The following is a 56,930-nucleotide window of genomic DNA, read 5'->3' as shown; positions in this document are numbered from 1 at the left end:
AAGGCGTGCTTGGTGCCGAGCGCGACGCCGAGCACGTTCACGTCCAGCATCCTGCGGATGTCCCGCGGGTCGAGGTCGACGACCAGGCCGGAGATCTCGACACCGGCGTTGTTGACGACGATGTCCAGACCGCCGAGCTCGTCCACGGCACGGGTGACGGCCGACTCCCAGCCCGCGTCGTCGGTCACGTCGAGCGGGACGAACGCCGCGGTGCCGCCCGCCTTCTTCAGCGCGTCGGCGGTGGCCCGGCCCACGCCCTCCTGAATGTCGGCGACGGCGACCGCGGCGCCGGCTCGGACGAGAGCCTCGGCCATCCCCGCGCCGAGCCCCTGCGCTCCCCCGGTCACCAGGGCCTTGCGCCCCTTCAAGTCGTACATGTTCACGGGGGTCTCCTCCTGCGGGCGACTGCTGCGACGGCGCCGCGCGCGTCCGCCCTGCCGGGCGGGTCGCGTGACGTGGGTCGCACGATAGGAGTCGTCAGGTCTCCCCGGCGGTCATCGCGACGGCAACTCCCGCGAGGTGGCGGAGAGTTGGTAAAGTGCGGCCGTTTACCGTCGGCCGTCCCCGGCGGCGGCAGCGGAGGTGGAGCCCCCGCAACCGCCCGCCGAGGACTGCGGCGTCACAGAATGTCGCCGTCGCGCCAGTCGAAGAGCAGCTCATATGAGGGGTCCAGATCCGCGCCCCACAGCAGCGGCGCTTCCTCATCCGGCAGCGGGGCAACGCCCTCCGGGCCGAGGACGGCGACCGTGCCCTTCCACTCCTGCCAGCCGCGCGAGAGGTAGAGCCGCTGTCCCTCGTCGGAGGCCGACAGCGCACCCAGGGCGTACGCCCGGTCGATCACCCGCTCCAGGGCGCCCATCACCTGCCCGCCGAGGCCGGTCCGCTGCCGGTCGGGGCGGACGGCGACCGCTTCGACGTAACCGACGCGCAGCGAACGGCCGTTGTGCAGGATCCGGCGCTGGACCACCGACCCGTGCGCGAGGAGGAGCCCGGAGTCGTCGCACACGAGGGCGTGGACGCCACCGAGTCCGTGATCCCAGTCCGCGTCACTGAAGTCCCCGTCGAACGCCTCGTCCATCAGGGCGCGGGCGGCGCGGAGTTCGGTGGGGTCGAGATCGCAGGTATGGGCCGTACGCAACGTGGTCACGCCCCCACCGTACTCAGGCCACATCTGAGTACGCACGCCGATTTGCCGGGGGCCGGGCGGCGGCAGAGTCGGTGCCATGAACGGCCTTTACGCTCTCAAGCCCTGGTACGCGGACCGGTTGTCCGGCGTACGCGGCGCGCTCGCCCGCCGCGAGGTGTCGCCCGACACCCTCACCGTGGCGGGTGTGCTCTGCGCGGCGGGCGCGGCGGCGGCACTCGCGTGGCTGCCGGTGCCGATCGCGGCGCTGCCGGTGGCCGTGCTGCTCGCGGCACGGCTCGCGTTCGCGAACCTCGACGGCGCGCTGGCCCGCGACACGGGCCGCACGACGCGCCGCGGCGCGCTCCTGAACGAACTGGGTGACCGGGCGGCAGACCTGGCCATGCTGGCGGGCTTCCTGACGTTGGCCCCCCTATGGCTGGTGACAACGGCGGGCCTCGCGGCGACGCTCCCTTCCTGGGTATCACTCGCGGGCACAGCAGCGGGCGCGCCCCGCCTGAACGGGGGCCCGATCGGCAAGACGGAGCGCTGCGCCCTGGTGGTCCTGGCGGCGGCTACCGGGTGGGCCGTGCCGGTGCTCGTGGTGATCACCGCGGGTTCGGTGCTGACGGCGGGGCTTCGACTCGCGGGGCTGTGGCGGGAGTTGGGCCTGGCTCAGCTGGAGGGCGAGCGATGAGCGCCGCGGTCGTCACCGGGGAGGTCGCGGGGCGCGCCCTGCCGGTCGTTGGCGGGGTGCTCGGCGCGGGATCGGCCCCGACGGCGGACCTGGCCACCGCACACCTGCGACCGAAACCCGCCACCGCTTCGGCTCCCCTGGGGGAGCCGACGATGAGCGCCGCTTTCATCGCCGGGGAAGCCGCGGGGCGAGCTGTGCCCCCGGTCGCCGGAGCGCTCGGCGCGGGACTGACCCCGATGGCGAGGCTGCCCCTCGCACACCCCCAGCCGGAACCACCCACGGCTGCCGCTCCCCCGAGGGAGCCGACGATGGGCGCCGGGGAAGGCGCCGAGCGGGCCGTGCCCGTGGTCGCCGGAGCGCTCGGCGCGGGATCAGCCCCGACGGCGGCCCTGGCCACCGCACACCTGCGGCCGAAACCCGCCACCGCTTCGGCTCCCCTTAGGAGCCGACGATGAGCGCCGCTTTCATCGCCGGGGAAGTCGCCGGGCGCGCCCTGCCCGTGGTCGCCGGAGTGCTCGGTGTTGGTGGCGTGGCTGTCGTCGCGTTGCCCTCTCGGGTGCGGATGCGGGGTGAGCTGCGTAAGCGGTGGCGGACCTGGGCGCTGGCCGCGCCGCTCTTTCTCGGGGCGTTCTTCCTTGGCCGGGCGGGGGCGTTCGCGCTCGCGGCCGGGCTCGGAGTGGTCGCCGTGGGTGAGTACGCGCGGATGGCGGGGTTGCCCCGGGGAGAGCGGGCCGTGCTCGCGGTGTCCGCTGTGGCGGTGCCTGGCATCGCCTGGGCCGCGCCCGGTGCCCTTGATCTGCGGGCGGCCGGCGTGCTGCTCGTTGCCGCCGCCGGGGTGGCCCTCTTCTCCGGGGACTCCGCGCAGGGCTTCACTCGGGCGAGCCGGACCGTGTTCGGGCTGCTCTGGATTCCCGTCTCGCTGAGCGGGCTCGTGCTGCTCGGCGACACCGCCGTCGCGGTGGGCGTCGCGGTGGCGTTCGGGGACGTGGGGGCTTGGTGCGGGGGCACGGCGCTCGGCCGCAGGGGGCTTCTCGCCCGGCCGCTGTCTCCCCTCTCCCCCAACAAAACCTGGGCGGGAGTCATGGGCGCCACCGCCGCGACCGCCGCCGCGCTGGCCGCGGTCGGCGCGTTCTCCCTGGTGCTGTGGGCCGCGGTACTCGTCGGCTGCGTACTCGGGGATCTCCTGGAGTCGATGGTCAAGCGCGAGGCGGGTGTGAAGGACGCGGGGAGCTGGCTGCCGGGGTTCGGTGGTCTGCTCGACCGGATCGATTCGTTGTTGGTCGCGCTGTTGCTGACGATGGTGGTGACGCTGTGAGGGTGCGTACGAGGACTCGTTCGGCCTGGCTCTGCCGCAACCTGCGGCGGGTCTTCCCCCAGCGGGGCTCCGCCCCAGACCCCACCGGCCAAACGCAGGCTGAGCCGAAATCTCCTGGTCGGATGCTGAATTACGTCGGTGCCGGGCGGAGGAGTCAGACCGGGCCGGCGGAGTATTCAGCCCGTCCGGCGTTTGAGGACGAACTCGGCGGAGCCGGTGACAGACGGCGGCCGAAGCCGGGCGCAGCCCTGCGCCGTGCCCTCTGGTGGACCCTGCTCACCCTCACCGGAGGTGTCGAGCGGCGCGGTCAACTCCCGCCCGGTGGCTGCGTGGTCGTGGCCAACCACTCGTCCCACGCGGACACCGCCGCCCTCCTCGCGGCGCTGGACGCCCGCCACGCGCCCGCGATAGGCGCCGCCGCCGACTACTGGTTCGCCTCCCCCTGGCGGAAGCGGATCTGCAGCCGCCTCGCCGCGGGGTTCCCCGTGCGCCGTACCGGAGGCGGCATGGACGACCTGCTGTCCCGGGCGGACGCCCTGCGCGCGGGCGCGGCCGTGGTCCTCTTCCCGGAGGGCACCCGCGCCAAGGACGGAGAACTGGGCACCTTCCACAAAGGCGCCCTGATCCTCGCCCGGCAGGCGGACGTACCCATCGTGCCGGTCTCCATCGACGGCACCGCCCGCCTCCTGCCCAAGCACGGCAAGCTCCGCCCCACCCTGGTGCGGGTCCGCATCGGAGCCCCGCTGCCCCCGGACACCACCCCGGAGGCGGCACGGGACGCGGTGGCGGAACTTCATCGGCGTACGGCGCGAGAGCCTCTCAAGGACTCCGTCACGCGCAGGCGGACCGCCACTGTCATCGGCTCCCGCTGGGGCCTCGCGGCAGGCTTCCTCTGGGCCTTCGCGGAGGCGCTGAGCTGGCCCCTCATGCCGGAGCTGTTCCTGGGGATCGCCTGCGTGGCGCTGCCGCGCCGGACCCTGAAGCTGTCCCTCACGGCGCTCGCGGGCAGCCTGGCAGGCGGCCTCCTGGCCCTCCAACTGGCCGCTTCCGGCGTGCAGTTGCCGCACCCGCTGACCACCGACCGGATGCGAGCCGAGGTACGCGCCGAACTCGCCACCGAAGGCGCGGCGGCCGTACGCCACCAGCCCTGGAACGGCATCCCCTTCAAGGTGTACGCACGCGAGGCGGGCCTCGCCGACATCGCGCCGCGGGACTGGCTGGCCCACTCGGCGCTCTCCCGCGGCTCCCGCACCCTCACGGTGGGCCTCGCCTTCGGGGCCTTCGGATTCCTCGTGCACAGACTCCGGCGGTTCTACGGGCTGTATCTGGCCCTCCTGGGTGGCGGATTCACGATCGGGCTCTCATTGATCGTGACGGGATGGAGCTGACCGGGGCACACTCGTGAGCATGGCTGACGAGACCGCAGAACGGCCCTGGACCCCCATCCACGGCGAGCCCTACCGCTCCGTTCCCTACCGCCCCGAGCGCATGCCCGAGGCCCAATCCCTGGCGCAGGCCGCCGAGTTGCGGGAGCGGATGCAGGGGCGTCGTACGGTACGGCAGTTCGCTCCCGACCCCGTGCCCCCGCAGGTCGTGCGCGACGCCATCGCGTGCGCGGCCACCGCCCCGTCCGGCGCGCACCAGCAGCCGTGGACGTTCGTCCTCGTCCAGGATCCGGAGGTGCGCCGCCGCATCCGTGAGGCCGCCGAGCACGAGGAGCGCGTCTCGTACGACGGGCGCCTCGGCGAGGAGTGGCTGGCGGCCCTGCGCCCGCTCGGCACGGACGAGGTGAAGCCGCATCTGACGGACGCGCCCGCGCTCGTCGTCGTCTTCCAGCAGCGGTACTGGCTCGGCGAGGACGGCACCAAGCACAAGCACTACTACGTGGACGAGTCGGTCGGCATCGCGGTGGGGATGCTGCTGTCCGCACTGCACCTTTCGGGCCTCGCCGCGCTGATCCACACACCGAGCCCGATGCGGTTCCTTTCGCAGGTGCTCGGCCGCCCGGAGAACGAGAAGGCGTTCGCGGTGATCCCCGTCGGTTATCCGGCACCGGACTGCCAAGTCCCGGACCTCGTACGGAAATCGCTGGATCAGGTACTCGTGGAGGTCTGAGCGGACACCAACTCCCGGTCGAGAGCCGGGTAGTCCGTGTAGCCCTCCGCCCCGTGCGTGTAGAGGTGCGCCGCGTCGATCTCCTGGAGCGGCGCGCCCATCGCGAACCTCTGCGGCAGGTCGGGGTTGGAGATGAAGGCCCGCCCGTACGAGACGAGGTCGGCCAGGCCCTCGGCGAGGACCGCCTCACCCGCCTCGCGCGTCGTCGGGTCGCCGTTCTCGCCGACGTTGGCGATGAGGGTGCCGTGCCAGTGGGGGCGCAGGTCGGTGAGGGCCGGGTAGTTGTCGTTGTCGGTGAGGTGGAGGTAGGCGAGGCCGAGACCGTCGAGCTCGTCCAGGAGGGCGCGGTAGACAGGGCCCGGGTCCGCCTCCGCCATCTCGAACTGCGGGTTGCCCGGCGAGAGGCGCAGGCCGAGCCGCTGAGCACCGATGGCGTCGGCGACGGCGCGTACGACCTCGACGGCGAAGCGGATGCGGTCGGCGATCGAGTTGCGGCCGTACTCGTCGTCGCGGAAGTTGGTGTTGTCGGCGAGGAACTGGTGGATCAAGTAGCTGTTGGCGCCGTGCAGTTCGACTCCGTCGAAGCCCGCGGCGATGGCGTTGCGCGCCGCGGTCGCGTGGTCGCGCACCGCGGCGTGGATCTCTTCGCGGGTCATGGCGCGCGGAACGACCGGATCGGCCTTGCGTCCGCCGCTCACGTGCACACGGCCCGGGACGAGCACGGCGGACGGCCCCGCGGGCAGATCACCGTCGATCCGGGCCAAGGGGTGGCCCTTGCGGCCGCCGTGCATGAGCTGGGCGTAGATCCGGCCACCGGCGTCGTGCACCGCCTCGGTCACCGCGCGCCAGCCCGCGATGTGGGCCGGGGTCTCCAGACCCGGGATCCGCCAGTCGCTCTGGCCGCTGCTCGTGGGCCAGATCCCCTCGGTGACGATGAGGCCCGCGCTCGCGCGCTGGGCGTAGTGGTCGGCGACCACGGGCAGCGGGGTGCCGTCGTCGGTGGCGCGGTGGCGGCTCATGGGGGCCATGACGATGCGGTTGGGGAGGTGGCCGATGCGGGGTGCGGAATACGGTGCGAGAAGCGATGTGTTCGTCATGCCGGAACGGTAGAAGCTGACACCGGTGTCAGATTCAAGTCCGGAGGTACGTCAAGTGCGGAGGTACGCGTGACATGAGGATCGGCGAGCTGGCGAAGCGTACCGCTGTGAGCGAGCGGTCCCTGCGCTACTACGAGAAGCAGGGCCTGCTGCACGCGGACCGCACGGCGGGCGGCCACCGCGACTACCCGGAGTCGGCGGTCGACCGGGTCGTCCACATCCAGGAGCTGTTCGCGGCGGGCCTGTGCAGCGCGAAGATCGTGCAGCTGCTGCCGTGCATGCGGGACAAGGACGGCGGCCCGTCGGAGAAGGCCACGCCGTGGCTGGTGGACGAGCTGACCGAGGAGCGGGCCAGGATCGACCGCCAGGTGGCGGACCTGCTGCGGGCGCGGGAGGTCCTGAACGAAGTGATCACGGCGGCGACGGGCGCGAGCCGCTGACCCCCCACCGACTTTCCTAACCCCTCTAACTCTTCAACGCACGTTGACCAGTTAGGCATGCACGTGCTCTACTCACCTCATCGCAACCACCAAAATGCACTTGAGGGGTTAGAGATGAGCAACTCGCCGCAGGCCCGCACCCACCACCGCTCGACCACCGTCCGCGGCCACGAGATCTTCTACCGCGAGGCGGGCCCCGCCGACGCCCCGGTCCTCCTCCTGCTGCACGGCTTCCCCAGCAGCTCCCACATGTTCCGCGACCTCATCCCGCGCCTCGCCCACCGCTACCGCGTCATCGCCCCGGACCACATCGGCTTCGGCCGCTCCGCCGCCCCGTCCGCACAGGACTTCACGTACACCTTCGCCGAACTCGCCGACATCACCGCCGAGTTCACCGAGCAGCTGGGCCTGACCCGCTTCGCGCTCTACGTCCAGGACTACGGCGCCCCCATCGGCCTGCGCCTCGCGCTCGCGCACCCCGAGCGCGTCACCGCGATCGTCACGCAGAACGGCAACGCGTACGAGGAGGGCCTCGGCACCGAGGCGTGGGCGCCCGTCTTCGCGTACATCGGCGACCCGAACGAGAAGACCGCCGCGCCCGTACGGGAGATCCGCTCCCTGGAAGGCATCAAGTGGCAGTACACGCACGGGGTTCCTGACCAGAGCCTGCTGAACCCCGACGCCTGGCACCACGACGCCGCGCTGATGGCCCGCGAAGGCCAGGACGGGATCCAGCTCTCCCTGATCGGCGACTACGGCAGCAACATCGATCTGTACCCCGGCTTCCAGGAGTACTTCCGCACCTCACAGGTCCCGCTGCTCGCGGCCTGGGGCGCCCACGACCAGATCTTCGTGCCGCAGGGCGCGCTCGCCTTCCTGCGTGATCTGCCGGAGGCCGAAGTCCACTTGCTGCCCGCCGGGCACTTCGCCCTGGAGACGCACGCCGCGCAGATCGGCGGGCTCATCGACGACTTCCTGACCCGGCGCCTGCCCTGAACCGGGAAACAACACCGCCTCCGACCGGGGTGGGGCCCAGGTCGGAGGCGGGGTTCAGGGAGGGGCACGAAGGCCCCGGAGGGACTAGCCCATGTGCGGGTAGTTGTAGTCCGTCGGCGGGACCAGCGTCTCCTTGATGGCGCGGGTCAGCGTCCAGCGCTGCAGGTTCTGCGGGGCGCCCGCCTTGTCGTTGGTGCCGGACGCGCGGCCGCCGCCGAAGGGCTGCTGGCCGACGACGGCGCCGGTCGACTTGTCGTTGATGTAGAAGTTGCCCGCCGCGTAGCGGAGCTTCTCCATCGTGTACGCGGCCGCGGCGCGGTCGCCCGAGATGACCGAACCCGTCAGGGCGTAGTCCGAAGCCGACTCCATCTGGGTCAGCATCTCCTCGTACTTGTCGTCCTCGTAGACGTGGATCGCCAGGAACGGGCCGAAGTACTCGGTCGTGAAGACCTCGTTGGCCGGGTCCGAGCACTCGACGACGGTCGGACGGACGAAGTAGCCGACCGAGTCGTCGTACGTGCCGCCCGCGACGATCGTGCAGGTGTCGTCCGCCTTGGCGCGGTCGATGGCCGCCTTGTTCTTGGCGAACGCGCGCTCGTCGATGACCGCTCCGATGAAGTTGGAGAGGTCCGTGACGTCGCCCATCTTGATGCCGTCGACCTCGGCCGCGAACTCCTCCTTGAAGCCGGAGTTCCAGATCGAGGCGGGGACGTACGCACGCGACGAGGCGGAGCACTTCTGGCCCTGGAACTCGAAGGAGCCACGGGTCAGGGCCGTCTTGAGGACGGCGCGGTCGGCGCTGGGGTGCGCGACGACGAAGTCCTTGCCGCCGGTCTCGCCGACCAGGCGCGGGTAGGTGCGGTAGTTGGCGATGTTCTCGCCGACCGTCTTCCACAGGTGCTGGAAGGTCGGGGTCGAGCCGGTGAAGTGGATGCCCGCCAGGTCGCGGTGGGTCAGGGCCACCTCGGAGACGGCCTTGCCGTCACCGGTCACCAGGTTGATGACGCCCTTGGGCAGGCCCGCCTCCTCCAGGAGCTGCATGAGCAGCACGGCGGCGTGGGTCTGCGTCGGGGACGGCTTCCACACGACCACGTTGCCCATGAGGGCCGGGGCGGTGGGGAGGTTGCCCGCGATCGCCGTGAAGTTGAACGGCGTGATCGCGTAGACGAAGCCCTCCAGCGGGCGGTGGTCCAGGCGGTTCCAGACGCCGGTCGAGTTCGCCGGGGGCTGCTCGGCGAGCAGGTCACGGGCGTACTTGACGTTGAAGCGCCAGAAGTCGATCAGCTCACAGGGAGTGTCGATCTCGGCCTGCTGGGCGGTCTTCGACTGGCCGAGCATCGTGGAGGCGGCCATGGTCTCGCGCCACGTCGTGGAGAGCAGCTCGGCGGCGCGCAGGATGATCGCGGCGCGGTCGTCGAAGGCCATCGCGCGCCACGCCGGGGCGGCGGCGAGCGCGGCGTCGATCGCGTCCTGGGCGTCCTGCTGCGTGGCGCCGCGGCCGGTGCCGATGACGGACTTGTGGTTGTGCGGCTGCACGACCTGGAAGGGCTCACCGCCACCGAGGCGCTTGACGCCACCGATGGTCATCGGCAGCTCGATGGGGTTCTCGGAGAGCTCCTTGAGCTTGGTCTCGAGGCGGGCACGCTCCGGGGAACCGGGGGCGTAGCCGTGCACCGGCTCGTTGACCGGCGCGGGGACCTGGGTCACAGCGTCCATGAGTCCTTATCTCCTTAAGGGGGGTCGGGGGTAAGGGAGCTCAGCCCTTGGTGAGGATGGAGCGGGCGAAGAAGAGCAGGTTGGCCGGCTTCTCCGCGAGGCGGCGCATGAAGTATCCGTACCAGTCGGTGCCGTAGGCGGTGTAGACGCGCATCCGGTGGCCCTCGGCCGCGAGCCGCAGGTGCTCGTCGCTGCGGATGCCGTACAGCATCTGGAACTCGTACTCATCCAGTTTGCGCCCCGCACGCCGCGCGAGCTCCTGCGCGATGGAGATCAGGCGCGGGTCGTGGGACCCGATCATCGGGTACCCGTCGCCCTCCATCAGGATGCGCATGATGCGGACGTACGCCTTGTCGATCTCCGCCTTGTCCTGGTACGCGACCTCGGCGGGCTCCTTGTAGGCGCCCTTCACGATGCGTACGCGGCTGCCGGCGGCGGCCAGGCGGCGGGCGTCGTCCTCGGTGCGGAAGAGGTAGGACTGGATGACGCAGCCGGTCTGCGGGAAGTCCTTCCGCAGCTCCTCGTGGATGGCGAACATCGAGTCGAGGGTGGTGTGGTCCTCGGCGTCCAGAGTGACCGTGGTGCCGATCGCGGCGGCGGCGCGGACGACCGGGCGGACGTTGGCGAGGGCGAGCTCGTGGCCGCCCTCCAGCGCCTGGCCGAACATGGAGAGCTTGATGGACATCTCGGCCTTCGTGCCGAGGCCCAGGTCCTTGAGGCGCTCGACGAGCTCCAGGTAGGCGTCGCGCGCGGCGGCGGCCTGCTCGGGCGTGGTGATGTCCTCGCCGACGACGTCGAGGGTGACCTCGAGGCCCTTGTCGGCGGCGTCCGTGATGATCGGCACGACCTGGTCGACCGTCTCACCGGCGATGAAGCGGGCGACGACCTGCTTGGTGCCCGGGGCCGCCGATACGAAACGGCGCATCTGGTCGCTGCGCGACGCGGCGAGGATCACGGGACCCAGCACGGGCACCTCCACGGAGAGTAGAACGGGGCCGTACCTGGATATGCGTAACGAACCGGTACGGCACGGAGAACCACCGTGAAACTTAAGGATCCCTCCGATCCGGGGCCATCGACAGCTGTCACGCATCCGTGCCCTGGATCTCAGACATCTGTCTGAAGGCGGGGGCGAACTACGTCAGAATGGACAGCGTGAAAGGCGATTACCAGGAACTGGTCGACGAGATCTCAGCCCTGCTCGGCGCGCCCGCGACACTGGAGAACCGCGATTTCGAGCTGATCGCCTTCGGCGCGCACGACAGCGGCGACAGCGACTTCGACGCGGCGGCCCTGGACCCGGTGCGCACCCGCTCGATCCTCACGCGCCGCTCCACGGCCGGGGTGCGCACCTGGTTCGAGAGCTTCGGGATCACCCGCGCCACGACCCCGGTCCGCATTCCGCCCACTCCGGAGGCGGGCGTCTACCGCGGGCGGATCTGCCTTCCCGTACGGCATCGGGGGTTCGCCCTGGGGTACGTATGGCTGCTCGACGACGATCCCGGGCCCACGGAGGCGCAGCTGACCGCCGCCATGGAGGTCGCGGCCCGCATCGGCGCGCTGCTCGCGGACGAGGTGCAGGCGGGCGCCGATCTGACCCGGGAGTTCCGGGCCGTCCTGACCGCCGAGCGCGGCTGGCAGCGGGACATGGCCGTGGCCGATCTGCGCACGGCGCTGGGCCCGCGCGGCGAGGGCCTGCACGCGGTCGTCTGCCTCGCCCCGTGGCCCTCCGCCGACCCCGACTCCGCCCCCTCGGTCCGTACGGTGCAGGGGGCGACCGCCCTGTGCACGGTGCCGTGGGGCACGGCGGGCCAGAGCCTCGCGATCCTGGTCCGGCTGCGTTCGCCCGACGTACCCACCCCGGCGGTGTCGGCGGCCACGCGGCTCCTGGAGTCCGCGAAGGGTGCCGCGGCGGGGATCGCGAACCCCCGGCACGGCCTGGACGAGCTGGGCGCCGCCTGGTGGGAGGCGTCGACGGCGGCCCGCGCGGCCCGCGCCGAACCCCGTTTCGCCCCCGTGGCCCAGTGGTCGGAGGTGGGCCCCTACCGCCTCCTGACCTCGCTGCCCCCGGAAGCGGCGGAGGACCCGGCAGCTCGCGCCCTGCTCTCCCCCGCCCATCGCGAACTCGCCCGCACCGCGGAGGTGTTCCTCGACTGCGCGGGCCAAGCGGGGCGCACGGCCGCGGAGTTGGGGATCCACCGCCAGACGCTCTACTACCGCCTCTCGCGCGTGGAGCAGCTCACGGGCCTCGACCTGGACGACGGCGAGGACCGGCTGCTGCTGCACATGATCCTGAAAGCGTCACGACTGTAAGGGCACGGCTACAGAAGGCGGCTGGCGTGATCATGACGGGATAACGTCTCCCCCGACCACTCACGTAACTCCACAGGGGAGAACGAACAACCGATGAAATTCAAGCTGTTGGGACCCGCCGTCGCCGCTGCCGCCCTCGTCGGCACCACCCTCACCGGCGGCATCGCCGTGGCGCAGACGCCCTCCGCGCCGGTGTCCGCCGCCGCGGCTCCCAGCTGCCTCAACGGCCTCACGAACGTGCCCGCCAAGCAGACCGTGAAGGTGCGCACCCACGCGAAGGTGAACGCCACCGCCAAGGGTCAGTGGAACAAGGGCAAGAAGGGCTTCCTCTGCAACGACGGCAAGTCGATCACGGGACAGAAGTACACCCTCTGCGGCAAGACGAGCACCAAGTGGCAGTACGGCATCACGAACGGCACGAACGTGAAGGGCTACGTCCCCGAGGCGTGCCTCAAGTGGGGCATCGGCGCCTGATCTGAAGGCATCTCCACAGGTGGTGCGGGTGGCGCGACGCCGCCCGCACCACTGGCGTTTCAGGCCTCCGACGCCCGCCCCATCGCACGCTTCATGCCCTCGGTGAGCTGCTCGGCGCTGGTCGCCGAATCCGGGTCGAAGAGCCACTGGACCATCAGGCCGTTGAGCAGCGTCGTATAGAAGCGGCCCTCCGTCTCCACCACGTCGTCCGGAATGACGCTCTCCTCGATTCCGGTGAACACCGCCGCGAGCCCGCTGCGCCCTTCCCGCTGCGCCTTGACCAGGAGCTCGCGGACTCCGGCGAGTCGCTCGCCCCGCGTGATGACCTCGAAGGTCAGCATCCAGATGGAGCGGGACTGGGGGAACGTGCGCAGGACGTTCTGCCAGACCTCCTCGAACCGCTCCAGCGAGCCGCCCTTCGTGGCGCTCTCTTTGCCGGGAGCGTCGTCGAAGCCGTCGCCCGCCTTCTCGACGAGCGCGACGAACGCCTCCACGAGCAGCGCGTCCTTCGAGCCGTAGTGGTACCCGATCGACGCCAGGTTGGTCCCCGACTCCTTCACGATGTCGCGGGCCGTCGTGCTCATGAAGCCCTTCTCCAGCAGACAGCGCTTGGCGCCTTCGAGCAGATCATCACGGTGTCCCATGCGGGCCAGCCTACTCCCGATCCATACGACCGTCCCATACACACGTCTTACACAGTCGTACTAGACAAGCGTTTAAGACGCTCGTACAGTCCTCGGCATGACGAACTCGACGCACGAACAAGCAAGAAATTCGGCGGTCCCGGAGCGCGCGGGCCGCAAGGAGTGGACCGCTCTCGCCGTCCTGATGCTGCCGCTGCTCCTGGTCTCGATGGACGTCTCCGTCCTCTACTTCGCGGTCCCCGCGGTCAGTGCCGACCTGGAGCCGAGCGGCACCCAGCAGCTGTGGATCTTCGACATCTACGCGTTCGTGCTCGCGGGACTGCTCATGACGATGGGGTCGCTCGGCGACCGCATCGGCCGCCGCAAGCTGCTCATGTTCGGCGCGGCGGCCTTCGGCGCGGCCTCCCTGACCGCCGCATACGCCAACAGCGCCGAGCTGCTCATCGCCGCCCGCGCGGTCCTCGGCATCGGCGGGGCGACCCTGATGCCGTCCACGATGGCCCTCGTCCGCACGATGTTCCGCGACGCCGGACAGCGCGCGAAGGCGATCGGCGTCTGGTCCGGCGTGATGGTCGCGGGCATCGCCCTCGGCTCGGTGATGAGCGGCATCCTCGTCGAGTACTTCTGGTGGGGCTCGGTCTTCCTGGTCAACCTGCCCGCGATGGTGATGCTCCTGGTCCTCGCGCCGGTCCTCATCCCGGAGTTCAAGGACCCGGCGCCGGGCCGCTTCGACCTGCTGAGCGTGCCGCTGTCCATGGCCGCCGTACTGCCCGCCGTCTACGGCATCAAGGAGATAGCCGCCGAGGGCCTGGAGACCACGTACGTGGCTTCGCTCGCCGTCGGTCTCGTCTTCGCCGCCCTCTTCGTCCACCGCCAGCGCACCACGGAGTCCCCGCTGATCTCCCCCGCGCTGTTCCGCGGCCGGGGCTTCGCCCCCGCGGTCCTCCTGAACCTCATCTCCACGCTGGCGATGATGGGTTCGGCCTACTTCACCACGCAGTATCTGCAGTCCGTCCTCGGCAAGAGCGCCTTGGAGGCCGCGCTGTGGGCGCTGCTCCCCTCCGTACTCATCGGCTTCGCCGCCCCGGTCGCCACGGCCCTGGTGCAGCGGGGCATCAACCGCGCGCACGTCGTCTCGGCCGGCTTCGTCATCTCGGCCTGCGGGTACGGCCTGCTGACCCTGACCGGCACGGACTCGATGTGGACGGTGCTCACCGCCGCCGGGCTCCTCGCCTGCGGCGCCGTGGTCGTCGGCTCACAACTCACCGACCTCGCCCTCGGTTCGGCCCCGGCGGAGAAGGCGGGCTCCGCATCCTCGCTCCTGGAGACGGGCCAGGAGTTCGGCGGCGCGCTCGGCATGGCGCTGCTCGGCTCCATCGGCAACGCGGTCTACCGCGACGGGATCCCGGACGCGGCCCCGGCAGAGGCCCACGAGACACTCGGCGGCGCGCTGGCGGTGGCGCGGGAGATGCCGGACAAGGCGGCTTCCGCGCTGACCGCCGCCGCCCGGGAGGCATTCACCAGCGGCATGCATGCCGCTGCGCTCGCGGGGGCGACGCTGCTGGTCGCGTCGGCGGTACTTGCGGCGGTGACGCTGCGGCGGTCCGAGCTCGCACAGCAAACGCCGGAGGAGCTGGAGAGTGTCTCCAGCCCGTCCGGCGTTTGAGGACGAACGCGGCGCAGCCGGTGATGACGGCGCCCGAGGCTCTGGAGCCCTAGTCCGTGAGGTTCACCGCGCGAGCGGACTCCGCACCGATCTCCTCGGCCAGTTCGTTGAGCACCGCCTGCGGCACGGTGTCGTCCACCGTGAGGACGGCGAGCGCCTCCCCGCCGACGTCGGCGCGAGCGACCTGCATGCCGCCGATGTTGATGCCCGCCTCGCCGAGGACACGGCCGACGGTGCCGACGACACCGGGACGGTCCGCGTACCGCAGGACGACCATGTGCTCGGCGAGCGCCAGGTCCACGTCGTACCCGCCGATGGCGACGATCTTCTGCAGGTGCTTGGGACCGGCCAGCGTGCCGGAGACCGAGATCTCCTCGCCGCCGGTCAGCGTGCCGCGCACCGTCACGACGTTGCGGTGGTCCGGGGACTCCGAGCTGGTGGTGAGGCGGACCTCGACGCCACGCTCCTGGGCGAAGAGAGGCGCGTTCACGTAACTCACGGTCTCGTCGACGACGTCCTCGAACACGCCCTTGAGCGCGGACAGTTCGAGCACCTTCACGTCGTGCTGGGTGATCTCGCCGTACACCTCGACGTCGAGGCGGGCCGCCACCTCGCTCGCGAGGGCGGTGAAGATCCGGCCGAGCTTCTCGGCGAGCGGCAGACCGGGACGCACGTCCTCGGCGATGACGCCGCCCTGGACGTTCACGGCGTCCGGGACCAGCTCGCCCGCGAGCGCGAGGCGCACGGACTTCGCGACGGAAACGCCGGCCTTCTCCTGCGCCTCGTCCGTCGAGGCGCCGAGGTGCGGCGTGCAGACGACCTGGTCGAACTGGAAGAGCGGGGAGTCCGTGCAGGGCTCCTTCGCGTACACATCCAGACCGGCGCCCGCGACGCGGCCTTCCTTGAGCGCCGAGTACAGCGCCTCCTCGTCGACGATCCCGCCGCGCGCGGCGTTCACGATGCGGACGGCGGGCTTGACCTTGTGCAGGGCCTCGTCGCCGATCAGACCGACCGTCTCGGGGGTCTTGGGCAGGTGCACGGTGATGAAGTCCGAGACCTCGAGCAGCTCGTCGAGCGTGAGGACCTTGACGCCCATCTGCGCGGCACGCGCGGGCTGTACGTACGGGTCGTACGCGACGACCTTCATACCGAAGGCGCTCATGCGCTGGGCGACCAGGGCACCGATGCGGCCGAGGCCCACGACACCGAGGGTCTTCTCGGCCAGCTCGACGCCGGTGTACTTCGAACGCTTCCACTCACCGGCCTTGAGCGCCTGGCTGCCCTGGGGGATGTTGCGGGCGGTGGCGATGAGCAGGCCACAGGCGAGCTCGGCTGCGGTGACGATGTTCGAGGTGGGGGCGTTCACCACCATCACGCCGGCCTTGGTGGCGGCCGACACGTCCACGTTGTCCAGACCGACGCCCGCGCGGGCGACGACCTTCAGCTTCTTGGCGGCCGCGATGGCCTCGGCGTCGACCTTGGTCGCGGAGCGGACCAGAATCGCGTCGACGTCGGCGATGGCGGGCAGCAGCTCGGCGCGGTCCGCGCCGTTGCACTGACGGATCTCGAAGTCCGGGCCCAAGGCGTCGACAGTGGCGGGCGACAGCTCTTCAGCGATGAGTACGACCGGTTTGCCGTTGGCAGCAGTGCTCACGTGAGTCCTCACAAGTCCAATGCGGACGGCCGTCCCGACGGCCGCATGCGGGTGGAGGGGAGCGGCACCGGGGAGGGGCGGGTGCGATCCCGTGTCGTTCGGTGCGTGCTCTCGGCGTGCCGGACGAAGGTCCTCGTAGCGGAGCTACTTGGGCCTTTGGCCGGTGCGGCGAGAGTGCGTGCCGGGCGGCTCGGGGACGTGCCTGCCCCTCCTCGGTGTCGCTCAGCCGCGTGGAAGACGCACGACGCTGTGGGCCTGACGCGTTTGTTGAAAGCAGTGTAGTGGCGCGGCGGAGGCCGTCTTACGCCTCCGCGGAAGGATCACTCGTCCGTGGCTGGACGAGGTGGACAACGCCGGAGGGAGATCACTCCCTCCGGCGCTTCCGGAATGCCTCAGGCCTCTTCGTTCACCCACGACATGAGCTTGCGCAGCTCCTTGCCGGTGGTCTCCAGGAGGTGGTTCTCGTCCTGGGTCTTGTACTCGTTGTACTTCTTCAGACCGCCGTGGTACTCGTCCATCCACTGCTTGGCGAAGGTGCCGTCTTGGATCTCGGCGAGGACCTTCTTCATCTCGGCCTTGGTGGCGTCCGTGATGATGCGCGGTCCGGTGACGTAGTCGCCCCACTCGGCGGTCTCGGAGATCGACCAGCGCATCTTCTCCAGGCCGCCCTCGTACATGAGGTCCACGATGAGCTTCAGCTCGTGCAGGCACTCGAAGTACGCGATCTCCGGCTGGTAGCCGGCCTCGGTCAGCGTCTCGAAGCCCGCCTTCACCAGCGCCGCGGTGCCACCGCAGAGCACGGCCTGCTCGCCGAACAGGTCGGTCTCGGTCTCCTCGGTGAAGGTCGTCTTGATGACGCCCGCACGCGTGCCGCCGATGCCCTTGGCGTACGAGAGTGCCAGCGCGAAGCCGTTGCCGGTCGCGTCCTGCTCGACGGCCGCGATGCACGGAACGCCGCGGCCCTCCTCGTACTGACGGCGGACCAGGTGGCCCGGGCCCTTCGGGGCGACCATGCAGACGTCGACGCCCTCGGGGGCCTTGATGAAGCCGAAGCGGATGTTCAGGCCGTGGCCGAAGAACAGCGCGTCGCCGTCCTTGAGGTTGTCCTTGATGGACTCCTCGTAGACCTGGGCCTGGATCGGGTCCGGCACCAGGATCATGATGACGTCGGCCTCGGCGGCGGCCTCCGAGGGAGTCACCACGCGCAGGCCCTGCTCCTCGGCCTTGGCCTTGGACTTGGAGCCCTCGTGCAGACCGACGCGGACGTCGACACCCGAGTCACGGAGCGACAGCGCGTGGGCGTGGCCCTGGCTGCCGTATCCGATGACCGCGACCTTGCGGCCCTGGATGATGGACAGGTCGGCGTCGTCGTCGTAGAACAGCTCGGCCACTGGAAATCTCCTATGTGTGCTGGTGTTGCGACCCACCGTACGGCGGGCGGGGGGAAGAAAGTTTTCAGGTCTCGCCATACGGGCGGGACCGGTGACGCGTTCCGGCCGGTTCAGGCCGAGCGGTCGAGCGCGCGCAGGCTGCGGTCGGTGATGGAGCGGGAGCCGCGGCCGATCGCGATGGTGCCGGACTGGACGAGCTCCTTGATGCCGAAGGGCTCCAGCATCTTGAGCATCGCCTCCAGCTTGTCGCTGGATCCGGTGGCCTCGATGGTGACCGCCTCGGGCGAGACGTCCACGGTCTTGGCGCGGAACAGCTGGACGATCTCGACGATCTGCGAGCGCGTCTCGTTGTCGGCGCGGACCTTGGCGAGGACCAGTTCACGCGCCACCGCGCCGGCCGGCTCCAGTTCGACGATCTTCAGGACGTTGACGAGCTTGTTGAGCTGCTTGGTGACCTGTTCGAGCGGCAGGTCCTCGACGTTCACGACGATGGTGATGCGTGAGATGTCGGGGTGCTCGGTGACGCCCACGGCGAGGGAGTCGATGTTGAAGCCGCGGCGCGAGAACAGGGCGGTGATCCGGGCGAGGACACCGGGCTTGTTCTCGACCAGGACGGAGAGCGTGTGCTTGGTGGACATGACTCGTGGTCTCTCTTTCGCTCTCGGTCTCAGTCGTCTTCGTTGTCGCCGAAGTCGGGGCGGACCCCGCGGGCGGCCATGACCTCGTCGTTCGAGGTGCCCGCCGCGACCATCGGCCAGACCTGGGCGTCCTCGTGGACGATGAAGTCGACCACGACGGGGCGGTCGTTGATGGCGTTGGCCTCGGCGATGACCTTGTCGAGGTCCTCGGGACGCTCGCAGCGCAGTGCCACGCAGCCCATCGCCTCCGACAGCTTCACGAAGTCCGGGACGCGGGTGCCCTTGTTGGGCGGAGTGTCGCCCTCCGGGCCCGCGTGCAGCACGGTGTTGGAGTAGCGCTGGTTGTAGAACAGCGTCTGCCACTGGCGGACCATGCCGAGGGCGCCGTTGTTGATGATGGCGACCTTGATCGGGATGTTGTTCAGGGCGCAGGTGGTCAGTTCCTGATTGGTCATCTGGAAGCAGCCGTCGCCGTCGATCGCCCAGACCGTGCGGTCGGGCCGGCCGGCCTTGGCGCCCATCGCGGCCGGGACCGCGTACCCCATCGTTCCGGCGCCGCCGGAGTTGAGCCAGGTGGCGGGCTTCTCGTAGTCGATGAAGTGGGCGGCCCACATCTGGTGCTGGCCGACGCCCGCCGCGAAGATCGTGTCCTCGGGGGCGAGCTTGCCGACGCGCTCGATGACCTGCTGCGGGGAGAGCGAGCCGTCCTCGGGCTGGTCGTAGCCCAGGGGGTAGGTGTCGCGCCAGCGGCTGAGGTCCTTCCACCAGGCGGTGTAGTCACCCTTCTGACCCGCCGTGTGCTCGGCCTGGACCGCCTGGATCAGGTCGGCGATGACCTCGCGGGCGTCTCCGACGATCGGCACGTCGGCGGCGCGGTTCTTGCCGATCTCGGCCGGGTCGATGTCGGCGTGGACGATCTTCGCGAAGGGCGCGAAGCTGTCCAGCTTGCCGGTGACGCGGTCGTCGAAGCGGGCTCCGAGGGCGACGATCAGGTCGGCCTTCTGCAGCGCGGTGACGGCGGTGACCGCTCCGTGCATGCCCGGCATTCCCACGTGCAGCTCGTGACTGTCGGGGAATGCGCCGAGCGCCATCAGTGTGGTGGTGACGGGCGCTCCGGTGAGTTCAGCGAGGACCTTCAGCTCGGCGGTGGCCTGGGCCTTCAGGACGCCGCCGCCGACGTAGAGGACGGGCCGCTTGGCGGCGGTGATCAGCTTGGCGGCCTCGCGGATCTGCTTGGCGTGCGGCTTGGTCACCGGGCGGTAGCCGGGCAGGTCCTGGGTGGGCGGCCACTGGAAGGTGGTCTGCGCCTGGAGTGCGTCCTTGGCGATGTCGACCAGGACCGGTCCGGGGCGGCCGGTGGAGGCGATGTGGAAGGCCTCCGCGATCGTCGCCGGGATGTCCTCCGCCTTGGTGACCAGGAAGTTGTGCTTGGTGATCGGCATCGTGATGCCGACGATGTCCGCCTCCTGGAAGGCGTCCGTGCCGATGGCCTTGGAGGCCACCTGTCCGGTGATCGCGACCATGGGCACGGAGTCCATGTGGGCGTCGGCGATCGGCGTGACGAGGTTGGTGGCACCGGGGCCGCTCGTCGCCATGCACACCCCGACCTTGCCGGTGGCCTGCGCGTAACCGGTGGCGGCGTGTCCTGCGCCCTGCTCGTGACGGACCAGGACGTGACGGACGCGGGTGGAGTCCATCATCGGGTCGTACGCGGGAAGGATGGCGCCGCCGGGGATGCCGAATACCGTGTCGGCCCCGACTTCCTCGAGAGAACGAATGAGGGACTGCGCACCCGTGACGTGCTCGACGGGGGCGGACTGCTGTCCTGAGGATCGGGGCCGCGGCTGCGGATGGTGGGCCCCGGTGGCCTGCTCGGTCATCGGCATTCTCTTCTCGAAGCTGAGGGTTTTTGCGGGGTGTTTGCGGGGGTTTGGCGGGTGCCGGTGCAACAAAAAACCCCTCGTGCCGTGAGGCAAGCGAGGGGAGCGCGTCGGAGCGGGTGCGGGATTCCGGTGTTCGGACCGGTGAGTCCCAGCTTCAGCCGACGCGCTTTCCAAGTACGAGAATTCGGGTGCGCATGGCACTGACCCTCTCCCCGGCGCACAGTGCCTGTCAAGTAGGTGGGACGGGGGTCTCATTATGTGAGCGGGCGAAGGACTCGACACCTCCTCCGTACGCCACTGGCGGGCCGCCCGCGAGCACCGGCTCCGCGGGCCCGTGCGGCACCGGATACTGCCCGATCGACAGCGCACGGCGCAGGCGGTACTCGTCGAGGGGGCCGGAGAACGCCATGCCCTGGCCGTGCGTACAGCCCATCGCGCGCAGGGCGATGACCTGCTCCGGAAGGTCGACGCCGTCGGCCACCGAGAGCAGCCCCAGATCGGTGGCGATGCGCAGCAGACCAGAGGTGATCTTGTGCAGCCGCGCGGACTCGACGACGCCCTCGATGAGGCTGCGGTCCAGTTTCAGTACGTCGACGGGGAGCCGCCGCAGTGCGGTGATGGCGGCATAGCCGCTCCCGAAGCCGTCAAGGGCGATGCGTACGCCGAGTCTGCGCAGGGAGGTGAGACGGCGCTCCAGGTCGTCCAGGGACACCCGGGGGTCGCTGTCGGCGAGCTCGATGATGAGCGCCCCGGAAGGCAGGCCGTACCGGGTGAGGAGCGCCTCGATGGAGCCCAGCGGCATGGAGCGGTCCAGGAGGCGCCGCGCGCTGATGCGGACGGCGACGGGCGTCGCATGGCCCGTACGCCCACGCTCGGCGGCCTGCTGGACGGCCTCCTCGATCATCCAGCGGCCGAGCTCGGCGGTGCGGGCGCCCTCCTGCGCGTCCGAGCTGTCGGCCACGCGCAGGAACTCGGCGGGCGTGAAGAGGATGCCCTGCGCCGAGCGCCAGCGCGCCTGGGCGGCGACGGAGGTGATGCGTCCGTCGTCCAGGGAGACCACCGGCTGGTGGAGCAGCGCGAACTCGCCGTCGTGCAGGGCGGTGCGCAGCCGCGTCGCCAGCTCCGCCTTGCGTACGACGTCGGCCTGCATCTGGGGGGCGTACAGCTCGACGCGGCCCTTGCCCGCGGCCTTGGCGCGGTACATCGCGAGGTCGGCGTTGCGCAGCAACTCGCCCGCCCCTATGCCTGGTTCGGCGAAGGCCACGCCGATGGACGCCGCCACGCGGACGTCGTTGCCGTCGATCGCGTAGGGCTGGGAGAGGGTGATTCTGAGACGGTCGGCGAGTTCGTAGATGTGCTGCTCGCGCGCGGCCTGGTCGCGGGTGCCGTCACCCACGATGAGCGCGGCGAATTCGTCGCCGCCAAGCCGGGCCGCGCAGTCCCCGGACCTGACGGCCTCCTGAAGGCGGCGGGCCGCCTGGATGAGGAGCTCGTCCCCTGCTTGATGGCCGATGGTGTCGTTGACCGCCTTGAAGCCGTCCAGGTCGATGAAGAGCACGGCCGTGCCCCGGTCGGTGACCCTGCGGCCGGTGAGGGCCTGGCCGACCTGGCGGGTGAACAGGGCGCGGTTGGGCAGGTCGGTGAGCGGGTCGTGCTCGGCGTTGTGCTGCAACTGCGCCTGGAGGCGGACCCGTTCGGTGACGTCGCGGCTGTTGAAGATGAGGCCGCCCTGGTGGCGGTTGACCGTGGACTCCACGTTCAGCCAGTCGCCGTCACCGGACTTGAAGCGGCACTCGATGCGGGTCGTGGGTTCTTCGACGGGGTTCGCGGTGAGGAATCTGCGCACTTCGTGGACGACGCGGCCCAGGTCCTCGGGGTGCATGAGCGAGGCCAGTTCGGAGCCGACGAGCTCCTCGGCGTCGCGGCCGTAGACCCCTGAGGCGGCCGGGCTGACGTAGTGGAGTATGCCGTTCGGAGCGGCGATCATGATGACGTCGCTCGAACCCTGCACCAGGGAGCGGAAGTGGTTCTCCTTCTGGGCCAGTTCCTGGGTGAGGGTGATGTTGTCCAGGAGCATGATGCCCTGGCGCACGACGAGGGCGAGGACGACCGTGCCCGCGGTGAAGAGCACGACTTCGTCGACGCTGCGGCCACTGAGCACGTTGTAGAGAATTCCCAATGTGCAGACGGCGGCGGCGAGATACGGCGTCAGCGCGGCGAGTGACCCGGCGATCGGCCGGGTGGTGGTGGTCCGTGCATCCCTGGGGGCGTCGTCGTGCTGCACGCGCGCGTGCTGCTGCTGCGCGTCGCCCGTGTGCCGGTGCCAGGGCGCCGCCCAGGGTGCGTACGCCAGGAGCAGCGATCCCGCGAACCAGCCCGCGTCCAGCATCTGCCCCGAGCGGTAACTGGCGTGCAGCAGGGGCGAGGTGAACATCGCGTCGCACATGACGGTCAGCGCCAGGGCGCCGATCGCCGTGTTCACCGCCGTACGGTTCGCGGATGACCGTCTGAAGTGCAGCGCGAGGACCATGCTGACCAGCGCGATGTCCAGGAGCGGATAGGCGAGCGAGAGAGCGGCGTGCGCGACGCTCTGGCCCTCGAACTGCGCCGTGTGCGCGAGCGCCAGGCTCCAGGAGAGTGTGAGCAGTGAGCCGCCGATGAGCCAGGCGTCGAGCGCCAGGCAGACCCAACCGGCCTTGGTCACCGGTCGCTTGGCGAGCACGAGCAGGCCGATGATGGCGGGCGGCGCGAAGCAGAGGAAGAACAGGTCGGCGAGGCCGGGACTCGGCACCGGCTGCTCGAGCACGACCTCGTACCAGCCCCATACGCCGTTGCCCAGGGCCGCCATCGCGGAGGAGAGCGCGAACAGCAGCCATGCGGGTCGAAAGCGGCTTCGCCGGGTGCGTGAGTAGCGGAAACAGGAGACCGCGGCGGCCGCCGCCGCGAGGCTCAGACCGAAGTCACCCATGATCAGGGCGGCCCGGGTCGATCCCCAGCCGAACGCGGCGCCGGTGGCATACCCGCCGCAGACCACGAGGAGCGCGATCTGCGAGACCAGGCCCGCGCCGCCGCCGGAGCCGGGGCGCCGGGTCAGGGGAGCTCGGGGCGGCATCGACGCCGTCAGACCTCCGCCGCCCTCCAGGGCGGTGGCGGGTGACGGGCGGGTGCTCACCGGGCCGCCCTGATCCGTGCCGCGCCTGTCCGCCTCCCGTGACTGATCGGCCCCGGAACGTCGGGTGCGAAGCCGTCGCGCTTCCGGCTGTGAGCCGGTGCGCGTGAGAGTCGTCGCCGGCGGCCTCGCCGCGTCGGATGGTTCGCCCATTGGCCGTACATCGCCCGTCGCCCCCCTCGCGTCTGATGTCTCGTCCCCGGCGCCGACGAACTGTCCACGGCGCAGCCCCTGTCGGGACGATACACCAGTCTCGTCACTCAGCGACATAGCTTCTCTACGCTCCGTGACTGTCGACGGAGTTATGAACACGGGGCGCACACAACCAGGCGCGGAGTGTGCTCGAACGGTCCCTGAGCGACGCCGCGTTGGCCGGGGCGGTTGCGCTACTCGGTTGTCAGGACGACGTTGTCGAGGGGTTCCCCGGCGACGTGACGGGTCAGCTGCGCGGCGAGCAGGCGCTTGGCGCGGGGCAGGAAGGCGGAGGTCGATCCGCCCACGTGGGGGCTGATGAGCACTCCAGGAGCGTGCCACAGGGGGTGACCTGCGGGCAGCGGTTCCGGGTCGGTGACATCGAGGGCGGCGGTGATCCGGCCGCTCTCCAGTTCGGCCAGGAGCGCCTTGGTGTCGACGACGGGGCCGCGCGCGACGTTCACGAGCAGGGCGCCGTCCTTCATGCGGGCCAGGAAGTCGCCGCCCACCAGGCCACGAGAGGTGTCGGTGAGGGGCGTGGAGAGGATGACCACGTCGGCATCGGGCAGCAGCGCCGGCAGTTCGGCGAGCTGGTGCACGGGGCCGCGCTCCGTGGCACGGGCAGAGCGCGCGACGCGCGCCACCCGCGCGCACTCGAAGGGGGCGAGCCGGTCCTCGATGGCCGATCCGATCGATCCGTACCCCACGATGAGTACGGATTTGTCGGCGAGCGCCGGATAGAACCCGGACCGCCAGTCCTCCTGCCGCTGCCCCTCAACGAATCGGGGGATGCCGCGCAGTGACGCGAGGATCAGGGCGAGCGTCAGCTCGGCCGTGCTGGCCTCGTGCACCCCCTTGGCATTGCACAACTGCACGCCGGGCGCGAGGAACTTGAGCCCGGCCTCTACGTGGTCGATGCCCGCGGTGAGTGTCTGTACGGCGCGTACGGATGTCATCTCGGGCAGCGGTCGTACGGAGGTCTCCGCGCCCTTCAGATAGGGCACCGCGTAGAACACGCAGTCGGCCGGGTCCGCGGGGAAGTCCGGGCCGCCGTCCCAGAAGCGGTAGTTGAGCCCGGCTTCGGCTGCTCCGGGCAGGCCTTCGATCTCGTCCGCGGCATAGGGGAGCCATACATCTGTCGTCATGGTCAGGAGGCTAATGCGCGGAGGGCGCACGCCGCGCAGGCGGAGCCAGAGGTTACGTTGGGGGCCGCTCGGACATGAGGTGGGAGGGCACGGCCAGGTGGACCGCAGGACGATCGGCGCGGCAGCGCTCGGGGTGGGTGCGGTCGGGCTCGGCTGCATGCCGATGAGCTGGGCATACACCGGCTCACGGCAGCGGGGCGAGGAGTCGCTGCGCACCGTGCACGCCGCGCTCGACCAGGGCTCGACCCTGCTGGACACGGCGGACATGTACGGGCCGTTCACCAACGAGCTGCTGGTGGGGAGGGCGCTCAAGGAGCGGCGGTCCGAGGCCTTCGTGTCCACCAAGTGCGGGCTCCTGGTAGGCGAGCAGCACATCGTCGCCAACGGCCGCCCGGGCTATGTGAAGCGGGCCTGCGACGCGTCGCTGCGGCGGCTGCAGACCGAGACGATCGACCTGTACCAACTGCACCGCGCCGATCCCGAGGTGCCCGTCGAGGAGACGTGGGGCGCGATGGCCGAGCTCGTCGCCGCGGGGAAGGTGCGGGCGCTCGGTCTTTGCGCGGTGGGGGCACGTGCCTCGCGGCGCGAGGGCAGAGGGCTGCACGAGGGGACGATCCGGCAGCTGGAGCGGGTCCAGCAGGTCTTCCCGGTCAGCGCGGTGGAGGCCGAGCTCTCGGTGTGGTCGCGCGAGGCGCTGGAGACGCTGCTGCCGTGGTGTGCTGCGCGCGGGGTCGGCTTCCTGGCGGCGATGCCGCTGGGGAACGGTTTCCTCACGGGGACGCTGACGCCGGGGCAGGGCTTCGAGCCGGACGACGTGCGGGCCCGGCATCCCCGTTTCACCGCCGAGATGATGGCGGCCAACCAGCCGCTGGTGGTGGGCCTGCGCCGGGTCGCCGAGCGGCACGGCGCGACCCCGGCGCAGGTGGCGCTCGCCTGGGTGCTCGCGCAGGGGCGCGATGTGGTGCCGATCCCCGGGGCCAAGCGGGAGCGCTGGGCGGTGCAGAACGCGGGGGCGGCGTCGATACGGCTGACCGGGGCGGACCTGGCGGAGATCGCGGCGCTGCCTTCGGCGATGGGATCGTGGGAATGACGACGCCCGCGGGTCCGTGAAGCGGGGTTGGGAACCTGTGGGGACCGAGCGGTGTATGAACAGTAGAAGCGCTGCGTCGAAGGGAACCTGATCGTGCAACGACCTGCTGTCACAGCCGCATTGGCTGCCGCCGCCCTTGTGCTCACGGCCGGTTGCTCGTCCGGGGGCTCAGACGCGCCGGACAATGGAAAGAGCGCCGAGTCGAGCCCCGCGAAGTCGGACGGGACACCCACGGGAAAGCCGCGCGCCGGCGACGCCCCGCCAAAAGAGGGATCGGCGTCGGTCACCAAGACACTCACCGAGGACCTGAAGTCGCCGTGGGGCCTCGCGCCGCTCCCGGGCGGGGACCTGCTGGTGTCCTCACGCGACGAGGGGACCATCACCCGGGTCGACGGGAAGACGGGAAAGAAGACCGAACTGGGCCCGGTCCCCGGCGTCTCCCCCGCCGGAGAGGGCGGCCTGATGGGCCTGGCGCTCTCTCCTTCGTACGCATCGGACCACATGGTCTACGCGTACTTCACCACCGAGTCGGACAACCGCATCGCCCGCATGCTGTACGACGAGAAGAAGCCCTCCGGCCAGCAGCTGGGCGCGCCCGACACGGTCTTCAAGGGCATCCCCAAGGGCGTGGTCCACAACGGCGGCCGGATCGCCTTCGGCCCGGACAAGATGCTGTACGCGGGCACGGGCGAGACGGGTGACACCGGCCTGGCCCAGGACAAGAAGTCACTGGGCGGCAAGATCCTGCGCCTGACCGCGGACGGCGACCCGGCCCCCGGCAACCCCTTCGGCGACTCCCCTGTCTATTCGTACGGCCACCGCAATGTGCAGGGCCTGGCCTGGGACGAGGAGAAGCGGCTCTGGGCGGCGGAGTTCGGCCAGGACACCTGGGACGAGCTGAACGAAATCAAGGCAGGCGAAAACTACGGCTGGCCCGAGGTGGAGGGCAAGGGCGGCGAGGAGGGCTTCCGGGACCCGGTGGCCCAGTGGAAGACCTCGGAGGCCTCCCCCAGCGGCATCGCCTACGCCGAGGGCTCCGTCTGGATGGCGGGCCTGCGCGGCGAGCGCCTCTGGCGCATCCCGGTCCGCGGGGTGGAGGGCACACTGGAGCCCCAGTCCTTCTTGAAGGAGGAGCACGGCCGCCTGCGCACGGTGGTCGCCGCGGGCGGGGACAAGCTGTGGCTGCTGACGAACGAGACCGACTCCCGGGGCACCCCGGAGAAGGGGGACGACAAGATTCTCGAGGTGACGGTGAAGTAGGGGGCTCCTGCCGACGGCCGGGCCCAGTGCGGGCTCGCTGTCCCGGCGCCGGCTAGCGCTCGTGCTCTGTGGTCGTCGCGGGGGCCGGGGGTGCGTCTGTGGCGGCGGAGGCTTCTGCGGTGGTGGCTGTGGCTGTGGCGGGCGGAGTTGGTTCCAGGGCTGTGGCCTGTTGCGGCATCCTTACCACCACCTTGCCGGAGGTCAGGTCTATCGGGCCGCGGCCCGGGTCGCCGTCGGCCACGTCGACCCGGCTCAGCTCCAGCCGCTTCTGCTCGTCGTGCGTGTGTTTGCGGCCGGGCTGGAAAAGCTCGATCGGGTTGAACACTGCGCCTCCTGGCGGCCGGGTTCCTCCTACCAGCGTAAGCGAGTGCCCGGCAAAGCCTCCGGGATCCGTCCGGGGCCGGGAAAGCGCAGGTCAGCCTGCGGACTGTGCGTGTTCCGCGGGGAACAGGCGCAGGCGGTGGGACAGGGCCGCCGCCTCGCCCCGGCCTGCGACGCCCAGCTTGGCGAGGATGTTGGAGACGTGGACGCTCGCCGTCTTCGGGGAGATGAAGAGCTCCTCGGCGATCTGGCGATTGCTGCGGCCCGCGGCGACGCGGCGGAGCACGTCCCGCTCCCGGCTGGTGAGGCCGAGCGCCTCGGCGGGGTCGACCGGGGTGAGGTGAGGGATCGCGGAGTCGTCGTCGCTCAGGGGCAGGCGGGCACGCTGGGCGAGCCCGGCGACGGACTCGGCGAGGGGCCGGGCCCGCAGGCGCTCGGCGACCTCGCGGGCCTGCCGCAGCAGCCCGGCGGCGCGCTCACGATCCGCTTCGGCGCCCACGCCGGCAGAGGCCGCGAGGAGGGACTCGGCGAGGCGGACGCGGGTGCGGGCCAAGTCGTAGGGGCGGTCGACGGCTTCGAACGCGGTGACCGCGGCGGACCAGTCGGCGGGGGTGTCGCGGTCCTCGGCGCGCAGGAGTTCGGCGCGGACCCACTTCTCGTAGGCGACCCAGACCGGCATGGGCGAGGGGAGGCGCTTGGCGGCTCGGCGGATGCTGTCGATGGCATCGGCCCTGCCGGGCTCGGCGGCGGGCAGGCCGCGCGTATCGGCCTCCGAGGTGGCGGCGGCGAGCAGCAGGGGCCAGGTGTAGCGCTGGGTGCCGGGCGGGAAGCCCGTGGCCAGGGCCTGTTCGAGCTCGGCGCGCGCCGCGGCGACGCCCGACGCGCGGTCGGGGTCGGCCCCCGCGATGCCGAGGGCGGCGTGGATCATGGGCAGGAAGTACTGCGGCATGCGGTCGTGCGAGCCGTAGTGACCGCGGGCCGTGGCCAGTTGGGCGGCGGCTTCGGCCAAGTCACCCCGGCCGAGCGCGATGAACGCGAGATGCAGGGCGGCACCGCCCCGCGGCTTGATGCTGAGCGCACCACGGCGGGCCGCCTCGGAGGCCTCGACCGCCTCGTCCCAACGGCCCAGCGAGAAAAGGGACTCCGCCTTGTTGGCCTGGACCCAGCTCTCGGTGTCCGTGAGGCCGTACTTCCGGCAGAGCGCGAGGCCCTGGTCGCCGACCTCCAGGGATTCGAGCGAGCGGCCCGCGCCTTCGAGCACGGACGGCAGGTTGACGTGGATGTGCGGGATGCGGGAGACCAGGCCCGGCGGCTCCACGCACCGGTCCCTGACCGCGTACATCTCGGCGAAGCCCCGCTCGACGTCGCCCGCGTCGACCAGAAGGCCGCCGAGGATGAGCCGGGCATTGAGCTCGGTCTCCTCCGCCTTGACCATCCGGGCGTACTCCACGGCGCGTTGGGCCGACGCCAAAGTCTCGGCACCGGGGTTGTGGAGCATGCCCCAGGAGGCGACGTTGGTCAGCACCTCGGCGTGCACCTCGGACGGCGGGAGGCCGCGGACCAGTTCCTGCGCGGTGGCGATCTCCGCCCAGCCGTCGCCGCGGCCGAGCGTCGAGGTGAGCCGGGAGCGCTGGATCCAGAACCAGGCCGCGCGCAGCGGATCGTCCTCGTCGGCAAGGAACCGCAGCGCACGCTTGGTTATCTTCAGGGCGCGCTCCCGCTCCCCGCAGAGTCGGCCCGCGACGGAGGCCTCCGCCATGAGGTCGAGGTAGCGCAGCGGGGTGGTGGCGGGGTCGCAGCCGCAGGGAGGGTAGACCTCGGCGTAGTCGAGGGGGCGAAGGTCGAGGCGGATGTCCTCGGGGGCGTCGTCCCACAGCTCCATCGCCCGTTCCAGGAGGCGCAGTTGCTCGGAGTACGCATAGCGGCGGCGGGCTTCGACGGAGGCCCGCAGGACGGCGGGGAGGGCCTTCGCGGCGTCGTGCGCGTGGTACCAGTAGCTGGCGAGGCGGGCGGCGCGCTGGTCGGCGGCGACGAGTGAGGGGTCGGCTTCGAGAGCCGTGGCGAAGCGGCGGCTGATCCGGGAGCGCTCACCGGGCAGCAGATCGTCGCCGACGGCCTCGCGCACCAGGGAGTGCCGGAAGCGGTAGCCGTCGCCGTCGGGCGACGGCAGCAGGATGTTGGCGCCGACGGCGGCCCGCAGCGCCTCGATCAGGTCGTCCTCCGCGAGCCCCGCGACGGCGGCGAGCAGAGGGTACTCGACGTTCGAGCCGCCCTCGGCGACGATCCTGGCCACCCGCTGGCTGTTCTCGGGCAGCTCCTCGACGCGTACGAGGAGGAGGTCGCGCAGGGAGTCCGTGAGGCTCGCGCAGCTGCCGCCGTGCGAGGCGACCGCGAGCTCCTCGACGAAGAAGGCGTTGCCGTCCGAGCGGTCGAAGATGTCGTCCACCAGGGACGGTTCGGGCTCGGCGCTGAGGATGCCCGCCATCTGCCGGGCCACTTCGACCTTGCTGAAGCGGGACAGTTCGATGCGGCGCACCGTGCGCAGGCGGTCGAGCTCGGCGAGGAGCGGGCGCAGCGGGTGGCGGCGGTGGATGTCGTCGGCGCGGTAGGTCGCGACGACGACGAGGCGGCCGCTGCGCAGCGTGCGGAAGAGGTAGGCGAGGAGGTGCCGGGTCGAGGCGTCGGCCCAGTGCAGGTCCTCCAGGGCGACGACGACCGGGCGGTCGGCAGCGATGCGCTCCAGGAGGCGGACGGTCAGCTCGAAGAGGCGGGCCATGCCCTCCTCGTCGTGCTGGGCGTCGGTGCCTCTGCGGCGCTGGGGTGCCTCGCCCAGTTCGGGCAGGAGCCGGGCGAGTTCGCCCTCCTGGTCGGCGACCGCGGCGTCCACCTCGGCGGGGAGCTGGCGGCGCAGGGAGCGCAGGGCGCTGGAGAACGGGGCGAAGGGGAGGCCGTCCGCGCCGATCTCGACGCAGCCGCCGAGCGCGACGACGGCACCTTCGGCGCAGGCCGCCGCGGTGAACTCCTCGATGAGGCGGGTCTTGCCGACGCCCGCCTCGCCGCCGAGCAGCAATGCCTGCGGCTCGCCCGTGCCGGGGGTCGTCCCCTTGGCACGGGCGAGTGCGTCGTTCAGTACGCCGAGCTCGTCGGAACGGCCGACGAACACGGGGCTTACGGACCTGGTCTCCACAGCGGTGAGCATCGCACAGGGTGAGTGCTTGGTGGCAGCAAATATCCCGAGGGCAGAAACGGTCGCTTCTGTCGCCGCCGCCTCCCCCATCACGTCTGTCGCCGTCGCCTCCCCCATCACGCGGCCCGGGTGAAGCGGCTTCTCCGCTGGGTCGTACTCACCCGCCCCTCGGTTTCGTGGCCGGCCGAGCGGCGGGCGGCGCGCTCCGCCTTGGCCTCACGGGCCTCGCGCAGGAGGCGGCGGCGGTCGGCCTCGCGGATGAGCTCGGCGGCGCGCAGCTGGTGCATTTCGTACTCGAACATTTCGACTCCCTGAGCTGGTGTGACGTCCGGTGTCCGGCTTCGCTTTCTGCGATGCCTTTACTTTCGTCTGCCAGGCAGGGGTGGCACATCGGGAGAGTGCCGCATCTTGAGGGGGCGGAATGCCTTAGGGGGGTGGGAGAGGCCCTTAGGCCTCTCCCACCCCCCTAAGGCTCAGAACGCCGGTGGGGCCGCGCCACCATCAACTCGTCGACGGAAGACCGTAGATGAGGTCCGAGTACTTGGCGATGGCCAGCAGCAGGCCGATGACGCCCAGGGCGACACCCGCCCAGGCCACCGACTTGATCCACGGCGCCTGTACCTGGTCGGGCGCGCCGAACGCGGGCCTGACCAGGACGACGAACCCGACGACCAGCGCGGCGAGCGCGAAGGCTCCGGCGATCAGCGCCGTGACCTGCCAGGAGTCGCCGTACAGGGCCTGGATCTGGTCGGCGACGCTCGCCGACTGCTTGGTCTCGAGCTGACCGACGATGTTCGAGCGGGCCGCGGCGACCGTGCCGAGCCAGCCGCCGGACAGGCCGATCACACCGAGAGCGGCGGAGACGACGGCCGCGGCGCCCTGGAACACGCCGGTGGACCTGGCCGGAGCGACCTCGTCCACCACGACGAGCTCGTCGACGTCGTCGGCGTCGTCGCCCTCGACGGCTTCATCGGCCGAGGCGGTCTTCTCCACCTTGACGGCGTCCACCTTGCCGGCGTCCGCCTTCGCGGCGTCCGTGGTGTCGGCGGTGTCCGCGGCCTCCGGCTCTGCGGGCTTTGCGGCCGCCTCGGCCGCGCTCTCGTCCTCTGTCTTAGTTCCCATGCCCCGCACCGTACGGACGGAGTCTGAGAGCTTTCTTAACGAGCCGCTTCGGCGCCCTGACGAGCCTCGCGCGCCTTCCGCCACTCCGGCGCGAGCACCGACCACACCTCCATGTCGTGCCGCACCCCCTGCCAGGGGAAGCTCTCCCGCAGCACGCCGTCCTTGGTCATCCCGAGGCGCTCGGCGACCGCGATGCTGGGGGCGTTCAGCGTGGACACCTGCCACTCCACGCGGTGCATGCCGCGCTCGTCCACCGCCCAGTCGATGAGGACCCGGCTCGCCCTGGTGATCAGACCGCGCCCGGCGGCCGAAGGCTCGAGCCAGACGCCGACCTCGCAGGTCTCGTTGGCCGTGTCGAAGATCCGGAAGAGCACTCCGCCGACGAGCGTGCCGTCCAGCCAGATGCCGTACAGGCGGCCCGTGTCGGCGGCCTGCCTGTCGGCGAACATCTGGAGCAGCTCCCGCGCCGATTCGAGGTCCTTCACCCGCACGGTCAGGGGCACCCAAGGCCCCGCGTACTCCCGCGCACGCTCTACGTGCGTGAGGAACTCCCGCGCCTGCCACGGCTCGATGGGCCTCAGCTCAGCGCCCTCGCCCAGCGATATCGCGAACATCCCGCTCCTTCATTCCGTCCGGCACCACGTCCGCGCTCTCCCGCGCGTCCCGTTGCCCCCGGATCCTCGCACTCACGACGGCCGTACTCGAACGACATTCCGGCGGCTCGATGCTGATGCGCGGCAGCCAGCGGTCGAGGCCGCGCGGCAGCCACCAGTTGGCGCCGCCCAGCATGTGCATGAGGGCCGGCACCAGCAACGTACGCAGGACGAAGGCGTCGAGCGCGACCGCGGCGGCGAGGCCGATGCCGAACATCGCGATGACCCGGTCGCCGCTCAGGACGAAGGCGAGGAAGACCGAAATCATGATCACGGCCGCAGAGTTGATCACGCGGCTCGTCTCGGCGAGGCCGACGCGGACGGCCCGCCGGTTGTCGCCGGTCTCCAGCCACTCCTCGTACATCCGGCTGACCAGGAAGACCTGGTAGTCCATCGAGAGCCCGAAGAGTACGGACACCATGATCACGGGCAGGAAGGGTTCGATCGGTCCGGCCGAGCCGAGGCCGAGCAGCTCGCTCCCCCAGCCCCACTGGAAGATCGCGACGACGACCCCGAAGGCGGACGCCACCGCGGCCACGTTCATCGCGGCGGCCTTCAGGGGGATGCCGATGGACCGGAAGGCGAGGAGCAGCAGGACGCAGCCGAGGCCGATGACCACGCCCACGAAGAGCGGCAGCTTGCCGACGATGATCTCCGCGAAGTCGTCGTAGCTCGCCGTGACACCGCCCACCGCCACGTCGAGCGAGGTGTCGGCCTCGGCCCTGGGGAGCACGTCGTCGCGGAGCCGGTCGACGAGATCGCTGGTCCGCTCGGACTGGGGGGACGAGTCGGGTACGACGGTGATGTGGGCGACGGTGCCGTCAGTGTCGTAGGTGACGGGGCTGACGGAGGCGACGCCCTTGGTCGATTCCAGTGTGGGGACGAGGTTGGTGAGGGCGAGTCGGTCGCCCGCTCCTTCGACGTCCGTGACGAGGGTGAGGGGGCCGTTCACGCCGGGGCCGAAGCCGTCGGCGAGCAGGTCGTAGGCCTGGCGTGTGGTCGTCGACGCCGGGTTGTTGCCCTGGTCGGAGGTGCCCAGGTGGAGGGAGAGCGTGGGCAGCGCGAGCAGCGCCATCACGGCGACGGCGACGACGCCGAGCAGCTTCGGGTGCCGCTCCACGAAGGCGGACCAGCGGGCGGCGAGCCCGGTGGGCAGCTCCGGGGCCGGTCCGTGCTCGGCCAGGGCGCGGCGTTCGCGGCGGCTGAGCGCGCGCGGGCCGATCCAGGACAGCAGGGCGGGCAGCAGGGTCACGGACGCGGCGACCGTGAGAAGGACGGTCAGCGATCCCGCGATCGCGACGCCGTTGAGGAAGCTGAGCCGCAGGATGAGCATGCCGAGCAGCGCGATGCACACGGTGGCGCCCGCGAAGACGACCGCGCGCCCGGTGGTGGCGACCGCGCGTTCCGCGGCGACGGCCACCGGCAGGCCCTGTTTGAGGCCCTTGCGGTGGCGGGTCACGATGAACAGCGCGTAGTCGATGCCGACGCCGAGCCCGATCAGCGTGCCCAGCATCGGGGCGAAGTCCGCGACGGTCATGACGTGCCCGAGCAGCACGATGCCGGCGTAGGCCGTGCCGACCGACACCAGCGCCGTGGCGATGGGCAGGATCGACGCGGCGAGCGAGCCGAAGGCGAGGAAGAGCACGACGGCGGCGACGGCGACCCCGACGATCTCGGCGGTCTGGGCGCTCTTGGACTCGGTGAGGGCGACGGCGCTGCCGCCGAGCTCGACGTCCAGGCTGTCCGAAGCGGCGGCCTTCGCGGTGTCGACGAGCGCCTGCGCGTCCGCCTTGCCGATGTCGTCGGCCTGCTCGCGGAAGGTGACGTTCGCGTACGCGATGCGGTCGTCGTCACTGATCTGTGCGGCGCCGCTCCCGTCGTACGGGCTGCTGACGGAGGCCACCGCGGGCATGTCCTCGATCTTGTCGAGGGCGTCGGTCATCGTCTGCTCGACGTCGGCAGCGCGCACGGTGGTGCCCGCTTCGGTCTTCCAGACGACGGTGTTGCTGTCGCCGCCGAGGCCTTCGAAGCCCTCGTTCAGGAGCTGGGTCGCACGGCCGGACTCGGTGCCCGGCACCTCGTAGTCGTTCGAGTACGAGGATCCGGCGAGCGCGGCGGCGCTCGTGGCGCCCGAGAGAGCGACGAGCCAGAGCAGTACTGCGAGGAGGCGGTGCTTCACACACCACCGTGCGAGTGCTGCCACTGACCGGCTCCCTGATGTGGTTCGTGGATCTTTATCGGGAACCGTCTTGAATGACCTGAACAGCCCGCAAAGAACGTATGAGCGATGACATAAGCGCCAGAGACACTTTGACAGGGCCTGGAGATCGTTGGTCCGGTTCGTGGGCTTCCTCACAAGGGCACAAAGGGTGTGCGAGGCCCCATCGGAACCTCGCACACCCTGAGAACTGTGGCTTCAGCCCGATACGCTCGCGCGTCCGTTCTCTATGTGCCCCATCAGACGCCGCCGGAATACGGGCTCACCCGTGACCGTCACCTGGATGTCGTACCAACCGTGCTCGTCTGCCGTGTGCCAGGCGATCGTGCGACTGCTGCCCGCCTTGACGCGCACGACCCGCGTGCGCCTCCTGACGACGTGCTCGTCCACGTATCCGACCGGCTTGACGGTGAAGACGAGTTCCTTGCGGCCCCGGTTGGCCAGGGTCAGGTGGATCTCGCGGCGGGTGATCGCGGAGGCGAGCTGCGCGCCGCCGTCCTTGCCGCCCGCGAACTCGCGCCGGAAGCCGTTCGGCCCCGTGATCGTGAAGTCGTACGCGTCCCCCGGCACCGGCACGGTCCAGGAGCCCTCGCGTACGACGTCCTGGTGGAGCGGGGCCGTGAACTCACCGGCGTACGGATAGAGCGCGAAGTGCGCGCTGGAGCGTCCGCCATTGCGCAGCCGCACCGAGAGAGCACCGCTCTCGCCCCGCTTCACGTACGCGTCGGGCTGGTAGGGCAGCGGGCGGGCGCGGCGGGTGCCCGGCTCCTGGACCGGCATGGACTGCTTCAGGGGCGGCTGCGGGGACCAGCGGCCGCTGAACTCCGGGATGGCGCCGGGCTGCTCCACCTCGGGCTGACGGTGGCCGCGCCTGAAGTCGAAGGCGCCGGTGAGGTCGCCGGTGACCTTGCGGCGCCAGGCGCTGATGTTGGGTTCCTCGATGCCGGTCCACTTCTCCAGGAAGCGCACGACCGAGGTGTGGTCGAAGACTTCGGAGCAGACGTAGCCGCCGACGGTCCAGGGCGAGACGACGAGCATGGGCACGCGCACGCCGAGGCCGGTCGGCCGCCCCTGCCAGTGCTCCTCCTTGGCCTCGTCGCTCTCGCCGCCGGGGACGGGCGGCGGGACGTGGTCGAAGAAGCCGTCGTTCTCGTCGTAGTTGATGAAGACGGCGGTGCGCCGCCAGACCTCGGGGTGCGAGGCGAGGGCGTCCAGGACCTTGTAGACGATGGTCGCGCTGTGGATCGGCGAGGAGACGCTGGGGTGCTCGGAGTCCAGGGCGGACGGCACCAGATAGCTGACCTTCGCCAGCTTGCCGTCCGCGACGTCCTTGGCGAACGTCTCGGCGAGCTTCCCCGTCGGCACGCGCCGGAGGCCGCGCTCGAACAGCGACTTCTCCGCCTTCGTGAGGGTCGCGACGCCCTCCTCCAGGGTGGCGAGCAGCTTCTCGCGCTCGGCGTCGTCCTTGGCGTCGCGCACCTTGGCGTAGAAGGCCTCCATGAAGGTCAGGCCGGTCTTGGCGAGGACCTTGCGGGCGATGGCCTTGAAGGTGGTGAAGAACTCGATCTGGTTGTCGGTGAAGTTCTCCCACTCCGTGTACGTCTGCCAGCTCACGCCCGCCTTCTCCAGGCGCTCGGCGTACGTCCCCCAGTCGTAGCCGGGGTGCTTGCCCTCGTCGTACGCGTCGTTCTCGACGGCACGCGTGCCGTCCGCCTCGAAGCCGGTCTTCCCGCTCCACAGGTGGTTGCGGTTGGGGCTGGTGGAGGTGTGGATGGAGGAGTGGTAGGCGTCGCAGACGGTGAAGGTGTCGGCGAGTTCGTAGTGCAGCGGGATGTCGTCGCGCGTGTAGTACGCCATGGTCGCCGCGGTCTTGGCGGTGATCCAGCCGTCCATCCAGCCGTCGTGCCAGGCCTTGGCGCCGCCGCTCCAGGAGTGGTCGAGGGCGCCGATGTACTGAAGGTCCTTCTTCTGCGCCGCCGCGGCCTCGCGGACCGGGAAGGGCATGACGGTGCGCAGCACGCCCGGCTGTTCGAACACGGACTTGCCGCTCGGGAGCCGGACGGCGTTGCGGTCGCCGAAGCCGCGTACGCCGCGCAGGGCGCCGAAGTAGTGGTCGAAGGACCTGTTCTCCTGCATCAGGATGACGACGTGCTCGATCGAGTCGAGCCCGCCGCTGCCGGGTTTGTGCCGGTCCTGCGCCAGTGCCAGCTGCAACGACGGGGGCAGGAAGGATCCGACGGCGGCGGCGCCGACCGCGCCACCGCCGACCGCCATCAGTCGCCTGCGGGAAATCTCCGGGGACACGTAACGACCTCCAGTCGACGGCCAATGGTTCTCCGCTGATCCATTGACCTACTCGGCGGGACGCTAGTGAAGTCCGGTATCCGTGTGAAGACTTGGGGACGAAGTCGGTATGAACGGATGCCCGGGGCTCAGGCGCCGATCCGCAGCCCCGCCCAGAGCGCGACGGTCGACGCCGCCAGCGTGAGGGGCACGGTCAGCACGCCGAGGCGGGTGAAGGTCCCCAACTCGGCGTCCGTGCCGTGGTCGTGGAGGATGCGGCGCCACAGCAGCGTGGCGAGCGAACCGACGTATGTCAGGTTCGGGCCGATGTTGACCCCGATCAGGGCGGCGAGGACCGGGCCCGGGCCCGCGGGGGCGACGGCGGGCAGCAGGGCGAGGATCGCGGGCAGGTTGTTGATCAGGTTGGCGAGCACGGCGGCGACGGCCGCCACGGCGAGCAGCGCGGGCAGCGAGGCGCCGTCCGGCAGGAGCCACTCGATGCCGGAGCCGAGGCCGTTGTCGACGACCGCCTTGACGACGATGCCGAGCGCGAGCACGAACAGGCAGAAGAGGGGGTTCGCGGAGCGGACGAGTGCGGTGGCGTTCGTACGCCGTCGCAGCAGCGCACGGCTCGCGAGGACGGCGGCCCCCGCGAGGGCGGCCCACAGGGGTTCGAGGCCCGCGAGCGAGGTCACCACGAACCCGGCGAGCGTGAGCCCGAGGACGACCAGGGTGAAGACCGGCACGGGGGTCGGCTCGGTCTCCTTGGGCTCAAGGGCGCCCGCGTCCAGATCGACGGCGAAGTACCGCCGGAAGGCCACGTACTCGATGCCGATCGCGACCAGCCACGGCAACGCCATGAGCAGCGCGAACCGCGTGAAGCTCAGCCCGCTGGCGGTGAGGGCGAGGAGGTTGGTGAGGTTGGAGACGGGCAGCAGGAGCGACGCCGAGTTGGCGAGGTGGGCGGTGGCGTAGACGTGCGGCCGCGGCCTCGCCCCGACGCGGGCGGCGGTGGCGAAGACGACCGGGGTGAGCAGGACGACGGTGGCGTCGAGGCTGAGCACGGCGGTGACGGCGGCGGCCACCGCGAAGACCCCGCCGAGCAGCGCCTTCGTCCGCCCACCGCAGAGCCGGGCGACCAGATCCCCGGCGGCGGCGAAGAGCCCGTCGTCCGCGCAGAGTTGAGCGAGCACGAGAACGGCCGCGAGGAACCCCACCACGGGCAGCAGACTCTCGACCTCGGCGAGCGCATGCCGCGGCGAGACGGCCCCGACCCCCACGACGATCCCGGCGGCAGGCAGGGCGACGACGGCCTCGGGCCACCGCCGGGGCCGTATGACGGCGAACGCGAGCACGGCGAGCAGCAGGCCGACGGAGAGGATCTCGGCGGTGAGGGTGTTCAGGGGAGGCTCCGGGGCCCGGGGCTTGCGATGGTGCGGCGGGACGAACAGCACCCCGCCCGCCCACTCGATGGCCCCAGGGCAATCGGGTGGGCGGGCGGGAAAGATCCGCCGCGAAGCGGCGGTTCAGGCCGTACTGGCGAGAGGCTTCAGCCCTCCACGCCCAACTTCTCCAGGATCAGTTCCTTGACGCGGGCCGCGTCCGCCTGGCCGCGGGTGGCCTTCATGACCGCACCGACCAACGCGCCGGCCGCAGCGACCTTGCCGCTGCGGATCTTGTCCGCCACCCCGGGGTTACCGGCGATCGCTTCCTCCACGGCAGTGGACAGCGCGCCCTCGTCCGAGACGACCTTCAGGCCGCGCTTCTCGACGACCTCGTCCGGCGTGCCTTCGCCGGCCAGGACGCCTTCGAAGACCTGGCGGGCCAGCTTGTCGTTCAGGTCGCCCTTGGCGACGAGCTCGGCGACCCGGGCGACCTGCACCGGGGTGACACCCAGCTCGTCCAGGGCCTTGCCGGACTCGTTCGCCGCGCGGGCCATCTCGCCCATCCACCACTTGCGCGCGGCCGCCGAGTCGGCGCCCGCCTCGATCGTGGCGACGATGGGGTCGACCGCACCGGCGTTCAGGATCGACTGCATGTCGTGCTCCGAGACACCCCACTCCTCGCGGAGGCGGTTGCGGCGCACGCGCGGCATCTCGGGGAGACCGGCACGCAGTTCCTCGACCCACGTACGGGCCGGGGCGACGGGGACGAGGTCGGGCTCCGGGAAGTACCGGTAGTCCTCGGCGTTGTCCTTGATGCGGCCCGACGTCGTGGAGCCGTCCTCCTCGTGGAAGTGACGGGTCTCCTGGACGATCGTTCCGCCGCCGTTCAGGACGGCCGCGTGACGCTGGATCTCGAACCGCGCCGCACGCTCCACGGAACGGAGCGAGTTGACGTTCTTCGTCTCCGAGCGCGTACCGAACTCCTTACGCCCGTGCGGACGCAGGGACAGGTTCACGTCGCAGCGCATCTGGCCCTTGTCCATCCGGGCCTCGGACACGTCGAGCGCCTTGATGACCTCGCGTAGCTCCGCGACGTACGCCTTGGCGACCTCGGGAGCGCGCTCGCCCGCGCCCTCGATCGGCTTGGTGACGATCTCGATGAGCGGGATGCCCGCGCGGTTGTAGTCCAGGAGCGAGTGCGAGGCGCCGTGGATACGGCCCGTCGCGCCACCGACGTGCGTGGACTTGCCGGTGTCCTCCTCCATGTGGGCGCGCTCGATCTCCACGCGGAAGACCTCGCCGTCCTCCAGCTGGACGTCCAGATAGCCGTTGAAGGCGATCGGCTCGTCGTACTGAGAGGTCTGGAAGTTCTTCGGCATGTCCGGATAGAAGTAGTTCTTCCGGGCGAAGCGGCACCACTCGGCGATCTCGCAGTTCAGCGCGAGGCCGATCTTGATGGCGGACTCGACGCCGATCTCGTTGACGACCGGCAGCGCGCCGGGCAGGCCGAGACAGGTCGGGCAGGTCTGGCTGTTGGCGCCCTGCTTGAGCTCGGTGGAGCAGCCGCAGAACATCTTGGTCTTGGTGCCCAGCTCGACATGGACCTCAAGGCCCATGACGGGGTCGTACGTCGCGAGGGCATCCTCGTACGACACCAGGTCAGTCGTGACAGTCACGGTGAAACTTTCCCTCTCAACCCAGCAGGACGTCGTCGTCGCCGAGCTTCTTCAGCTCACGCAGGAGCAGAGCGAGGCCGGTGGCGATGGCGGCGGCGGAGACAGCGGCGTCGATGAGCCGGAGCGTGTCGTTGTCCTTGCGGGCCATACGGGCCTGCTTGACGACGGAGACCGCGCCGAAGGCGGTCGTGGCGATCGACAGGTACGCGCCGGGCTTGGACTTCTTGAAGCCCTTGGCCTTGGCAGTCATGGGACTCACAGTGACGGTGCCTCCTCAAGCAGCGGGTGACCCCACCTTTCCACGAAGGCGGCCTCTACGGCAGCGCCCACCTTGTAAAGGCGTTCGTCCTTCATGGCCGGGGCGATGATCTGCAGTCCGACGGGCAGGCCGTCCTCCGGCGCGAGACCGCAGGGCAGCGACATGGCGGCGTTGCCCGCCATGTTCGACGGGATGGTGCACACGTCCGCGAGGTACATCGCCATCGGGTCGTCGGCACGCTCGCCGATCGGGAAGGCGGTGGTGGGCGTGGCGGGCGAGACGATCACGTCGACCTGCTCGAAGGCCTTCTCGAAGTCCTTCGTGATCAGGGTGCGGACCTTCTGGGCGCTTCCGTAGTACGCGTCGTAGTAGCCGGAGCTCAGGGCGTACGTGCCCAGGATGACGCGGCGCTTGACCTCGTCGCCGAAGCCGGCCTCGCGGGTCAGCGCGGTGACGTCCTCGGCGGACTTCGTGCCGTCGTCACCGACGCGCAGGCCGTAGCGCATGGCGTCGAAGCGCGCGAGGTTCGAGGAGCACTCGGAGGGCGCGATCAGGTAGTACGCGGAGAGCGCCAGATCGAAGGACGGGCAGTCCAGCTCGACGACCTCGGCACCCAGCTCCTTGAGCAGCGCGACCGACTCCTGGAAGCGCTGGACGACACCGGCCTGGTAGCCCTCGCCGGCGAACTGCTTCACGACACCGACGCGCATGCCCTGTACGGAACCGTTGCGCGCCGCTTCGACAACCGGCGGGACCGGGGCGTCGATGGACGTCGAGTCGAGCGGGTCGTGCCCGGCGATGGCCTCGTGCAGGAGCGCGGCGTCCAGGACCGTGCGGGCGCAGGGACCGCCCTGGTCGAGGGAGGACGAGAACGCCACCATGCCGTAGCGCGAGACGCCGCCGTAGGTGGGCTTGACGCCGACCGTGCCGGTGACGGCCGCGGGCTGGCGGATGGAGCCGCCGGTGTCGGTGCCGATGGCGAGGGGGGCCTCGTACGAGGCGAGGGCGGCGCTGGAGCCGCCGCCGGAGCCGCCGGGGATGCGGGTGAGGTCCCAGGGGTTGCCGGTGGGGCCGTACGCGCTGTTCTCGGTGGAGGACCCCATGGCGAACTCGTCCATGTTGGTCTTGCCGAGGATGACGACGTCGGCTTCCTTCAGCTTGCGCGTGAGGGTCGCGTCGTACGGCGGGATCCAGCCTTCGAGGATCTTGGAACCGGCCGTGGTCGGGATGCCCTCGGTGGTGAAGATGTCCTTGAGTGCGAGCGGGACGCCGGCCAGCGGGCCGAGCTTCTCGCCCTTCTCCCGCTTGGCGTCGACGGCGCGGGCCTGCGCGAGGGCGCCCTCGCGGTCGACGTGCAGGAAGGCGTGCACCTTCTCGTCGACGGCCTCGATGCGGGCGAGGTGGGCCTCGGTGACCTCGACGGCCGTCAGCTCGCCGGACGCGACCTTCGCGGCGATCTCGGCGGCGGTGAGCCTGATGATGTCGATCTTGCTGTCCGTCATGGTGGGTTAGTCCTCCCCCAGGATCTGCGGCACCTTGAAACGCTGCTGCTCTTGGGCCGGGGCTCCGGAGAGCGCCTGCTCGGGGGTGAGCGACGGACGGACCTCGTCCGCGCGCATGACGTTCGTCAGCGGCAGCGGGTGGGAGGTCGGCGGTACGTCTTGGTCGGCGACCTCGGAGACGCGGGCGACCGCGCCGATGATGTCGTCGAGCTGTCCGGCGAAGTGGTCGAGCTCCTCGTCCTTCAGCTCAAGACGTGCTAGGCGGGCGAGGTGGGCGACCTCCTCGCGCGTAATGCCAGGCATGCGGCGATCCTCTGGGGGTGAGTGTGTGGTTTGTGGCCCCAATCCTATGGGGCCGCACCCCGTGCACGTGAAACGGATTCCCTCGGCGGGGGCCCGGCCGCTCCCCCGGGGTCCGTCCCCGGCTACTTCGCGATGTCGGCCCCGGCCTCCGCCCCGGCCTCGGCCTGCGCCGCGGCGGCCGCCTCCTCGGCGGCGACATCCACCGGCCTGCGCCATCCGCGGGAACCGCGGGCCCGCAGCCACGCGGTGGTCTCGTCCGGCGGCATCGCGGCGGCGACCAGCCAGCCCTGCACCGCGTCGCACCCCAGATCGCGGAGCCGCTCCCACGTCTCGTCGTCCTCGACGCCCTCGGCGACGACGAGCAGCCCCAGGGAGTGCGCGAGGTCGACCGTGCAGCGGACGATCTCCGCGTCTTCGTTGTCGACGGCCAGGCGTGCCACGAACGACCGGTCGATCTTCAGTTCGCTCACCGGCAGGCGCCGCAGGTGCACCAGGGACGAGTACCCCGTGCCGAAGTCGTCGAGCGACATCTTGACGCCGTGGCCGGTCAGTCCGGCCAGCGTGTCCGCGGCCCGCTGCGGGTCCTCCAGGAGGACGTGTTCCGTTATCTCCAGTTGGAGCGCTCCCGCGGGGACCCCGTGGCGGGCCAGGCGCGCGGCGACGGCACCCGCGAAGCCGGGCGTGTGGACGTCGCGGGGTGACACGTTCACCGCGACGGGGACCTTGAGGCCCATCGCCTGCCACTTCGCCACCTGGCAGAGCGCCGTCTCCAGGACGTACTCCGTCAGGTGCGGCATGAGACCGGACGACTCGGCGATGGCGATGAACTCGTCAGGCGGCACTTTCCCACGCTCGGGATGCACCCACCGCACCAGTGCTTCGAGCCCCGCGACCCGCCCGTCGAACTGGACCTTGGGCTGGTAGTGGAGCTCGACATCACCCGCGTCGAGTGCCCTGCGCAGATCACCCAACAGGCCGAGCCGGTCAGGGGTGTTGGAGTCCCGCTTGGACTCGTACACCTCGACGCCCGTGCGGTCGCGCTTGGCCTGGTACATCGCGACGTCCGCCCGGCGCAGCAGGCCCTCGGCGTCCATGGCGTGGTCGGGGAAGACGGCGAGTCCGGCGCTGGCCTCCAGGACCAGCGTCAGGCCGTCGAGGTCGAGGGGTGAGCCGAGGGCGGCGACCAGCGAGCGTGCCACGCGGGTGGCGGACGTCGTGGAGTCGGCGACCGGCAGCAGGACGGCGAACTCGTCGCCGCCGAGCCGCGCGGCCTCCGCACCGCGCGGCAGGGCGAGCCGCAGCCGGTCGGCGATCTGCAGCAGCAGACGGTCGCCCGCGAGGTGGCCGAGGGTGTCGTTCACCGACCGGAAGCGGTCCATGTCGATCAGCATCAGGGCGGAGCGCGCCCCGATCCGCTCGGCGTCGTCCAGGGCCGTCCAGGTCCGTTCCAGGAGCCACTGGCGGTTGGGCAGGCCGGTGAGCGGGTCGCGCAGCTGCTCCTCGGCCCTGGCCCGCGCGATCCACAGCGTCGAGTCGAGCGCGACCAGGGGGATCGCGAAGAGCGGGAGCAGGATGGGCGTGGAGGCGGCGACCACGCAGATCAGCGGGGCGATGCCGAGCAGCGCGACGCCGACGAGGCCCTGCCGCACCAGGGCCGTTCGGGTGACCGTGGGCAGGGCTCCGGTGCGCGGCGCGTGGACGTACCAGAGCAGGACGCGGGTGACGACGAGGTACGCGGCGGCGGCGAGCGCCACCTCGGGGGCCGAGTACAGGTTCCAGGTCTCGGGCAGCCAGGGCGACTCCGTCGACGGGGCCGTGCCGAAGGCGGCCATGGCGAGCGCGCCCGCGCCGATGCCGAGGATGTCGACCGCGCCGTGCAGGATGCCCTGGCGCCAGCGGTGGCGGCGCGCGACGCCCACCAGGACGACGACGGTGAGGCTGACCATTCCGGCGGGCACCCAGCCGTACAGCAGGAGCACGGCGACGGTCAGCGCGCCGCCCGAGCCCGTGCCGCCCCACCAGCGGTCGCGGCCGAGCGCGACGAGGTGGCCGACGATGAGACCCGTGAGGATGGCGAGGGACCAGCCGACCGTGCCGGAGGGGAACAGTGCGCCGCGTCCGGTGAAGGCGTGGAAGAAGCCCGTGCCGAGCACCACCGCGGCGATCGTCACGACGACAACCGGAAGCACCGGCCAGGGGTCGCGCTCGCCGGAGGGGTCGTCGGGGCCGTGCGCCTCGGCGCCGCGCCAGAGCGGCCTGCGCCGTCCCTCGACCCCGGTCTGCGTGGAACAGGGCCCGGCGTCCCTGCCGCCCGCGGTCTCGCCCACGCCGAGCTCCTGCGTGCCGTACCCGCCGACGGTGCTCCATGCCCGTTCGCGGCGCTCAACTGCGGTGCTCGGGGCGGGTCGCCGGCTCTCGGCTTCGCGCGCCTCGCGTGTCTCCCGTGCCGCTCTGCGTCCGCTGAGCCACGCGCCCGGTCCGCGCCGCAGGCGCGCGCGCAGCCGGGAGTCCGGTGCGGCGCTCTCGGTCGGTTCCATTCCCGTCCCTCTCACAGCCGGCGGTGCCCACGCCACGCGGACTCGCTCCAGAAGTCAGCCGCGTCTGAAACTCCTTCCCCGTGCTCCCGATGAGCAGGGGATACCCCAATCGCAGCGGGGCACGGCAGGCGCACACCTCAACAGTAGGCCGCAGAAGGCTTCTACGGGCAGCGGTCCACAACGGTTGCCCGAATGCGACCCGGCCACCCGTATGCATCTGGTATGCGCTGAACGGGTGGCCTTCAACCGCTACTCCTCGGTCGGAAGCGCGACTTCCGCTGCCGCGTCCGGCCCCTGTTCCAGCAGGACGGCGAAGCCTTCCTCGTTGAGAACCGGAACCTTCAACTGCATCGCCTTGTCGTACTTCGATCCAGGATTGTCACCCACAACTACGAAAGCTGTCTTCTTCGAAACGGAACCGGTCACCTTTGCTCCCCGGCTCTGCAACGCATCTTTTGCGCCATCCCGCGTGTGGTGCTCAAGCGTTCCGGTCACGACGACGGTGAGGCCTTCGAGGGGACGCGGCCCCTGGTCCTCTCCGCCGCCCTCTTCCTCCATGCGGACCCCGGCCTCGCGCCACTTGCGCAGGATCTCCCGGTGCCACTCCTCCTCGAACCACTGCTTCAGGGATGCGGCGATGGTCGGGCCCACACCCTCGACAGCGGCCAGCTCCTCCTCCGTGGCCTGCTCGATCCGGTCGACGGACCGGAACTCGCGGGCCAGCGCCTCCGCGGCGACCGGGCCCACATGACGGATGGACAGGCCCGTGATGACACGCGCGAGCGGGCGCTCCTTGGCCGCCGCGATGTTCTCCAGCATCGAGAGGGCGTTCTTCCTGGCCTCGCCCTGCTGGTTGGCGAAGACCGTGGCGATCTTCTCCTCGCCCGTCTTCGGGTCCCGCTTGGGCAGCCCGCTGTCCTGATCCAGTACGTACGCCTTGATCGGCAGGAGCCGCTCGATGGTGAGGTCGAAGATGTCGCCCTCGTCGAGGATCGGCGGCTCGGACGGTTCGAGGGGCTTGGTCAGGGCGGCCGCGGCGACATACCCGAAGTTCTCGATGTCCAGGCTCTTGCGGCCCGCCAGATAGAAGAGACGCTCGCGCAACTGGGCGGGACAGGACCGGGCGTTGGGGCACCGGAGGTCGATGTCGGCCTCCTTCATCGCGCGCAGCGCGGTCCCGCACTCGGGGCACTCGGCGGGCATCACGAACTCCCGCTCGGTGCCGTCGCGCAGATCGACGACGGGGCCGAGGATCTCCGGGATGACGTCGCCCGCCTTGCGCAGGACGACCGTGTCCCCGATGAAGACGCCCTTCTTCTTCACCACGTCCTGGTTGTGCAGGGTCGCGAACTCGACCTCGGATCCCGCGACCGTGACGGGCTCCACCTGGGCGTACGGCGTGACGCGGCCGGTGCGGCCGACGCCGACGCGGATGTTCACCAGCTTGGTGTTGACCTCCTCGGGGGCGTACTTCCAGGCGATCGCCCAGCGGGGGGCGCGCGAGGTCGAGCCGAGGCGGCCCTGAAGCGGGATCTCGTCCAGCTTCACGACGACGCCGTCGATCTCGTGCTCCACGGAGTGGCGGTTCTCGCCGAAGTACGTGATGAAGTCCCGTACGCCGTCGAGCCCTTGGACCACCTTGTTGTGCTGGGCGGTGGGCAGGCCCCACTCGTGCAGGAGGTCATAGGCGTGGCTCAGGCAGTCGATGTCGAAGCCCTCACGGGCGCCGATGCCGTGCACCACCATGTGCAGCGGGCGGGTGGCGGTGACACGCGGGTCCTTCTGGCGCAGTGAACCCGCCGCCGCGTTGCGCGGGTTGGCGAAGGGCTTGTCACCGGCCTCGACCAGGCGGGCGTTCAGCTCCTCGAACTTCTCCATGGGGAAGAAGACCTCGCCGCGGATCTCGACCAGGGCGGGGATCTTGTCGCCCTTGAGCCGGTCCGGGATGTCCGCGATGGTGCGGACGTTCGGTGTGATGTCCTCGCCCGTGCGGCCGTCGCCACGGGTGGCCGCACGCGTGAGCTTGCCGTCCTCGTACGTGAGGTTCACGGCGAGGCCGTCGACCTTCAGCTCGCACAGGAAGTGGTGGTCGCTGGTGCCGACCTCCTTGGCGACGCGGTCGGCCCAGGCGGCGAGCTCCGCGTCGTCGAAGGCGTTGTCCAGGGAGAGCATGCGCTCGCGGTGCTGGACCGCGGTGAACTCGGTCTCGTAGGCACCGGCGACCTTCTGGGTGGGCGAGTCGGGCGTGCGCAGCTCGCTGTACTCGTCCTCCAGGGCCTCCAGCGAGCGAAGGAGCTTGTCGAACTCGGCGTCACTGACGACCGGTTGGTCGTTCACGTAGTACCGGAAGCGGTGCTCCTCGATCTGTTCGGCCAGCTGGGCATGCTGATCCCGTGCCTCGGCGGGCACAGAGCCTTGCTGTTCGACAGCCACCGTTTCGTCCTCCCGTTACGTCATACCCAATTACTCAGGGTTGTCCGCGAGTGATCTCGCCGCCCGGGCGCAGTGGGCGAGCGCCGCGCGGGCGTACGCGGGAGAAGCCCCCGCGAGCCCGCACGACGGAGTGACCACGACCGACTCCGCGAGAGAACCCGGATTCAGCCCCAGCCTGCGCCACAACGTCCTGACACCCATGACGCTACCGGCAGGGTCTGACAATGGGCCGTCCACGCCCGCCACGACACCGGCGAAGAGCTTCGTGCCGGCCTCGACCGCCTCACCGATCGCCTCGTCGTCACGCTCGGTGAGCAGCGAGAAGTCGAACGAGATCGCGTCGGCGCCCGCGCGGCGCAGCAGCGCGAACGGCACGTCCGGCGCGCAGGAGTGCACGACGGCAGGACCGTCATGGACGCCCAGGACCTCCCGCAGGGTGCTCTCCACGAGCTGCCGGTCCACGGCGCGGTGCGTGCGGTACTCGCTCGCGGTCTTGATGTGTCCGCGCAGGACGGCCATGAGCGAGGGCTCGTCGAGCTGGAGCACGACCTGGGCGCCGGGGATGCGGCGGCGTACGTCCGCGAGATGGGCGCGCAGGCCTTCGGCGAGCGATCCGGCCAGGTCACGGCAGGCTCCGGGGTCGGAGAGCGCGGCCTCGCCGTTCTTCAGCTCCAGGGCCGCGGCCAGCGTCCACGGCCCGACGGCCTGCACCTTGACCGGCCCTTCGTACCCCTGGGTGAACTCCTCCAGGGCGTCGAGGTCTTCGCCGAGCCACGCCTTGGCGCGGCGCGTGTCCCGTCCCGGCCGGTCGCCGATCCGCCAGCCGCTGGGCTCCACGCGCGCGTAGAGCTCGACCAGCATCCCCGCCGTCCGGCCGATCATGTCGGCGCCGGGCCCGCGCGCGGGCAGCTCCGCCAGATACGGGAAGTCCTCGAAGCTGCCGGTGACGGTCTTCGCGGCCTCGCGGGCGTCGCCGCCGGGCATGGACCCGATGCCGGTGGCGGGGCCCCAACTGATCGCGTTCACTGTCCGGGCCGCACCGTCAGGTCGTTGACCTCCGCGTCGCGCGGCAGGTCGACGGCCATCAGGATCGCCGTGGCGACCGACTCCGGGTCGATGAAGCGGGAGGGGTCGTACGCCTTGCCCTCCTGCTGGTGGACCTTGGCCTGCATGGCGCTCGCCGTGCGCCCCGGGTAGACGGACGTGACGCGGACGCCGTTCGCGTGCTCCTCGGCGCGCAGGGCGTCGGCCAGGGCCTTGAGGCCGTGCTTGGAGGCGGCGTAGGCGGACCAGTCGGCGTGGGCGTTCAGGCCCGCACCCGAGTTGACGAAGACCACGTGGCCCTGGGCGACGCGGAGTTGGGGCAGGAAGTGGCGGGTGAGCTCAGCGGGTGCGATGAGGTTGACGTTGAGCTGGTGGCGCCAGGACTTGGGGGTGAGGTCGCCGACCCGGCCCAGGTCGACGACGCCCGCGATGTGCAGCAGGGAGTCCACCCGGTCGGGCAGCGACTGGTGGCCGAAGGCCCAGGAGAGCTTGTCCGGGTCGGAGAGGTCGCCCACGAGCGTGTCCGACCCGGGGAACTGCGCCGCGAGTTCCTTGGCCCGGCCCGCGTCCCGTGCGTGCAGGACGAGGGCGTCGCCGCGTGCGTGCAGACGGCGCGCGACGGCCGCGCCGATGCCGGAGCCTGCCCCGGTGATCACATGTGTTGCCATGCGTCCATCGTCGCACCCCCCGGCAGCCGCAGGTCAGCGCATACCCACGGACTCCTCCAGGTAGGCGAGGGCGCCGACCGGCTCCTCGGCGAAGAAGACGAGACCGGTCAGCGGCACCGGCAGGAAGCCCTCGTCCTCCATGCGCTTGAACTGCTCCTTCAACCCGTCGTAGAAGCCTGCCGAGTTGAGCAGGACCACGGGCTTGCTGTGCTTGCCGTGCTTCTTCAGTTCGAGGATCTCGGTGGCCTCGTCGAGCGTGCCCGTACCTCCGACCATGATCACGATCGCGTCGGCCTTCTCCAGGAGCAGCGCCTTGCGCTCGGCGAGGTCACGGGCGATGACCATCTCGTCGGGCGCGGTGACGGTCCTGGCCTTGGCGGCGAGGAAGTCCACGGAGACGCCGACGAGCCCTCCGCCGGCCTCGTGCACACCATCGGCGACGACCTTCATCAGACCGCTCTCCGAACCGCCCCACACCAGGGTGTGTCCGCCCTTGCCGAGCAGCTCGGCGAATTCGCGCGCGGGGCGGGTATAGCGGTCGGGGAGATCGGCGGCGGAGAGGAAGACACAGATGTTCATGGCTTCACCGTACGATCCGGCACAGACTGGGTGGGACGCGGCCGTTCACAGAGCCCGAGCACTGGCAGAAGGAGACCACGGTGACAGCAGGACACAAGATCACCATCGAGCAGGGCACCGACCACGTACGGGTGGTGCGCGAGGGCCAGGTCGTGGCCGAGACCCGACGCCCGCTGCTGCTGCGCGAGACCGGCTACCCCGTGCGGTACTACCTCCCCCCGGAGGACGTACGCACCGACCTCCTGACCCCGACGGACACGACGACCTACTGCCCGTTCAAGGGCACGGCGTCCTACTGGTCGCTGCCGGGTGCCGAGGACGGCACGGACGGCAAGGACGGCAAAGACGCAGTGTGGGCGTACCCCGAGCCGAAGGACGCGGTGGCCGAGATCAAGGACCACTTCTGCTTCTACGAAGTAGAAACAGCGAAGTAGAAGCAGCGGAGTAGCTGCCGGAGGGAGGGCCGGCGGCGGAAGGGCCTAGGCCGCCGCCGTGGCCCTCTCCGTCGTCGCGATCGTCGCCGAGCCGACCACGCGCGTGCCGTCGTACAGCACGATCGCCTGGCCGGGGGCCACGCCGCGTACGGCCTCGGTGAAGGAGACGTTCAGGGTGCCGTCCACCAGCTCGGCAGTCACCTCTGTCTCTCCCCCGTGCGCCCGCAGCTGCGCCGTGTACATGCCGGGGCCCGAGGGGGCCGCGCCGCACCAGCGGGGCTTGATGGCCGTCAGGGCGGTGACGTCCAGGGCGGCCGCCGGGCCGACCGTCACGGTGTTGTTCACCGGGGAGATGTCCAGGACGTAGCGCGGCTTGCCGTCGGGGGCCGGGGTGCCGATCCGCAGGCCCTTGCGCTGGCCGATGGTGTAGCCGAAGGCTCCCTCGTGGGTGCCCAGCTTGTTCCCCTCGGCGTCGACGATGTCGCCCTCCGCCTTGCCGAGGCGGTCCGCGAGGAAGCCCTGGGTGTCGCCGTCGGCGATGAAGCAGATGTCGTGGCTGTCGGGCTTCTTCGCGACGGCGAGGCCGCGCTCCTCGGCCTCCGCGCGGATCTCCTCCTTGGTGGTGAGCGTGTCACCGAGGGGGAACATCGCGTGGGCGAGCTGGCGGTCGTCCAGGACACCGAGGACGTAGCTCTGGTCCTTGGCCATGTCCGACGCGCGGTGCAGCTCGCGCGTGCCGTCGTCGTTCACGACGACCGTGGCGTAGTGGCCGGTGACGACGGCGTCGAAGCCCAGCGCGAGGGCCTTGTCCAGGAGCGCGGCGAACTTGATCTTCTCATTGCAGCGGAGGCACGGGTTGGGGGTGCGCCCCGCCTCGTACTCGGCGATGAAGTCCTCGACCACGTCCTCGCGGAACCGCTCGGCCAGGTCCCAGACGTAGAACGGGATGCCGATGACGTCCGCGGCGCGGCGGGCGTCGCGGGAGTCCTCGATGGTGCAACAGCCTCGCGCGCCCGTGCGGAACGATTGCGGGTTCGCCGAGAGTGCCAGGTGCACTCCGGTCACGTCGTGCCCGGCTTCGGCGGCGCGCGCGGCGGCGACGGCGGAGTCCACGCCGCCCGACATGGCGGCGAGTACGCGAAGGGGGCGGGGGCGCTGCGGGGTCCGGTTCTCAGTCATAGCTCTAACAGGGTACGGGCCCGCGGGAACCAGTTGCCCGTGAGTAAGCGTTGACGATCGCATGGGGGAAGAACAGGACACGACGGCGGAGCGGGGGCGGGGGCGCCGGGGCGTCAACCGCCGGACGCTCCTGATCGGCGGCGCCGCGGCGGCCGCCGGCACGGCCGCGCTGGCGTCGGACGAGCTGGGCCGCCTGTGGTGGCGCCTTCCCGGCGTCGTCAAGAAGCGCAAGGAGGGCGAGGTCGACGCCAAGGGCGCGCAGTGGACAGCCGCATCCGACTACAACTGGCGCCGGGCGGACCGCCCCGACGACTACGGGATCGACATGGTCGTCATCCACGTGGTGCAGGGCGGGTACGCGACGGCGCTGAGGGTCTTCAAGGACCCGGCGCACGGCGCGGCGGCGCACTACGTGGTGCGCAAGGACGGCCACGTGGCCCAGATGATCCGCGAGCTGGACGTGGCGTTCCACGCGGGGAACAAGAGCTACAACGAACGGAGCGTCGGCATCGAGCACGAGGGCTTCGTCGACAAGAAGTCCTCGTTCACCGACGCCATGTACGAGTCGTCGGCGCGGCTCACGGCGGGCATCTGCGAGCGGTACGACATCCCGGTGGACCGGGAGCACATCGTCGGGCACGTGGAGGTGCCGGGCACGGACCACACGGATCCGGGGCCGCACTGGGACTGGGACCGTTACATACGGCTGGTGAAGAAGGCCCGCACCGCCCTCGGGTGACCCCCGCCGCCGCTAGCGCAGGTGCACCGGCAGCGACTCCACCCCGTACACGATCGACAGCTTGCGGAAGGCGAGCTCCTCGGGGGCGACCGCGAGCCGCATCTCGGGGAAGCGCCTCACCAGGGCGGGGTAGGCGGCACGCAGCTCCATGCGGGCCAGTTCGGCGCCGATGCAGCGGTGGATGCCGTAGCCGAAGGCGAGGTGGCCCGAGGCCTTGCGGTGCGGGTCGAAGCCGCCGCCGTCGGGGGTGTACTTGGCGTCGCGGTTGCCGCCGCTCAGGGAGCACAGGACCAGGTCGCCCTTGGGGATGCGCACCCCGGCTATCTCGATGTCCTCGCGGGCGAACCGCGGGAAGGCCACCTGTACGACGGTGAGGTAGCGCAGCGCCTCCTCGACGAAGGGGGCGGCGGCCGCGTCGTCCTCGCGCAGCCGCGCGGCGGTCTCGGGGTGCTGCAGGAGGAGCAGGGAGCCGAGGGCCACCATGCTCGCGGTGGTCTCGAAGCCGCCGGTGAGGACGCCGTCGGCGAGGCCGGCCAGCTCCTCGTCGTCGACGGTGTCGCCGTGCTCCTTCACGATCATGCCGAGCAGTCCGTCGCCCGGGTTCTCGCGCTGCTTCTTGACGACGTCCCTGAAGTAGGAGAGCGAGGCGGATATGGCACCGAAGGGAGCGGTCGCACCGCCGAAGAGGTCGAAGCGCTCCATGGCCAGCTGCTGGAAGTCGTGCCGGTCCTCGTACGGCACGCCGAGCAGTTCGCAGATCGTCAGCGAGGGGATCGGAAGCGCGAAGGCCTGGACGAGGTCGACGGGCCCTTCCGCGGCCTCCATCGCGTCGAGCCGCTCCTCGACGATGGCCTCTATCCGGGGCGTGAGGCGGCGCAGCCTGCGCATCGTGAACTCGGGCGTGAGGATGCGGCGCAGATGCGTGTGGACCGGGGGGTCACTGAAACCGAGGCCGCCGGGGTTCTGCTCCTCGACCACACCGGCGTTGCCCGCGAGGTTCGTGAAGTCGTTGCTGAAGCCGTCCGTCGCGCCGAGGACGGCCTTCACCTCGTCGTAGCCGGTGACCACCCAGGCGTCCATGCCGAACGGCAGCGGCACCTTGGATATCGGCTGCTCCGCCTGGTGCTCGGTGAGCCGGGCGACCGGGTCGAGCCCGTCGCGGCGCATCGGCGCGAGCAGGGGCTCGGGAAGCCGGGAGATCGCGGAGGCGCTGATCCCGTTCTTCTGGATCCGGGAGAGGTAGATGCGTCCGAGCCGCGCGGCGATGCGAGAGCGGAGGTTCGCCTTCAATGTGAACTCCATGAGGGGTTGTCGTGCAGCCCCGAAGAGGGGGGTGTCGTGCAGCCCCGAACGCGCGGAGCGGACTCGCGAGCGGCAAGCATAGATCGGCGGGCTGTGGGCGTCGTAGCCCGCTCCTGTGCCTGTCCGGCCTATAGCGGCTGAAACCGGCATCAACTCGGGGCGGAATCAGCACAGTCCAGCGTTACCTGCATCACCTACCGGCATAAACCGGGACCAACCCAGGTGTCCCGGACTCAGCTCAGCTCAGCCCAGCCGTCCGCGCCCGTTCCACCGCCGGTCCGATCGCCTGGGCCACCGCGGCCACGTCCGCCTTCGTCGAGGTGTGTCCGAGGGAGAAGCGGAGCGTGCCGCGGGCCAGGTCGGGGTCGGTGCCGGTGGCGAGCAGGACGTGGCTCGGCTGGGCCACGCCCGCCGTGCACGCCGAGCCGGTGGAGCACTCGATGCCCTGGGCGTCGAGCAGCAGCAGAAGGGAGTCGCCCTCGCAGCCGGGGAAGGTGAAGTGCGCGTTCGCGGGCAGCCGGCCGACCGGGTCTCCCCCCAAGATCGCGCCGGGGACCTCCGCGCGCACGGCGGAGACCAGATCGTCCCGCAGGGCGCCGATCTCCCGGGCGAACCACTCGCGCTGTCCGGCGGCATGCTGCCCCGCCACGGCGAACGCGGCGATCGCGGGCACGTCGAGCGTCCCGGAGCGCACATGACGCTCCTGCCCGCCGCCGTGCAGGACGGGCACGGGGCTGTACTCGCGGCCGAGGAGCAGCGCCCCGATGCCGTACGGGCCGCCGATCTTGTGCCCGGAGACGGTCATCGCGGCGAGCCCGGACGCGCCGAAGTCGACGGGCAGCTGACCGAAGGCCTGCACCGCGTCGGCGTGCAGCGGGATGTCGAACTCCCCTGCCACATCGGCCAGTTCACGGATCGGCTGAATGGTGCCGATCTCGTTGTTGGCCCACATGACGGTGGCGAGGGCGACGTCGTCGGGGTCGCGCTCGATCGCCTCGCGCAGCGCTTCGGGGTGCACGCGGCCGTACGCGTCGACGGGGAGGTACTCGACGGTGGCGCCTTCGTGCTCGCCGAGCCAGTGCACGGCGTCGAGGACGGCGTGGTGTTCGACGGGGCTCGCGAGGATCCGGGTCCGCGCGGGCTCGGCATCGCGCCGCGCCCAGTACAGGCCCTTCACGGCGAGGTTGTCGGCCTCCGTACCGCCCGCGGTGAAGACGGTCTCGCTGGGGCGCGCGCCGAGCGACTCGGCGAGCGTCTCGCGGGCCTCCTCGACGGTGCGTCGCGCCCGGCGACCCGCGGCATGCAGTGAGGAGGCGTTGCCGGTGACGGCGAGCTGGGCGGTCATCGCCGCGATCGCCTCCGGGAGCATCGGAGTGGTCGCTGCGTGGTCGAGGTAGGCCATGGTGGGCACGATTCTACGAGCCCCGCGGGCCCCCGCGTCCAAGCGGTGTCAGCCCGCGAGACCCCACGACACGGTGTTGTCCATGGACATCAGCATGCCGAGGACGACGAGATCGGCCACGCCGAGCCCGAGTCCGAGCATCGCGCGGCCCTTTCGGCCGGTCCCGCGCAGGAGCGCCATGCTCGCGAGGACGATCGCGATCGGCCCGAGGAAGATGTTCAGGACGAGCAGCCCGAGCAGTCCGAGGACGAACGAGGCGACGGCCATGCCGTCGGTGTCACGCCGGCCCGTGGGGACGGGGTCGGAAGAGGTGGTGGCCTTGGACCGGGGGGCGGTGGCGGTGAGTCCCATGGTGCGACTCCTTTCAGGTGCCGTACGGATCAGTTGCGGACCGGTGGTGATGACGCTCAGGAGTGATGGCGCTCAGGAGTGGTGGCGCGAGTGCCGCTCGCGGACCGCGAACACCATGAGCCAGACGCCGATGACGGCGGCGGCCACGAGGGAGACGGGGAGCGGTGCGTGGGCCACGGAGCCCATGGCGACACCGAGCAGCAGCAGGGCGGCTACGAGAAACAGCATGGGGCACCTCTCGTGTGAGGGTTTCGGTGAACGCTTGTGGTAACAACTGTTCACTGAATCCAGAGTACCTTCTCTCCGGCTTCCCAATCCCGGAGAACAGTTGTTAACTGCATGGCATGAGTCACACTCTCGGCATCCGGCAGGCCCAGAAGCAGAAAACCCGGCAGGCACTCCTCGACGCGGCGCTCCAGCTGCTCGAGGAGCAGAGCCTGAGCAGCCTGGGCCTGCGCGAGGTCACCCGAGCCGTGGGCGTGGCCCCCACCGCCTTCTACCGGCACTTCCGCGACATGGCCGACCTGGGTGTGGCCCTGGTCGAGGAGGCGCTCGGCAGCCTGCACACCACGCTCGTCGCCCTCCTCGCGGCGACCGGCGACGGCGAGGAACGCATCGCGGCCACGGTCGAGTTGATCGTCGCCTATGTGCGCACGCATCCCGCGCACGTCCGCTTCATCGCACGCGAGCAGCACGGCGGGGTGCAGGCCGTGCGGTCCGCGATAGGCGACCAGCTCACCCTGTTCGCGCGGGAGGTGAAGGACCAGTTCGCCCAGGAGCCCCAGTCCGCGGGATGGGACGAGGACGATCTCCTGATGCTGGCCAGGATGTACGTCGACCACATGGTGATGACAGCGTCCGCACTCCTGGAGGCGGCACCCGACGCCGAGGAACGCGTGGCGGCCAGTGCGCGCCGGCAGCTGCGCCTGGTGTCGCTCGGGCGGCACCACTGGCTGGACGAGCAGTGACCGCGGGGCAGCCCACGGGCCGACGGGCCTCGACTCTCACGTAAGGAGCTACTAGCCTTACGGTCATGACGACCGATCGCGACTGGACACTCGACCAGACCTTCGCAGGGCCGACCGGCGCCGTCCGCTGGACCGCCATCGGCCCCACGGACGCACCGCCCGTCGTCCTGGTCCACGGCACTCCCTTCTCCTCGTACGTCTGGCGGGGCGTGGCCCGCTCGCTCTCCCGCGAACACCGCGTGTACGTATGGGACTTGCCGGGCTACGGAACCTCCGAGATGCGGTCCGGGCAGGACGTGACCCTGGCCGCGCAGGCCCGCGTCCTCACCCAGCTCCTCGCGCACTGGGGCCTCGACGAACCGGCCGTCGTGGCCCATGACTTCGGCGGCTGCGTCGCCCTGCGCGCCCACCTCCTGCACGGCGCCCGCTTTGAGCGCCTCGCGCTCGTCGACCCGGTGGCGCTCGCACCGTGGGGCTCCCCCACCTACCGCCTGCTCGGCGCGAACGCCGACGTCTTCAACCAGCTGCCGCCCGCCCTGCACGAGGCACTCGTGCGCGAGTACGTCGGTTCGGCGAGCCACCGCGGCCTGCACCCGGCGGTGCTCGACCGCCTGGTCGAGCCCTGGTGCACGGAGGAGGGCAGGCCCGCTTTCTACCGGCAGATCGAGCAGAACGACCAGCGGTTCACCGATGAAGTCCAGGGCCGCTACGGGGAGTTGGCGCTGCCCGTCCTCATCTGCTGGGGCACGGACGACACCTGGATCCCGGTGGAGCGCGGCCACGAGCTCGCCAAGCTGATCCCCGGCGCCGAGCTGCGCCTGATCGAGGGCGCGGGACATCTCGTACAGGAGGATGCGCCGGCCGAGCTCACCGGTGAGCTGAGCCGCTTCCTCCGTACAGACCGGTGACCGCGGCGGCGGCTTCCGCCAGCTCGGCGCGCACCTCGGGCGGTGAGAGCACCTCGACACTGGCGGCGAACGGCAGCAGCGTACGGGCGTCGCCGATGACGCCGAACCCGAGACGGACGGTGATCCACTCGCTCTCTCCGTCGTCCTCGGGGGGCGCGCTGAGGAAGTGGCCCTTGAGGCGCAGGAACTGGGCGAACCGGTCACGCGCCACCCGCGCCGTCACATCGACGCCGACCGGCCGGTCCTCCACCTGACGTTTCAACACCGCCCAGACATCGGTGAGTTCGACGCCGGGCCTGCGCTGCACGGGCAGGTCCGTCAAGGTCGCCGCCTGCACGCGGTCGGCCCGGAAGAGCTGCGGGGCGCCTCGCCGGTCGGCGACCAGATACCAGACACCCGCCTTCGAGACGAGGCCGTAGGGGTCCACGGTGTAGGTGCGCGGCTGTGCGTCGCCGCTGT

Annotated in this window: 50 protein-coding genes (2 of these 50 cut by a window edge); 15 read left to right on the top strand and 35 right to left on the bottom strand. The window is 70.7% G+C overall.

All coding sequences use genetic code 11. The features are described from left to right. Together ACWGI2_RS35270 and ACWGI2_RS35265 are read right to left on the bottom strand one after the other, a co-directional pair. Positions 1-377: the 5' end (the start) of an SDR family NAD(P)-dependent oxidoreductase gene (locus tag ACWGI2_RS35270; protein WP_453700118.1), read on the bottom strand. 421 nt of this gene lie to the left of the window's left edge; 377 of the gene's 798 nt are visible here — the first part of the coding sequence; its start codon is at positions 375-377; the stop codon falls past the left edge of the window. Positions 378-619: 242 nt separating this feature from the next. Further along, complete coding sequence (locus ACWGI2_RS35265; protein ID WP_453700117.1) at positions 620-1,171, bottom strand: GNAT family N-acetyltransferase; 552 nt, start codon at positions 1,169-1,171, stop codon at positions 620-622. Positions 1,172-1,223: 52 nt separating this feature from the next. On the opposite strand from ACWGI2_RS35265, the gene ACWGI2_RS35260 reads away from it, so the two are divergent. The 4 genes from ACWGI2_RS35260 to ACWGI2_RS35245 all read left to right on the top strand — a co-directional run bounded on the left by ACWGI2_RS35260 (position 1,224) and on the right by ACWGI2_RS35245 (position 5,250). Further along, a complete protein-coding gene (locus tag ACWGI2_RS35260) occupies positions 1,224-1,820 on the top strand; it encodes a CDP-alcohol phosphatidyltransferase family protein (protein ID WP_453699922.1) in 597 nt (198 codons plus the stop codon). A 451-nt stretch (positions 1,821-2,271) separates the two neighbouring features. Beyond that, on the top strand, positions 2,272-3,135 hold the full coding sequence (locus ACWGI2_RS35255) for a phosphatidate cytidylyltransferase (RefSeq protein WP_453699920.1): 864 nt from the start codon (positions 2,272-2,274) through the stop codon (positions 3,133-3,135). Positions 3,136-3,257: 122 nt separating this feature from the next. Further along, the gene (locus ACWGI2_RS35250; protein ID WP_453699919.1) at positions 3,258-4,523 is read left to right on the top strand and encodes a lysophospholipid acyltransferase family protein; all 1,266 of its coding nucleotides are present in this window, start codon (positions 3,258-3,260) and stop codon (positions 4,521-4,523) included. A gap of 19 nt (positions 4,524-4,542) precedes the next feature. Then, positions 4,543-5,250 carry a nitroreductase family protein gene (locus ACWGI2_RS35245; protein WP_453699917.1) on the top strand — a complete coding sequence of 236 codons (708 nt, stop codon included), beginning with the start codon at positions 4,543-4,545 and terminating at the stop codon, positions 5,248-5,250. Here ACWGI2_RS35245 and ACWGI2_RS35240 read toward each other — a convergent pair. Then, complete coding sequence (locus ACWGI2_RS35240; protein ID WP_453699916.1) at positions 5,229-6,347, bottom strand: alkene reductase; 1,119 nt, start codon at positions 6,345-6,347, stop codon at positions 5,229-5,231. The two genes, ACWGI2_RS35245 and ACWGI2_RS35240, sit on opposite strands and share 22 nt — an antisense overlap. Positions 6,348-6,421: 74 nt before the next feature. On the opposite strand from ACWGI2_RS35240, the gene ACWGI2_RS35235 reads away from it, so the two are divergent. Both ACWGI2_RS35235 and ACWGI2_RS35230 read left to right on the top strand, forming a co-directional pair. Next, complete coding sequence (locus ACWGI2_RS35235) at positions 6,422-6,787, top strand: MerR family transcriptional regulator (protein WP_453699915.1); 366 nt, start codon at positions 6,422-6,424, stop codon at positions 6,785-6,787. 114 nt (positions 6,788-6,901) lie between these two features. Continuing rightward, on the top strand, positions 6,902-7,783 hold the full coding sequence (locus ACWGI2_RS35230) for an alpha/beta fold hydrolase (protein WP_453699914.1): 882 nt from the start codon (positions 6,902-6,904) through the stop codon (positions 7,781-7,783). 84 nt (positions 7,784-7,867) lie between these two features. Here the strand turns inward: ACWGI2_RS35230 and pruA are convergent, their stop codons facing one another. After that, complete coding sequence (pruA, locus tag ACWGI2_RS35225; protein ID WP_453699913.1) at positions 7,868-9,499, bottom strand: L-glutamate gamma-semialdehyde dehydrogenase; 1,632 nt, start codon at positions 9,497-9,499, stop codon at positions 7,868-7,870. A gap of 40 nt (positions 9,500-9,539) precedes the next feature. Continuing rightward, positions 9,540-10,466, bottom strand: a complete 927-nt coding sequence (locus ACWGI2_RS35220) for a proline dehydrogenase family protein (RefSeq protein WP_453398084.1) — start codon at positions 10,464-10,466, stop codon at positions 9,540-9,542. 179 nt (positions 10,467-10,645) lie between these two features. Between ACWGI2_RS35220 and ACWGI2_RS35215 the strand changes: the two genes are divergently transcribed. Both ACWGI2_RS35215 and ACWGI2_RS35210 read left to right on the top strand, forming a co-directional pair. Next, complete coding sequence (locus ACWGI2_RS35215) at positions 10,646-11,812, top strand: PucR family transcriptional regulator (RefSeq protein WP_453699911.1); 1,167 nt, start codon at positions 10,646-10,648, stop codon at positions 11,810-11,812. A 93-nt stretch (positions 11,813-11,905) separates the two neighbouring features. After that, a complete protein-coding gene (locus tag ACWGI2_RS35210; protein ID WP_344522952.1) occupies positions 11,906-12,286 on the top strand; it encodes a hypothetical protein in 381 nt (126 codons plus the stop codon). 59 nt (positions 12,287-12,345) lie between these two features. On the opposite strand, the gene ACWGI2_RS35205 is transcribed toward ACWGI2_RS35210, so the two are convergent. After that, the gene (locus ACWGI2_RS35205; protein ID WP_453699910.1) at positions 12,346-12,930 is read right to left on the bottom strand and encodes a TetR/AcrR family transcriptional regulator; all 585 of its coding nucleotides are present in this window, start codon (positions 12,928-12,930) and stop codon (positions 12,346-12,348) included. A 97-nt stretch (positions 12,931-13,027) separates the two neighbouring features. Between ACWGI2_RS35205 and ACWGI2_RS35200 the strand changes: the two genes are divergently transcribed. Further along, the gene (locus tag ACWGI2_RS35200) at positions 13,028-14,596 is read left to right on the top strand and encodes an MFS transporter (protein WP_453699908.1); all 1,569 of its coding nucleotides are present in this window, start codon (positions 13,028-13,030) and stop codon (positions 14,594-14,596) included. A 49-nt stretch (positions 14,597-14,645) separates the two neighbouring features. On the opposite strand, the gene serA is transcribed toward ACWGI2_RS35200, so the two are convergent. The 6 genes from serA to ACWGI2_RS35170 form a co-directional block, all read right to left on the bottom strand. After that, positions 14,646-16,250, bottom strand: coding sequence for a phosphoglycerate dehydrogenase (serA, locus tag ACWGI2_RS35195; protein ID WP_453398080.1), 1,605 nt, complete (start codon positions 16,248-16,250; stop codon positions 14,646-14,648). Positions 16,251-16,642: 392 nt separating this feature from the next. After that, positions 16,643-17,641, bottom strand: coding sequence for a ketol-acid reductoisomerase (gene ilvC, locus ACWGI2_RS35190; protein WP_453699906.1), 999 nt, complete (start codon positions 17,639-17,641; stop codon positions 16,643-16,645). A 110-nt stretch (positions 17,642-17,751) separates the two neighbouring features. After that, complete coding sequence (gene ilvN, locus ACWGI2_RS35185; protein ID WP_160507374.1) at positions 17,752-18,279, bottom strand: acetolactate synthase small subunit; 528 nt, start codon at positions 18,277-18,279, stop codon at positions 17,752-17,754. Between the two features lie 29 nt (positions 18,280-18,308). Next, positions 18,309-20,159: an acetolactate synthase large subunit gene (locus ACWGI2_RS35180; RefSeq protein WP_453398079.1), complete on the bottom strand. Its 1,851-nt coding sequence runs from the start codon at positions 20,157-20,159 to the stop codon at positions 18,309-18,311. A 232-nt stretch (positions 20,160-20,391) separates the two neighbouring features. Beyond that, on the bottom strand, positions 20,392-23,274 hold the full coding sequence (locus tag ACWGI2_RS35175) for a putative bifunctional diguanylate cyclase/phosphodiesterase (protein ID WP_453398131.1): 2,883 nt from the start codon (positions 23,272-23,274) through the stop codon (positions 20,392-20,394). Positions 23,275-23,717: 443 nt separating this feature from the next. Further along, a complete protein-coding gene (locus tag ACWGI2_RS35170) occupies positions 23,718-24,668 on the bottom strand; it encodes a 2-hydroxyacid dehydrogenase (RefSeq protein WP_453699904.1) in 951 nt (316 codons plus the stop codon). A gap of 97 nt (positions 24,669-24,765) precedes the next feature. Between ACWGI2_RS35170 and ACWGI2_RS35165 the strand changes: the two genes are divergently transcribed. Further along, the gene (locus tag ACWGI2_RS35165) at positions 24,766-25,758 is read left to right on the top strand and encodes an aldo/keto reductase (RefSeq protein ID WP_453699902.1); all 993 of its coding nucleotides are present in this window, start codon (positions 24,766-24,768) and stop codon (positions 25,756-25,758) included. Between the two features lie 87 nt (positions 25,759-25,845). After that, entirely contained in the window at positions 25,846-27,018 is a 1,173-nt protein-coding gene (locus tag ACWGI2_RS35160; RefSeq protein WP_453700115.1) for a PQQ-dependent sugar dehydrogenase, read from the top strand. A 52-nt stretch (positions 27,019-27,070) separates the two neighbouring features. On the opposite strand, the gene ACWGI2_RS35155 is transcribed toward ACWGI2_RS35160, so the two are convergent. The 17 genes from ACWGI2_RS35155 to ACWGI2_RS35075 all read right to left on the bottom strand — a co-directional run bounded on the left by ACWGI2_RS35155 (position 27,071) and on the right by ACWGI2_RS35075 (position 49,188). Next, complete coding sequence (locus ACWGI2_RS35155) at positions 27,071-27,343, bottom strand: DUF6191 domain-containing protein (protein ID WP_453699901.1); 273 nt, start codon at positions 27,341-27,343, stop codon at positions 27,071-27,073. Between the two features lie 90 nt (positions 27,344-27,433). Next, a complete protein-coding gene (locus ACWGI2_RS35150) occupies positions 27,434-30,538 on the bottom strand; it encodes a helix-turn-helix transcriptional regulator (protein WP_453699899.1) in 3,105 nt (1,034 codons plus the stop codon). Between the two features lie 104 nt (positions 30,539-30,642). Next, positions 30,643-30,828, bottom strand: a complete 186-nt coding sequence (locus ACWGI2_RS35145; protein ID WP_453699898.1) for a hypothetical protein — start codon at positions 30,826-30,828, stop codon at positions 30,643-30,645. 199 nt (positions 30,829-31,027) lie between these two features. Further along, positions 31,028-31,648, bottom strand: coding sequence for a hypothetical protein (locus tag ACWGI2_RS35140; RefSeq protein WP_453699896.1), 621 nt, complete (start codon positions 31,646-31,648; stop codon positions 31,028-31,030). 35 nt (positions 31,649-31,683) lie between these two features. Further along, positions 31,684-32,262, bottom strand: coding sequence for a GNAT family N-acetyltransferase (locus ACWGI2_RS35135; protein WP_453398072.1), 579 nt, complete (start codon positions 32,260-32,262; stop codon positions 31,684-31,686). Continuing rightward, a complete protein-coding gene (locus tag ACWGI2_RS35130; RefSeq protein WP_453699894.1) occupies positions 32,231-34,504 on the bottom strand; it encodes an MMPL family transporter in 2,274 nt (757 codons plus the stop codon). The genes ACWGI2_RS35135 and ACWGI2_RS35130 overlap by 32 nt, the downstream gene beginning before the upstream one ends. A 213-nt stretch (positions 34,505-34,717) precedes the next feature. Then, positions 34,718-36,811 carry a phosphocholine-specific phospholipase C gene (locus tag ACWGI2_RS35125; RefSeq protein ID WP_453700113.1) on the bottom strand — a complete coding sequence of 698 codons (2,094 nt, stop codon included), beginning with the start codon at positions 36,809-36,811 and terminating at the stop codon, positions 34,718-34,720. Between the two features lie 140 nt (positions 36,812-36,951). Further along, entirely contained in the window at positions 36,952-38,205 is a 1,254-nt protein-coding gene (locus ACWGI2_RS35120; protein ID WP_453700111.1) for an SLC13 family permease, read from the bottom strand. A gap of 146 nt (positions 38,206-38,351) precedes the next feature. Further along, positions 38,352-39,863 carry an Asp-tRNA(Asn)/Glu-tRNA(Gln) amidotransferase subunit GatB gene (gene gatB, locus ACWGI2_RS35115; RefSeq protein ID WP_453699893.1) on the bottom strand — a complete coding sequence of 504 codons (1,512 nt, stop codon included), beginning with the start codon at positions 39,861-39,863 and terminating at the stop codon, positions 38,352-38,354. Between the two features lie 16 nt (positions 39,864-39,879). Beyond that, positions 39,880-40,113, bottom strand: a complete 234-nt coding sequence (locus ACWGI2_RS35110; RefSeq protein WP_160507363.1) for a hypothetical protein — start codon at positions 40,111-40,113, stop codon at positions 39,880-39,882. Between the two features lie 5 nt (positions 40,114-40,118). Then, positions 40,119-41,624 carry an Asp-tRNA(Asn)/Glu-tRNA(Gln) amidotransferase subunit GatA gene (gene gatA, locus ACWGI2_RS35105; RefSeq protein ID WP_453398069.1) on the bottom strand — a complete coding sequence of 502 codons (1,506 nt, stop codon included), beginning with the start codon at positions 41,622-41,624 and terminating at the stop codon, positions 40,119-40,121. Between the two features lie 6 nt (positions 41,625-41,630). Then, positions 41,631-41,927, bottom strand: a complete 297-nt coding sequence (gatC, locus tag ACWGI2_RS35100) for an Asp-tRNA(Asn)/Glu-tRNA(Gln) amidotransferase subunit GatC (protein WP_016642027.1) — start codon at positions 41,925-41,927, stop codon at positions 41,631-41,633. 122 nt (positions 41,928-42,049) lie between these two features. Then, positions 42,050-44,464 carry a putative bifunctional diguanylate cyclase/phosphodiesterase gene (locus tag ACWGI2_RS35095; RefSeq protein WP_453398068.1) on the bottom strand — a complete coding sequence of 805 codons (2,415 nt, stop codon included), beginning with the start codon at positions 44,462-44,464 and terminating at the stop codon, positions 42,050-42,052. A gap of 249 nt (positions 44,465-44,713) precedes the next feature. Continuing rightward, positions 44,714-46,897, bottom strand: coding sequence for an NAD-dependent DNA ligase LigA (ligA, locus tag ACWGI2_RS35090; RefSeq protein WP_453398067.1), 2,184 nt, complete (start codon positions 46,895-46,897; stop codon positions 44,714-44,716). Between the two features lie 30 nt (positions 46,898-46,927). Then, entirely contained in the window at positions 46,928-47,923 is a 996-nt protein-coding gene (locus ACWGI2_RS35085; protein WP_453699891.1) for a methionine synthase, read from the bottom strand. After that, complete coding sequence (locus ACWGI2_RS35080) at positions 47,920-48,609, bottom strand: SDR family oxidoreductase (RefSeq protein WP_453699890.1); 690 nt, start codon at positions 48,607-48,609, stop codon at positions 47,920-47,922. Before ACWGI2_RS35080 ends, ACWGI2_RS35085 begins: the two co-directional genes overlap by 4 nt. Before the next feature lie 33 nt (positions 48,610-48,642). Continuing rightward, complete coding sequence (locus ACWGI2_RS35075) at positions 48,643-49,188, bottom strand: LOG family protein (RefSeq protein ID WP_453699889.1); 546 nt, start codon at positions 49,186-49,188, stop codon at positions 48,643-48,645. A gap of 80 nt (positions 49,189-49,268) precedes the next feature. Here ACWGI2_RS35075 and ACWGI2_RS35070 point away from each other — a divergent pair, with 80 nt between their 5' ends. Continuing rightward, positions 49,269-49,622: a DUF427 domain-containing protein gene (locus ACWGI2_RS35070; protein ID WP_453699888.1), complete on the top strand. Its 354-nt coding sequence runs from the start codon at positions 49,269-49,271 to the stop codon at positions 49,620-49,622. A 45-nt stretch (positions 49,623-49,667) separates the two neighbouring features. Here the strand turns inward: ACWGI2_RS35070 and mnmA are convergent, their stop codons facing one another. Beyond that, complete coding sequence (gene mnmA / locus ACWGI2_RS35065) at positions 49,668-50,801, bottom strand: tRNA 2-thiouridine(34) synthase MnmA (protein WP_453699887.1); 1,134 nt, start codon at positions 50,799-50,801, stop codon at positions 49,668-49,670. A 61-nt stretch (positions 50,802-50,862) separates the two neighbouring features. Between mnmA and ACWGI2_RS35060 the strand changes: the two genes are divergently transcribed. Beyond that, entirely contained in the window at positions 50,863-51,540 is a 678-nt protein-coding gene (locus tag ACWGI2_RS35060) for an N-acetylmuramoyl-L-alanine amidase (protein WP_453398061.1), read from the top strand. Between the two features lie 12 nt (positions 51,541-51,552). On the opposite strand, the gene ACWGI2_RS35055 is transcribed toward ACWGI2_RS35060, so the two are convergent. From ACWGI2_RS35055 to ACWGI2_RS35040, 4 genes are all read right to left on the bottom strand, one after another. Next, positions 51,553-52,830 (bottom strand): cytochrome P450, encoded by a 1,278-nt coding sequence (locus tag ACWGI2_RS35055; protein WP_453699886.1) that lies wholly within the window; start codon positions 52,828-52,830, stop codon positions 51,553-51,555. Positions 52,831-53,080: 250 nt separating this feature from the next. Continuing rightward, on the bottom strand, positions 53,081-54,244 hold the full coding sequence (locus ACWGI2_RS35050; protein WP_453699884.1) for a cysteine desulfurase family protein: 1,164 nt from the start codon (positions 54,242-54,244) through the stop codon (positions 53,081-53,083). Positions 54,245-54,292: 48 nt separating this feature from the next. Further along, positions 54,293-54,595 carry a DUF4190 domain-containing protein gene (locus tag ACWGI2_RS35045; protein ID WP_453699883.1) on the bottom strand — a complete coding sequence of 101 codons (303 nt, stop codon included), beginning with the start codon at positions 54,593-54,595 and terminating at the stop codon, positions 54,293-54,295. A 72-nt stretch (positions 54,596-54,667) separates the two neighbouring features. Continuing rightward, a complete protein-coding gene (locus tag ACWGI2_RS35040; protein ID WP_453398057.1) occupies positions 54,668-54,823 on the bottom strand; it encodes a hypothetical protein in 156 nt (51 codons plus the stop codon). A gap of 116 nt (positions 54,824-54,939) precedes the next feature. Between ACWGI2_RS35040 and ACWGI2_RS35035 the strand changes: the two genes are divergently transcribed. Both ACWGI2_RS35035 and ACWGI2_RS35030 read left to right on the top strand, forming a co-directional pair. Next, a complete protein-coding gene (locus ACWGI2_RS35035) occupies positions 54,940-55,563 on the top strand; it encodes a TetR family transcriptional regulator (protein WP_453398056.1) in 624 nt (207 codons plus the stop codon). A 65-nt stretch (positions 55,564-55,628) separates the two neighbouring features. Continuing rightward, positions 55,629-56,471, top strand: coding sequence for an alpha/beta fold hydrolase (locus ACWGI2_RS35030; protein ID WP_453699882.1), 843 nt, complete (start codon positions 55,629-55,631; stop codon positions 56,469-56,471). Here the strand turns inward: ACWGI2_RS35030 and ACWGI2_RS35025 are convergent. After that, positions 56,431-56,930, bottom strand: the 3' portion of a protein-coding gene (locus tag ACWGI2_RS35025) for a helix-turn-helix transcriptional regulator (protein WP_453699881.1). It continues 490 nt past the right edge of the window; the window shows 500 of its 990 coding nt (coding positions 491-990); its start codon lies off the right edge, out of view — the gene reads right to left on this strand; it ends in the stop codon at positions 56,431-56,433. The two genes, ACWGI2_RS35030 and ACWGI2_RS35025, sit on opposite strands and share 41 nt — an antisense overlap.

It is taken from the genome of Streptomyces sp. NPDC054866 (assembly GCF_053610745.1).
Note: the sequence above shows the minus strand (reverse complement) of the source record. Positions and strands in the feature narration are given on the sequence as shown.

What these genes read in the sequence shown, in the direction of transcription:
- gatA (WP_453398069.1), bottom strand. Translation starts at nt 41,624, where the DNA reads ATGACGGACAGCAAGATCGACATCATCAGGCTCACCGCCGCCGAGATC.
- ACWGI2_RS35110 (WP_160507363.1), bottom strand. Translation starts at nt 40,113, where the DNA reads ATGACTGCCAAGGCCAAGGGCTTCAAGAAGTCCAAGCCCGGCGCGTAC.
- ACWGI2_RS35215 (WP_453699911.1), top strand. Translation starts at nt 10,646, where the DNA reads ATGGACAGCGTGAAAGGCGATTACCAGGAACTGGTCGACGAGATCTCA.
- ACWGI2_RS35095 (WP_453398068.1), bottom strand. Translation starts at nt 44,464, where the DNA reads ATGGAACCGACCGAGAGCGCCGCACCGGACTCCCGGCTGCGCGCGCGC.
- ACWGI2_RS35050 (WP_453699884.1), bottom strand. Translation starts at nt 54,244, where the DNA reads ATGGCCTACCTCGACCACGCAGCGACCACTCCGATGCTCCCGGAGGCG.
- ACWGI2_RS35235 (WP_453699915.1), top strand. Translation starts at nt 6,422, where the DNA reads ATGAGGATCGGCGAGCTGGCGAAGCGTACCGCTGTGAGCGAGCGGTCC.
- ACWGI2_RS35255 (WP_453699920.1), top strand. Translation starts at nt 2,272, where the DNA reads ATGAGCGCCGCTTTCATCGCCGGGGAAGTCGCCGGGCGCGCCCTGCCC.
- ACWGI2_RS35135 (WP_453398072.1), bottom strand. Translation starts at nt 32,262, where the DNA reads ATGTTCGCGATATCGCTGGGCGAGGGCGCTGAGCTGAGGCCCATCGAG.
- ACWGI2_RS35175 (WP_453398131.1), bottom strand. Translation starts at nt 23,274, where the DNA reads ATGCCGCCCCGAGCTCCCCTGACCCGGCGCCCCGGCTCCGGCGGCGGC.
- ACWGI2_RS35250 (WP_453699919.1), top strand. Translation starts at nt 3,258, where the DNA reads ATGCTGAATTACGTCGGTGCCGGGCGGAGGAGTCAGACCGGGCCGGCG.
- ACWGI2_RS35045 (WP_453699883.1), bottom strand. Translation starts at nt 54,595, where the DNA reads ATGGGACTCACCGCCACCGCCCCCCGGTCCAAGGCCACCACCTCTTCC.
- ACWGI2_RS35230 (WP_453699914.1), top strand. Translation starts at nt 6,902, where the DNA reads ATGAGCAACTCGCCGCAGGCCCGCACCCACCACCGCTCGACCACCGTC.
- ACWGI2_RS35170 (WP_453699904.1), bottom strand. Translation starts at nt 24,668, where the DNA reads ATGACGACAGATGTATGGCTCCCCTATGCCGCGGACGAGATCGAAGGC.
- ACWGI2_RS35240 (WP_453699916.1), bottom strand. Translation starts at nt 6,347, where the DNA reads ATGACGAACACATCGCTTCTCGCACCGTATTCCGCACCCCGCATCGGC.
- mnmA (WP_453699887.1), bottom strand. Translation starts at nt 50,801, where the DNA reads ATGACTGAGAACCGGACCCCGCAGCGCCCCCGCCCCCTTCGCGTACTC.
- gatC (WP_016642027.1), bottom strand. Translation starts at nt 41,927, where the DNA reads ATGCCTGGCATTACGCGCGAGGAGGTCGCCCACCTCGCCCGCCTAGCA.
- ACWGI2_RS35060 (WP_453398061.1), top strand. Translation starts at nt 50,863, where the DNA reads ATGGGGGAAGAACAGGACACGACGGCGGAGCGGGGGCGGGGGCGCCGG.
- ACWGI2_RS35030 (WP_453699882.1), top strand. Translation starts at nt 55,629, where the DNA reads ATGACGACCGATCGCGACTGGACACTCGACCAGACCTTCGCAGGGCCG.
- ACWGI2_RS35260 (WP_453699922.1), top strand. Translation starts at nt 1,224, where the DNA reads ATGAACGGCCTTTACGCTCTCAAGCCCTGGTACGCGGACCGGTTGTCC.
- ACWGI2_RS35245 (WP_453699917.1), top strand. Translation starts at nt 4,543, where the DNA reads ATGGCTGACGAGACCGCAGAACGGCCCTGGACCCCCATCCACGGCGAG.
- ACWGI2_RS35040 (WP_453398057.1), bottom strand. Translation starts at nt 54,823, where the DNA reads ATGCTGTTTCTCGTAGCCGCCCTGCTGCTGCTCGGTGTCGCCATGGGC.
- ACWGI2_RS35150 (WP_453699899.1), bottom strand. Translation starts at nt 30,538, where the DNA reads ATGCTCACCGCTGTGGAGACCAGGTCCGTAAGCCCCGTGTTCGTCGGC.
- ACWGI2_RS35035 (WP_453398056.1), top strand. Translation starts at nt 54,940, where the DNA reads ATGAGTCACACTCTCGGCATCCGGCAGGCCCAGAAGCAGAAAACCCGG.
- ACWGI2_RS35140 (WP_453699896.1), bottom strand. Translation starts at nt 31,648, where the DNA reads ATGGGAACTAAGACAGAGGACGAGAGCGCGGCCGAGGCGGCCGCAAAG.
- ACWGI2_RS35180 (WP_453398079.1), bottom strand. Translation starts at nt 20,159, where the DNA reads ATGACCGAGCAGGCCACCGGGGCCCACCATCCGCAGCCGCGGCCCCGA.
- ACWGI2_RS35205 (WP_453699910.1), bottom strand. Translation starts at nt 12,930, where the DNA reads ATGGGACACCGTGATGATCTGCTCGAAGGCGCCAAGCGCTGTCTGCTG.
- ACWGI2_RS35145 (WP_453699898.1), bottom strand. Translation starts at nt 30,828, where the DNA reads ATGTTCGAGTACGAAATGCACCAGCTGCGCGCCGCCGAGCTCATCCGC.
- ACWGI2_RS35080 (WP_453699890.1), bottom strand. Translation starts at nt 48,609, where the DNA reads ATGGCAACACATGTGATCACCGGGGCAGGCTCCGGCATCGGCGCGGCC.
- ilvN (WP_160507374.1), bottom strand. Translation starts at nt 18,279, where the DNA reads ATGTCCACCAAGCACACGCTCTCCGTCCTGGTCGAGAACAAGCCCGGT.
- ACWGI2_RS35075 (WP_453699889.1), bottom strand. Translation starts at nt 49,188, where the DNA reads ATGAACATCTGTGTCTTCCTCTCCGCCGCCGATCTCCCCGACCGCTAT.
- pruA (WP_453699913.1), bottom strand. Translation starts at nt 9,499, where the DNA reads ATGGACGCTGTGACCCAGGTCCCCGCGCCGGTCAACGAGCCGGTGCAC.
- ACWGI2_RS35200 (WP_453699908.1), top strand. Translation starts at nt 13,028, where the DNA reads ATGACGAACTCGACGCACGAACAAGCAAGAAATTCGGCGGTCCCGGAG.
- ACWGI2_RS35210 (WP_344522952.1), top strand. Translation starts at nt 11,906, where the DNA reads ATGAAATTCAAGCTGTTGGGACCCGCCGTCGCCGCTGCCGCCCTCGTC.
- ACWGI2_RS35265 (WP_453700117.1), bottom strand. Translation starts at nt 1,171, where the DNA reads ATGTGGCCTGAGTACGGTGGGGGCGTGACCACGTTGCGTACGGCCCAT.